This window comes from Psychromicrobium lacuslunae (genome assembly GCF_000950575.1).
Lineage (GTDB): Bacteria > Actinomycetota > Actinomycetes > Actinomycetales > Micrococcaceae > Renibacterium > Renibacterium lacuslunae.
This window is the reverse complement of sequence record NZ_CP011005.1, coordinates 1,436,208-1,493,620: the sequence shown is the minus strand read 5'-3', so window position 1 is coordinate 1,493,620 and position 57,413 is coordinate 1,436,208. Positions and strand designations below refer to the sequence as shown.

The window sequence follows — 57,413 nt, the reverse complement described above, 5'->3', positions numbered from 1 at the left end:
CTGGAATTCAGTGTGGCCGACCGGCAATTCCTGGTGGAGCGCAGCCCAGCCTGGCAGCGTCCGGCTAAGCGCGGAAAATCAACTGTCACTGAGCAGGCCCGGACCCTGCTTCAAGAAAAAGTTGAGGGCAGCTGGCAGCCAATGACCTCCCGCAGCCAAGAAGCTGGTGGCGAGATTTCGGCGTTACTGGGCATGAATCGCGAGCAGTTCACCAAAGTTGTGATGCTCGCCCAAGGTGAGTTCGCCGCTTTTCTACGTGCCCAGGTCAAGGAACGCAAAGAACTGCTGCAGAAGCTTTTCAGCACCGACCGGTTCCAAGCTGTCGAAGAGCAGCTGGCGGCGACCGCGACAAGCTTAGCTAGCGAGGTTGCTGAGCAGGACGCGGCGCTGGCCGCTATCCTGCAGCAGGCCCGAGAGCAATTGCGACGATTCCTGCCGCGCTCTGAAGAAGCTCATCCGGCCGTTGCGACTGCGGAGAGCGAGGAACGCACCGAGCCTGCGGAGCCTCGGCTAGCTCAGCATGAAGCAACCGAAGAAGCTGATTTCGTCGAAATCCTCAGTCTCGCCGAACAGGCTCAAGTTGATTCGCTCACTGCACTGCAGCGCGCCGAGTCCGAGGAGCTGAGCAGTCAGCTAGAGCTGCAGAAGGCGGAACAACTCAGCCTTCGACATAGTGCACTTGCTGCCGCCGAAACCGTCAAAGCCGCTGTTCAGGCTCAATCAATGGATCGAGCGGCGGCCCAAGCTGCCTTTGAACTGCATCATTTGGCCGAGGGCTTCGGCAGCGAGATCGAACGCTTGCGGCAAGCCAGCCGAGACCAGTTACTTGCCGCGAACACCATGGAGCGACTGCGGTCAGAGTTACCCGCAGAATTTGCCTCGAGCGATTCGGCTGATTGGCAAGCAGCTGCTCGGCAGCTAGCCCGAGAGTCCAGCGTGGCAGAGGCAATGCTCCCGGAACAGCAACTAGTTGATGATCAGCGCACGGAACTGCAGCAAACTCGCGGCGAACTGCTCGATCAGCAACAAAAGGTGGAACAGCTCGGCGGCCGCTTGAGCGAGCTTCTCGCACAGCAAAACGAGGTGTCCAGCGAGGCAGCCGCAGCCGAAAAGGCTGCCTCGCAGGCTGAATTACGCGAGCAACAACTTACCAACTCCGCAGAGAAGCTCAAAGCCTTTCAGCAACGCGAAAGGCTTGCTGAAAGCTTTCGAGATCTCGATGAGCAGCTGCAGGAGGCGAAAGCAGCACAACTTGAGGCTAAAGAACAATGGTTGAAACTGCTACAGGCTCGGCTAGAACATGCAGCGGCTGAGCTAGCTGCCAAGCTTTCCCCGGGCGAAGCCTGCCCGGTCTGCGGTGCCCTGGAACATCCACGACCAGCGAGCAACGGCGATGAGGTGCGCGGCTCGGAGCGGCTTGAAGAACAGGCAATGGCGCAGCAAGAGGAACGTCAACAACTGGTTGAAATACTGACAGAACGACATGCGGCGCTGAGGGCTGAGCTGGCAGCTTCGGCGGCCCAGGCAGGGGAGAGCAGCCTGGAAGTGCTGACCGAACAGCATCAGCACAACCTGGCAGCCCAGCAAGCCGCCACCGCGGCAGCAGAACTCAGCGATCAGCTAAAACTCACCATGCTCGAATTGGTAGCCGAGCACGGCGAGCTGAGCATCACTTTGCAGGAGTCCGAGACCCGGGTGCATCAGTTGAGCGCCAAAGCCTCGACGCTTGAGGCGTCAATTGCCGAGCGGAGCGCAAAAATAGCCGAGCAGCTCGGCTCCGACTCCACCTTGCAGAGCAAGATCCGCCGACTCACCGAGCAAGAACGCCTGCTACTTGAAGCAGCTACCGCAGATGGGGTCCTAGCGCAACGCAGTCAGGAAGCGAACACCGCACAACGCCTGCTCGACGATAAGCTCGCTGGTACTGTTTTTGACAGCGCGGAAGCCGTTTCGGCGGCCTTGTTGAGCGCTGAACGCTTGGCCGAGCTACAGCAGCGTCTGAGTCATTATCAGGAAGAAGCCATTCGAGCCGAACAGGCCTGGCAGAGCGCCGAGGTGCAAGCCGCTTTGCAGGAGCGGGCAGAGCAGATCACCCCGCCCAGTGAGGAACTACTCGGTCAGCTCGGCGTTGCCAGGGAGGAAGCGGCGCGAGAAGTTAGAACGACAGCGCTGCAATCCGCATTAGCCAGCCAGTTGTTCGCCACGGTGACCGAATCGGCGAGCCGTTATACGATCCTCGATGAACAACTAAGACCGCTTCGAGAGCGCTCCCAGATGCTCACGGCATTAGCGGAAACTGCCCGTGGCCTAGGCCATAACGATTACAAGATGCCGCTGAGCGCCTACGTTCTCGCCGCCAGGCTGGAGCAGGTCGCGGCCGCCGCGACCGAACGGTTGCTGACCATGAGCGACGGACGCTATTCGCTCGAATATAGCGATGCCCTGGCGGGGCGGTCGCGTAAATCTGGGCTTGGCTTGGAAGTCATTGACGGCTGGACCGATCAACGTCGGGATACCTCAACGCTTTCCGGTGGCGAGTCGTTTATGGCTTCCCTGGCTTTGGCCTTGGGCTTAGCGGATGTGGTGCAACAAGAGTCGGGCGGCCTGCAGATTGAGACGTTGTTCGTGGATGAAGGATTCGGCAGCTTGGATGAACAGGCCTTGGATCAGGTGATGACCTCATTAGAGAACTTGCGCGATAGTGGTCGGGTGGTCGGCCTGGTGAGTCATGTTGCCGAGATGAAACTGCGAATTCCGCAGCAGCTCCAAGTGATCAAAGGCCGGGCCGGTTCCACGCTGACCACCAAGGTTCTTGATGAGCTAGAATAGTGGTGTAACCGGGTCGGGTGCATCGGGCGGAGGGACGATGCACGTTGTGACGCGTACCCGAAAGGCGCATTGTGCCTCAATCCGCTAAATCCTCTGCCCCTGAAGATTCACTGGGGATACCTTCTGAGACGATAAATCCCCAGCAGATCACCGTTGACCCAACGGGGTCCGTTACTCAAGGCGAATCCACTGCTGGAAGCTCCGCTGCACCGGATTCGGAACAATCGCCGGGGCGTTTCGGCCGAATCCTAGCTCTTTCCGGTCGGGGCTTTGTGCCGCTAGGGTTGTTTGCCCGGCTTCCGCTGGCGATGCTCAATGTCGGAGTGCTCACCCTGGTCACCGCGGTCAGCCACTCCTACGCGATTGGTGGTTTTGCCGCCGGGGCCGCGGGCATCGGCTCGGCAATGGGCGCACCATTACTTGGTTTCATCGCCGACCGGATTGGTCAGAAACCGGTCCTCATCGCGGCTGCGGTGGCCAATACCGTTTTCCTGGGCCTGGTGATTGCGCTGAGCTATTGGATAGCCGGCGCGGAGGAGGGGTTTAACGGAGCGAACATCGCCTGGATCCTGGTCGCTAGCTGGCTTGCCGGTGCGAGTTCCCCGCAGGTCGGACCGCTGGCCAGGGTCCGCTGGATGGCCCTGGTCAGGAAGGTGCCGGAATCACGTAGGGATGGTGCCTTAGATACCGCTCTCTCCTATGAGAGCACCGCCGACGAGCTGACCTTTGTGCTTGGTCCGGCCCTGGTGGGTATCTTGGCTTCGCTGATCGCTCCGTGGCTGCCAATCGTGCTGGCCGCCGCCCTGACACTCAGCCTGGTCACCGCTTTCGCGCTGCATCGCACCGTGCATGCCGTCGCGGCCCAGCGCGGCGGCAAGATCGCTCCGGAACCTGTAGCTGGTAATGATCGTTCGGTCTGGTTGAAGGTCGCGGTCCCGGTATTGGGCATGCTCTGTATGGGCACGTTCTTCGGTTCGACGCTGACCTCGCTGAGCGCTTTCACCGGCTCAGTGGCGGCGAACTCAGGTGGTTCTGAGCTGGCTGGTCTGCTTTATGCAGTGATGGGGCTTAGCTCGGCTGCTGCGGCGCTATCGGTGGCTTATTGGCCCCGCTCCTTCGGCCAACGCTGGCGTTGGCTGGTGCTGGCGGCGGCGATGGCGATCCTCTCGGTATTTTTATTGTTGCCGGACACTGTCCCGACCATGCTGCTGGCCTTGTTCTTACTAGGCATTCCGGTCGGCCCGACCATGGTCACGATATTCAGTATTGGCGGACTGGTCGCACCACGACGCTGGCTGGGCACCGTGATGACCTTACTGGCAAGCGGTATTGTGGCGGGTACCGCGCTGGGCTCGTCTTTGGCCGGCTCGCTCGCCGAGGGCTCTGGATATCATCAAGCGTTCATCGTTCCGGTGGCCGCCGCAAGCTTGCTTTTCCTCTTAGGGCTGCTGACCGCGGCTTGGCTGCGTGGGGCGAGCGTGCACAGCACAACCTGAAGGCGTGCAAGCGCCTGAAAGCAGTTCGATCACGGCTGGCGGAGCTAGCAGCGCAGCCGGTAGCGGCTAGCGCAGCAGCGCTGAAATTCGGACAGCCGATTCGGCAACCCGGGCTCCAAGTAGTTCCTCGGAGATTTCGCTTCGGATGTACACCACCGCAAGGGCCGCCGGCCGAGCACCCGGGATGGTAATGGCGGCGGCGACCGAATTCAGGCCGGGAATAACCTCATCATGGCTGTGTGCGAAACCGCGTTCCTTAGCTAGTTTGGCTGCATCTCGATAGGGCTGATCCGGGGCAAGTCGCGCCCACTGTGCAGCATTCATAGTGGATTGGATGGCGATACCGGGCGCACCAGTTGAGAGTGGATGGCGGCTACCCGGACGCTGCGCTACGGTGGCCCCGGTGTGTTGAGGTTCCACGGCAACCAAAGTGACACAATCTTGCCGATCCCAGACGCCGATAAAGGCAGTCATCCCGAGCTCATCGCTGAGCTGGTTGAGTTCTGGCAAGGCAACAGCTTGCAGATCGCGGGAAACCGAGCGCGCTAGAATGGCAAGGCCAGCACCGGGAGCCACCCGACCGGCATCATCCCGGAAGACAAGTGAGTGGTCCTCCAGTGTTCGGAGAATGCGGTAAGCAATCGAACGGTGAACCCCGAGCTGTTCAGATAATTCAGCAATGCTGAGTGGAGTGGCAGCCTGCGCTAGCAGCTCAAGGGCTCGGATCCCTCGAGAGAGGGTTTGCGAGTGGGCGGCGGCTTCCGCTTGTTCACCGGGCACAGCTGCTCCAGACTATGGTTTGACGTGGCTGTTACTAAGCAATCATTATTAGCACATGGTGTTCGATAATAGAACACTTCGAGGATGTGGGCCACGTTCCGGCAGGGGGCGGGGTCGAGGGGGCAGAGTATGGGCGATCCGAGCGAGTATCAACGACGAACCATCAGGTCCCGGGACCACCATTTCCGCGGTTCGCTGGGACGGTTCGCCACCGGAGTAGCCATAGTGACTTTTGAAGGCACCACCCGACATGGCATCACCGTCAACTCCTTCACTTCGGTCTCGATGGAACCACCCTTGGTCCTCGCCTCGATTGCCCGGACCGCCAGATCACATGATGAGTTGGCCAATCGCCCTTTTACCGTCAATATTCTCGGGGCCGAGCAGCAGAGTCTAGCCATGCATTTCGCCGGTCGTCCGCAAGCGCACGAGCCGCTCTGGATCGAGGGTCAAGTGGCGCCGAGACTGGCGAATGTGCTGGCCTTCTTCGAATGTACGCCCTGGGCGGCTTACGACGGCGGAGATCACACCTTGTATCTCGGGGAGGTGGTGGATTTCAGTTATCGCAGTGGCGATGCGCTGGCCTTCGCGAACTCGCGCTTTACCACCATCCCGGAGAGTCAGCTCGGCGTAGAGGACCTACTCTAGCGACGAGAATCTCGACGACGCGACTGCTTGTCGTGCTCGATTAGTGCAGAGAAGAAAGCAGGAAAATGGGCATTCGGACCGGGCAGCAATACCTGGATAAGCTGAATTCAATGCGACCGCATATCGCGATTGACGGCGAAGTGGTGAGTGAAAACATTGCCGAGCACCCCGCCTTCAGGAATGTCGCACGGAGCTATGCCAAGCTTTTCGATCTGCAGCATGACCCGAGGTTTCAATCGGTGTTGACCTATCAGTCGCCCAGTAGCGGGGATCGGGTGAATGCTTCTTTCCTGGTGCCTCGTAGTCAAGAAGATCTGGCGCATCGCCGTGCCGCGATCTCCAGCTGGGCCGAGTACTCAAACGGCTTTCTGGGCCGCACCGGCGACTATATGAACTCAGCGTTGACCGCGTTGGCCGCCGCCGAGAAGTGGTTTGCTCAGGCCGACCCAGATTTTGGGGAGAATATTCGTCGTTACTACGAGTATTGCCGTGAGAACGACTTGTTGGCCACGCATACCCTGATTCCGCCGCAGGTCAATCGTTCGGTCTCCGGATCCGAGCAGCTGGGGGGACAGCTGGCGGCCCGGGTGGTGGAGGAGCGCGCTGACGGCATTGTGGTGCACGGTGCTCGGATGCTCGCGACGAGCGCCCCCATCGCCGATGAGCTGTTGGTGTTTCCATCCACGGTGTTGCGCAGTACCCCCGAGGATGCGCCATATTCATACGCTTTTGCGATTCCCAATGACACTCCAGGGTTACGTTATCTTTGCCGTACCTCGCTTTATACCGGGAAAGGCGTACACGACGAACCGCTGGCCGGGCGTTTCGAAGAGATGGATGCCGTGGTGATCTTTGATCACGTCTTCGTACCCCGGGAACGTATCTTCATGCTCGGTCACCCCGAGCTTTGTAATGCGTTTTATTCAGAGACCGGTGCCGCTGCGCTCATGACCCATCAGGTGGTCACCCGGACAATCGCCAAGAGCGAGTTCTTCCTTGGCCTGGCCGCCGAGCTAGCTTCGTCGATTGGTATCGATGGCTTCCAGCACATTCAAGAGGATCTCGCTGAGCTGATCCAAGCCGTAGAAATCGGTAAGGCGTTAATGCGAGCATCAGAAGCTGATGCTGCGCCCAGTGAGGACGGGGTGATGCTGCCGAAGTGGAGCACTCTGAATGCCGCCCGGAATTGGTATCCGAAGGTGGCGCAGAGATTCCCGCAGATTATTAGGAAGTTCTCGGCCTCCGGCTTGATGGCACTACCTGGCGAGGCTGACCTGCACTCCGAGTCGCTGGCTGATATTGAACTCTATTTACAAGCGAAGACACTCACCGGTCCGGAGCGGGTTCGCTTGTTCAAGCTGGCCTACGATGCATCGGTCTCTGCCTTCTCAGGTCGGCAGGCCCTCTATGAGTACTTCTTCTTCGGCGATCCAGTACGGATGGCCGGGGCCTTGGTGAATTCCTATCAGACCGAGCCCTTGCAGGCCCGAGTAAGAGAATTCTTAGCTCGCGAAGACTGAGGTCGACAAAGCCCGGACGTCCTCTTCGGTGCGACTCTGGCAGCTCGCTCCCAAGCATCCCATTGAGCGGTGCAGGAGCGGCAAATGTGCTGGATTCTGGTGCGCCCCAGTAACTCTAACCGTGCTCGGTCGGACAGCTTGGAGGCCGGTGCTGAAGTGGCTAGCGGGAACCAAAAAACTTTTACCAACTTTTAGGCAAAAGTTGCCCATTTTCGCCAAAATTATGGTTGTCTAGAACTCGGATAGTTTTCCTCGGTAAACAACGGCGCAGAAGGGCTGATGGGATGAGCAATAGCGTTCGGCAGACAATCGGTGGGCACGGTGTGAAGTTACGTGCTGGCGTGGTTGGTATTGGTTGGGCCGGGCAGGCGCATATGGCCGCCTATCATGCCATGGAAGACGTCGAACTGGTGGCCATCGCGGGGATGGAAGAGGACGTGTTGGCCGAGCTAGGACAGACGTATGGTTTGAGCAGACTGCACCGCGAATGGCAGGAAATGATCGATGCCGGGGAGCTGGATGTGATTAGCGTTGCGGTGCCCACCTTCCTGCATGCCCCGATCGCGGTGGCAGCGTTGGAGGCGGGCATTCATGTGCTGAGTGAGAAGCCGATGGCGCGCACCGCCGCCGAAGCTCTGGAGATGACCGAGGCCGCCCGAAAAGCCGGCCGGGTGCTGGAGGTCGCTTTCAACCATCGGCGCCGCGGCGATATTACCGTGCTCAAACAGGCAATCGACAATGGCGAGCTCGGCCGGCCCTACCATGCCCGGGCATACTGGATGCGACGTGCCGGTATTCCCTCGCTCGGCAGCTGGTTCACCAATCAAGAAATGTCCGGCGGCGGTCCACTAATCGATATTGGTGTGCACGTGCTCGACTACGCGCTGCATCTCCTCGGCGACCCAGAGGTTCATTCGGTCTCCGCAGTGACTCATTCAGAACTTGGGGTGCGCGGTTTGGGTGGCTCCGATTGGGCCGCTCGGCGCAGTCTGGAGTCGGATTATGAGGTGGAAGATCTGGCGAGCGCTTTAATCCGTTTTAGCAATGGGGCCTCGCTCATCCTGGAAACTTCGTGGGCTGCTTACCGCCCCAACGGGGATGAGTTCGGTATCACTCTTTACGGTACGGACGGCGGTGCCGAGCTCCGAGTGGTCGACTACGAGTCTGACGTGCCGGTGAAAATTTTCAGCGGTGAAGGCGAAGAGCATACCGACCACGAACTGGTGCCGGTAGAGAACGGCAACCATCCAGCGGTGGTCCAGACCTTCATCGAACACGTGCTGGACCGGCAGAACTGGGCAGCCTACGATGGCTCGGTCGGTTTGAAACGCGCGGCGATTATTGACGCCTGCTACCTCTCTGCGGCCTCGGGCCGTGAAGTAGTTCTCGAGCAGAATCAGCAAGGAGCCTCGGCATGAGCATTCAAGTCACGGTGTGGAACGAGAACGTCCACGAGACCACGCAGCCTGATATTGCAGCGATTTACCCGCGGGGCATTCACGGCGCGATCGCTGAGGGTCTGCAGGAACTACTCGGTGATCAGGTTCAACTGCGCACCGCTACGCTCGCTGATCCCGAGCACGGTCTGAGCGAAGAGGTGCTGAACAACACCGATGTGCTGCTCTGGTGGGGCCATATCGCGCACGACCAGGTTGATGACGCTGTTGTGGAACGAATTCACCAACAGGTTCTCGCCGGAATGGGCATCCTGGTGCTGCACTCGGGGCACTTTTCCAAAATTTTCAAGAAATTGATGGGTACCACCTGTTCGCTAGCCTGGCGCAACGAAGCGGAACGCGAGTTGGTCTGGACGGTTGCACCGAGCCATCCGATTGCCGACGGCATTGCTCAACCGCTGATCGTCGGGGAGCAGGAAATGTACGGCGAATTTTTCGACATACCAGCCCCGGAGGAGTTGGTATTTATTAGCTCTTTCGCCGGCGGTGAGGTGTTCCGCTCCGGAGTGACCTACACCAGGGGACGCGGTAAGGTGTTTTACTTTAGCCCCGGCGACCAGGAATACCCGGTCTACCAGCAGCCAGAGATCCGCAAAGTTCTTGCCAATGCGGTGCGGTGGGCCGCGCCGCAGCAGGCGCAGCGGAATGTTCCGGAGGTAAGCAATCCGGCCCTTGGCTGGTTCACTCAAAAAAATTAGTGGAAGCATTTTTGGGCTGGCGGCGGAGCGAATCTGCTGCCAGCCCAAAATCTAGCCATCACAGCAACTGCAATCCTGGTCAGTACCGTGGGTGGTGCTGCCATCCGGCAGGTCTAAGGCCGGATTCCGGTCTAAAAATCCGTAAGGCTTGAACATGAAGCCCGAATAATCAACCGGCATGATTGGCCAGTCTTCGGTGCGTGGAATATGGGTTGGCCCGAAGACATGCCAGAGCACCACGTCGGTGTTTTCCAGATTGCGATCGGCGGCGGTCCAGCGTTTAAGCCCGTCCCCGGTGTGCTGATTGGGGTAGTCGCCAGCCGGGAATCGCTCGGCCGGATCGAACTGGGTTACCCACAGATGTTTAGTGGCGAAGGCCGCCCGCTCGGCCACCGAGGAACCTGGCTGTGCCATCAGAGTCGGGCCGGGCTGCGGGATCAAGTGGTAGGAGGTCGGTTGACCAACGTGATTGAGCCGCGCTGGATTGCTGACATACCAGGATCGACCCACCGCGGTATCTGCTAGCCGGGAGGCTTCGGACTCCCGTCCCAGCACCGTGCGTCGGTGGGTGAAGGCGTTGCCATAGGGGTTCTCCGGTCCGGTCGGAATGCCCACCACCTCGCCCTCTTCAACAGTATTGTTCAAGCCGTCGATGGCGACGTCCAGTCGGGCGCAGAACAGGTGCTGATGCACCGGGGCTATAACCCCTGGCGCCACCTCTGGGGCGTGCCGATTAGGCGTTCCTGGGACGGTCGCGCCGGCAAAGACAATGCCGGTGGCCTTAGCCTCCACCTGGATGGTGCCGTCAAGGTAGAAGTACCAAAAGAAGCCGTAATCGTAGTTACCAATGGTCGCGAAGTAAGAGATCACCAGGCGGCGGGAGCGGCGAACCACCGATTTCTCACCGGGCTCGGTGTGCTTCCAGAGAATCCCATAATCTTCCTCGTGCATGCAGATCACTTGCGGAATCTTTACCGGGTGGCCGTGATCGTCGGCGACAAAACCGTCGAAGTAGTGGATCACCCCGAGGCAGTCGCAGCCCAGTTTCAATGAGTTAGCGTTTTTGCCGAGTAGATATTCGCCAGCATCAAAGTAGCTGATCCAGAACCGAGTGTTCGTGGTGTCACCGTAGGGCACCACCATTTCGGGGACCGAGGCACGATAAAGCACCGAACGGTCTTCTTCGCCGTCACGGAAGCTGACCGTGTTGAGCACCAAGCCTTCTTTGGCGTTGAAGCCGACCCGAAGCTTCCAGTTCTCCCAACTGACCTGATTTCCTCTCACGCTGAAGCTTGGGCCCTCGGGCTGACTAATCTCAATCGGCTTCAGGCTGGTTCTGGCTGGGCCGGTGAACTTTGCCGCATAGTTCCCTTCGGCCTGCGGCACCGGCACGTCACCATCGTCGTCAACCCGGATCACCCGCCGCTCGGTGAGGTCGATATGCACAATCAGCCCCTCGACTGGGTGTGCCCAGGGGCTGTCACCGGCAAAGTTCCGCATAAAAGTCAGTGAGCGGATCACTCGACGGCCGACCTCATCGGCACGCCCGAAAGAACCGGGCGCCAGTGGAGCGGCGAAGGCGTTTTCCAAGTCGGTCAGACCGCGCCGGGCCATGGCGGCCTGCCATTGCGGGTCAGCTTTCACGATTTCGGCCGCCAGATCGTACTCCTCAAAGAGATACTGCGGTTGGCCATAAGGCGCCTGCCGATTATTTAGTGCCTGCCAGGAAAGCAATGAGTCTGTGGTGACCGAGACGAGAGCCTCGGCGGCATCTCCGGTCGCCGTGTCCAGGACGGTGAGCAGCACGCGGCGCTCCACCGCGTCTCCTTCGCTGAAACCGAGCACGACTGATTTCTCCGGTTCGACCGGCAACACCTGAGGAAAGCGGCTAGTGCTGGTGAGTTTTCCTGCTTCGTCAAGGATTCGCCGGGCTGCGGAGATCTCTTCGGCACTCAGCGGGTCGAGCGGATGAGGCAACGCCGGAGCTGGACTCTGGCAGCCATGCTCGGCCGGATGACAATGACAGTGTTCCATCTGTTCCATCTGTTCACTCTTTTTCGGGCTGCTCTGGTTTTCTGACATGGTTAGCTGGTCTTCTCAGTAACCGTAGTTGAGCCAGACCGCCTTCGTCTCGGTGTAGGCGTCAATCGCCTGCGGCCCCATTTCGCGGCCCCAGCCACTGGCCTTATAACCACCCCAGGGAGCCGCCATATCAGGGATTGGCGGCATATTTACGAAGACCGCGCCGGCGCGGATGCCATTAGCCAATCTTTGCGCGGTGGCGATGTCTTTGGTCCAGACCGTGGCCGCTAGGCCGTATTCGGTGTCGTTCGCGCGAGCAATCAGGGACTCCAGCTCGTCCGGACCATCGTAGGAGAGCACCGAAAGTACCGGGCCGAAGATTTCTTCATGTACCACCGTCATACTGTCCTGCACTCCGGCAAAAACGGTGGGCTGGAAGAAATAGCCTTCGCGATCGGCGACCCGCCCACCAGTGACGAGTTCGGCGCCCTCCGCGCGGCCTACCTCGACAAGGCGTTGCACATGGTTCAGATGCTTTTCTGAGACCAGCGGACCAAGTTGGCTCGACGGATCCAGGCCAGCACCCAGTACCATCGTGGAGACGCCCCGGGCGAGTTTTTCAACGAATTCCTGCTCTCGCCGCTTATCGACATAGAAACGGGTATAGGCCGCGCAGACCTGCCCGCTATTGAGTAAGCCGCCAGCTAGATTCCCGGCAACCGCGGCGTCGATATCAGCGTCGGCGGCGATAATGCTCGGCGCTTTACCACCGAGTTCCAGGGTGAGCCTTTTCAAATTGGATTCCGCACTGGCTTTGGTGATCAGCTTGCCCACCGCGGTTGAGCCAGTATAGGAAAGGTGGTCGACATCCCGGTGTGCGCTCAGTAGCGCCCCGGTCTCGCCGCCGCCGGTGACCAGATTGACCACGCCGGCGGGGAAGCCCGCTTGAGCGGCCAATTCGACCAGGCGCACACTACTCAGTGAGGTGACCTCGGACGGTTTGATCACCACGGTGTTACCGGTGGCTAGCGCCGGCGCTAGTTTCCAGGCCAGGATCATCAGCGGGAAATTCCACGGCGTGATGAGTGCGTTCACTCCGATTGGTTCCTTGCGGGTGTAATGCAAGGTGTCGGGAAAGGACACTGGTGAGGTACTGCCTTCAATTTTGGTCACCCAGCCCGCATAGTAGCGAAAATGTTCGGCAGCTCCCCGTACGCTCACCGTGCGGGAAATCTCTAAGGGTTGGCCCTGATCTCGGGTTTCCAAGGCCGCAAGCTCCTCGGCATGCTGATCAATCAGATCTGCCAAACGGAACAGCAGGGCCGCTCGCTGCACCGGAAGCAGGTCCCGCCAAGCGGAACTGCCAAAGGCTGCTCGGGCGGCGGCAACCGCCTCGTCCACCTGTTGCGAGGAGGCCTGAGAAACCTGCTCAAATACCCGTCCTTCGGCCGGATCATAACTATCGAACGGTTCCGAATCGCCGTCGATCCAATCACCGTCAATATAAAGCTTGGTAGCCACGGACACTCCTTCGATGAAGCAAATCATTCAGCTGTGCATCTTTAGTATTCCGGTTCGTGCGGATGCAGGTTTGTCTGCTGGCGAAGGTGCCTTGACTGTGCGTGAACAGCTCGGCAAGCTGCGCTGCTGGTCAACTGCTTTTCCGGCAATGGCAATGAATTCTTCCCGGCAGTCACTAACAATTGATTCACCGCCGACCCGGTAATTCTCGGTCAGGCCGAAGTCGCTCAGCTCAATCAGCCGACAGAAATGGACGATATGCCTTCACCAGTCAGCAGCGAATCCGATGCACGCGGAGCACATCAAGGTTTGGCGAAGAACTCCCTAGGCGTGGCCAGTATCGTGTTTTTGGTGCTGGCCGCGGTTGCGCCGCTCACCGGCATCGTGGTGATTGCCACTCTGGGCATTGCGCTCGGCAACGGCGGCGGCATGCCGCTTTCCTTTCTGCTGGTCACCGTAATTCTGCTGCTCTTCGCGGTTGGCTACGCACAGATGTCACGGCAGCTGGTCAGTGCCGGTGGCTTCTACGCTTTTGTGCTCAAGGGCCTCGGTAGACCGGCCGGCATTATCGCCGGATACATCGCATTACTGGGATATAACTGTTTTGTTGCTGGCGCGGTGGGGACCTCCGGGTTCTTCACCGCGAGCGTGCTCAAAGACTTGACCGGATTAGAGACGCCCTGGATTCTGTGGAGTCTGGTTTCGGCAGCCGCGGTGTTCCTATTGAGTCGGCGAGGGATTGATGTTTCGGCCAAGGTGCTGGGTGTCTGCTTGGTCCTCGAAGTCGCTATTTTGCTGGTCTTTGATTTTCGGGTGCTGTTCAGCACCGGCTTTAGCTGGCAGGCTTTCTCGGTCGAGGCGTTCTTCTCCGGCTCCGCAGCGCTTGGTCTGTTGTTTGCGGCGAACGTCTTCATCGGCTTTGAAGCCACCGGGCTGTTCAGTGAGGAGGCCCGCAAACCGCTGACCACCATTCCGCGTGCCACCTACGTGGCGATTGCTTTTATCGGGGTCTTTGCCGCTTTCACCAGCTGGGCGATTGTCAGTGCCACCGGGGTAGCACAGGCCAAGGACGCCGCGCTGGAACACCTGGCCAGCGGTGACCTCGTTTTCAGCTTGGCGCATGAGTATTTGGGGGATGCGTTACTGAAAGTGATGATGGTACTGCTTCTGGTCTCGCTTTTCGCGGCCTTGCTGGCGTTGCATAACTCGACCACCCGGTACCTTTACGCTTTCGGGCGGGTTGGTATTCTGCCACGTTCGCTGGGCACCACCCGGGTCGGGACGGGAGTTCCGCAGAGAGCGAGTCTCTTACAAATCCTCTTCGCAACCGCGGTGGCCGTGCTCTATTTCGTGCTCGGCCTCGACCCGATAGCCGCGCTGACCGCCTCAATGACCGGCCTGGGCACTTTGGGCATTCTCAGCCTGCAATTGTTAGCCGCGGTGGCCATTGTGGTGAGCTTCCGACGACAGCGCGATCGTAGGCTGTGGCGCACTTTGATTGCTCCGGGGCTCGGGGCCCTGGGCTTAAGCGGCATTGTAGGCCTGGTGGTACTGAATTTCGGACTGGTGGCCGGTTCGGATAGCCCGGTGGTGGCGATGTTGCCGCTTTTGCTGCCGCTGCTGGCTATGGCTGGCGGCTTGGCCGCTTGGTGGCTCAGTAGACACCGGCCACAGCTTTATCGAGAGCTGGATCAAGACCTGAGTCGTGCAAAAAAGATTGACACACAAGAGTAAGGGTTGTTCCGGCTGGTGCCGATTGTCAGTTGTTTATTGCTCATTCCCTGACTCCGGCAATGCTTTGCGACGTTGCTCATCGGGTTCCCAAACTCCTCTCACCGTGCCGGCGCTAATGTGGGCTCGATAGCGGACAGCTTTCTCTGTGATCACCTCAAGGGAGTCCTGCAATTCAGCAATTTTCTGCCGCACCGAAGCCTCGTGCTGCTCCAATAACAGCAGGCGTTCAGGCTCATTACCCGGCCCATCCTTGACCAATGCGGCGAACTCTTTAAGCTTTGCAATCGGCATCCCTGTGTGGCGCAATTTCACACACAGCGTGATCCAATAAAGCACGTCGTCGTCGAACACCCGACGTCCGGCGGAGTTGCGTTCGACCTGATCGGGAAATAATCCTTCTCGTTCGAACCAGCGCAAGGCGTGCACACTGAGCCCGGTTCGCTCTGCAACTTCGCCTATTGAGTACTGTCGTTCACCGGCGACCTGCATCGCTTATTCCTCCCACGGATTTAGCCCGATTCTCGGTCAGCAACCACCATTTGACCTAGAGTTCACTCTAAATTGTAGCGTGGCCGGTATGACAACTTTGGAGCAGCGGCTAGACCGCCAACACCCTATTCCTTCCGGGTTTACCCGGGAAAATCAGGCAGCCGAGATCTTGGCAGGTATGGACCTGAAAGGCAAACAGGTTCTCATCACCGGAGGTTATTCCGGCATTGGTTATGAAATGAGCCGGGCGTTTTCTTCGGCCGGAGCCAACGTGATTATTCCGGCCCGGAGACCATCGCTCGCTGTGCAAAATACCAAAGACCTGCCGGGCATCCGAATCGTGCCCGGCGATCTCGCCGACCTAAGAACCGTTCTGACATTAGTCGAGAAGCTCAGCGCGGAACGAACGGTGCTGGACATTGTGATTGGCAGCGCTGGCATTATGGCGGCGCCTGAGTCCCGGATTGGCGACGGTTGGGAATCTCATTTCGCTATTAATCACTTGGGCCACTTCGCGCTTATTGGCGGCTTGACCTCACTGCTAAACGAGTCGGGATCAAGGGTTGTAATGCTCTCCTCCGCGGGGCACTTCGCGAGTGGCATTCGTTGGCCGGACATTCACTTTACGACTGAACCATATGACCCATGGCTTGCCTATGGGCAGTCAAAAACAGCGAACGCGCTTTTTGCGGCTGAATTAGCCGAACGCGGCAAAGACAAGGGAGTGTTGGCCTATTCAGTGCACCCCGGTAACATCATGACGCCCTTACAAAGACACTTATCAATCGAGGATCAAATTGCCCTCGGCTGGGTGAATCAGGATGGTGCCCCGAATCCTGCTTTGCAGTTGAAGACTCCGGCCCAGGGCGCAGCGACTGCTGTCTGGGCGGCGACCTCCGAAAGGCTGGCAGACTTCAGTGGCGTTTACGCCCAAGATAACGACGTTGCACGTCTTTCCACAGACGACAATATGGTGATCGGTGGGGTTAAGTCATGGGCGATTGACCCGGAGGATAGTGCCCGGTTGTGGGACTATTCAGTTGATATTACTGGGGTAAGGCCTTGGAGCGAGATTAACTGATTGGAGTCTTGGCGGCGCTCGGCAACACCTACCGGTGCTGCCGAGCGCGAGCCTTGATTTCCTCGATCACCGTGGTCTTGGCCTCTGCGTAACTGTTCATATCAGGCCAGTCCTGACTCAGCAGATCACGTTTCACTCGCTCGTATTGCTCTCGGTCAGCTGGCGCATTGCGGAGCTGGTCGCGGAGTAAGAGATAGTCTTCAATGGCCGGGTCTGCGGTTTCCAACAGATGGATGTGCACGTCGAGTTGCTCGGTGCGCACCAAGCGATGGCCGGGTTCGCGCACGCGCAGCCGATAACCGGCGGCGAGCAACTGGTCTAAATAATCTTCTTCAGCGGTGATATCCGACACCACCACGAGGATGTCAATGATCGGTTTGGCGGCTAAGCCGGGCACCGAGGTGGAGCCGATGTGCTCGATGAGTAACGCGGTAGCGCCCAGAGCATCACTGACCCGCACGCGGTGCAGATCGAATTGCTCCGGCCAACTCGGATCATACTCATTGAGGCTCAGGGCTCGTTTTTCGATGCCACCAATGAGTTCGACGGTATCGACGTCCGGGCGGCGTCGTGGGGAATCAGCAGGCATCGAAATATCATAGGGGCTGATGCTGACGAACCCCAAGATCAGGCACTCAAGCTGATCGGTTCAATCAGCCTGATAAACCCGTTCGCCAGCGAACCAGGTTTGCAAGGTCTTGGTCCGGATCAGCTGATCATGGGGTGTTTCGAAAGGATTCCGATCCAGCACGATGAAATCTGCTGACTTGCCCACTTCGAGCGAGCCGCTCAGCTCAGCGATTCGCATCGTCTTTGCGGCCGCGCTGGTGTAGGCGCTGAGCGCTTCGCCGAGCCCGATGGCCTGTTCCGGCCAGAGAGTTCCGCCGAAATTTCCACTAGGATCTGCCCGGGTTACTAGACCTTGGATGCCTTCCCAAGGATTAGGGGAGACACTGACCGGCCAGTCGGAGCCGCCAGCGATGATCGCTCCGCTATCCAATAGGTCGCGATTAGGCTGCAGGCGGATCGCTCGCTCAGCGGGTAAAACGGTCTTGATGGCTTCCGGGATCACACCGGGGAACCAGAGCGGCGGCGAAATATCGGCATGAACATTGAGTTCAGCAAACCGGGCTAGGTCGTCGGGATGCACGAACTGGCCGTGGGCAATCTGATAGTTTTGCTCGCCAAATCCCTCCGCCCGGAGCACCTGCACGGCGTCGAGCACGGCTCGAACCGAAGCGTCGCCGGTGCAATGGATTTTCGCCGAGAGACCGCGGTGTGCACTCCAGCGCAGCCAGTCTAAGAGTTCCGCTGGGTCGAGCGAAGTGTGACCATGGAAGTGTTTTCCGTGCTCATCATCGGGTAGGTACGCCTCCAGGAAGGCTGCGGTGCGGGTCGGCGGCACCCCGTCCAGGAAGATTTTCACGAAGTCGGGTCGGTGATGGGTGGATCGATAGTTTTCGCCGAGTTCAATGAGCTCTTTACCGACTGGATCGGTGCCGAAGATGAAGTCGTTGACCTGCAATGAGGAAACTACCCAGGCCTTCAGCGCTCCGGCGTCGTCGAGGTGCTTGAGCGCTCGCATGATCGGCAGCGAAGTCGCGGCGTCCTGGAACGCGGTGATGCCGTGCGAATGCAGAATTTCGATGCCGCGTTGACTCGCTCGGGCGGCATCCTCGACGCTGAGCTGTTGTTGCGCGGCTAGCGCTTTCTCCAGTAATACGCTGGCCCCTTCGATCAGCACTCCGGTGGGTTGGCCGCTTTGATCACGAAGGATCTGCCCGCCGGCAGGATCAATGCTCTTTGCATCCACGCCGGCCTGGCGCAGCGCGGCAGAGTTGGCCCAGCGGTTGTGCTTGCTGTCATCGGTGACCAGCACCGGATGGCCGTGACTGGCTTGATCCAATTGCCGCAGCGCCTGAGGCGTCGAAAGCTCATTGAACAGCCCGCTGCCGACGCTGCCGCCGGTGACCCAGGCACCGGGCGGCAGCTGAGCGGCCCACTGGCTGATCGTCGTCAGTACCTCGGCTAAGCCGTCAGTTGGCAGGAAGCTGCATTCGAAGAGGTCGGTGTGGCCGGCCAGGAAATGATGATTATGAACATCATGAAGCCCAGGCATCACGAACTGACCCGCCAGATCGATCTGCTCCTGCGCTATTAGCTCAGTGCTTTGCTGCTCCGCGACGCTCTCTGCGGAGCCAATGGCGAGGATCTTGCCCCGGCTGAGCAACATGCTACTGGCCCAAGGCTGTTCAGCGTCCCCGGTCCAGATTGTGCCATTGCTGAATAGCTGAGCGTTCATCACAGCTGCCAGTGCGCCGGCTCGTAGGGATCGGGGTGAATCGTCACCGAGATCAGCTTGCCATGCGCACCGAAGCTGAAGTGCACTGGCAAGCTCCCCGATTCATCCCAACCAAAAAGTGCGCCATGCGATCGGATCGCCGAAACATCACGATGATCGGCCACCGTAATCGAACCGCAGGGGATGACCTTCTCCCGCCAGCTGAAGAGATAAATGCCCGGTCTGAGCTGATAAACGGTGTTTTCGTCGGTATCGGCCAGACCGCGCTCCGGGCCAGCCAGGCATTGCCAGGTATACCATTGCGAACTCAGGTAAATGTGCTCGTAGGCGTGCTGCTCGCTGTAAACCCATTGCACTCGGCGGCCAATCAACGCCTGAGTTGGCGCCATCTCTTCGCCGCTGAGCTGCTGGCCAGCAATGATTCCGGGGAGGAACTGATGGCTCACCCCGGTACGGCCGGGCGCAATCTCTGACTGATCAATGAGCCGGGCACCGACATACAGCGAACGCCCAGCGGCCAGGTCAAGAATCAAAGAACTGGAGAGTCTCGGGTCGCTGCTGTGCTGCCATTGCACGTAGTAGAGCTGCGGGGCGACCGCGAAGGTCTCATAGCTATCTTCACCTTTTCCACCGTCAGCCAATTGCCAACTCAGCGAGTCAGCGCTGAAATCAAAGTGCTGCACCCCAGTTGCGAGTTTGAGGTGATAACCGGTCCCGGCCAGATCCTGCACCGGCGCTGCCTTATTGGCATCGAAACCCGGGGCCAATCCATCAAGCGGGAGCCAATTACTGGTGTCGGTGAGCTGAGTTGTCATACCTAGAGTGTGCGCCGCTTAAAGCTGCCGGGTCTTGTCTGTTCCGGCAGAAGGATTGACTGATAGTGAAGTAAGCGACCGAAGGGTTGTTCACTGCCGGACAAAAGTGCTGCATTCCAGGCCAATCAAAACAGTTTCCCGGCTGTCAGGCTAATACCGCATGGATAATCTCGAAGCACTTGGTGGGAAGGTCAAAGAAGACATGTCGCAACGAATAATTGTGATTGGCGCAGGTTCTGCGGGCTCGATAGTGAGCAGACGCCTGGTGGATGCCGGTCATCAGGTAACCGTCCTGGAGGCGGGCGGACCAGTAACTAATCCGGCGATCCAGGACATCTCCCGGGCCGGGGAACTTTGGCATTCGGAACAGGATTGGGATTACTACACGGTGCCCCAAGCCAATGCGGCCGGGCGGCGGTTGCACCTGCCCCGAGGCAAGGTACTGGGCGGTTCGCATGCCCTGAACGCGATGATTTACGTGCGCTGTGCCGCTCAGGATTTTGATGGTTGGGCAGCCGCCGGAAACCCCGGCTGGTCATGGCAGGAGGTGCTGCCTACGTACCTTAAGATCGAGAATTTCGACGGTGGGCCAAGCGAAGTGCGATCCACCGGCGGACCCTTGGACGTGCTGGGTGACTATCCGCTACAGCCCATTCAGCAATCGATTATTGACGCTGCGGTGCAAACCGGCTTAGCGCATAATCCGGACTACAACTCAGGACAGCTGGACGGAATTTCCCAGGTTCAGCTGACTGTGCGCGATGGTGAGCGGCTCAGCAGTTACCGGGCCTACCTTGAGCCAGTGGCCGGGGCCGAGAACCTCGAGATCTTGACCAACGCTCAGGCGGTTCGCTTGCTGATCGACGACGGGGTGGTGCTCGGCGTCGAGTATGTCATCGATGGCGAAGAGGTTCAGCAGCTATACGCGGATCAAGTGTTCCTCTGCGCTGGGGCGTTGGACTCACCGGCGCTATTGCTCCGCTCCGGTATCGGCCCGGCTGAGGAGCTCAGCGAGCTGGGCATTGAAGTTGTTCACGACTTGCCGGGGGTGGGCAAGAACTTGCATGATCATTTCCTAGTTCCGGTGATTTTTGGTACCAGCAAGCGACGAGTCGAGCCGCCCAAGGCGGGGCAGACACCCGCGCAGACTCATTTGTTCTGGCGCAGCCAGCCCGATCTTGAGGTGCCCGATACCCAGCCGATTAACTTCAGCGTGCCGATGTATCAGGACGAACTGAGCGGCCCGGAGACCGGCTTCTCACTAATGGCTGGGCTGATCGGCACTCAAAGCCGGGGGAGCCTGCGGCTCAGCGGTCCGAGTATTGACGACGAAGTGCTGATCGATCTGGCAGCGCTCGCCGACCCTGCCGATCTTCGGGCGCTGCTGGCCTCGGTTCGGCAGTGCCGGGAAATTGGTCGGGCCGCGGCACTCGCGGAGGAATGGGGAGCCGCCGAGATCCACCCCGGTCCGGAGGTCGCCGATCAGGATTTGGAAGACTACGTCCGTGCCAATGTAGTGACCTATCACCATCAGGTTGGCAGCTGCAAAATGGGCATCGACCAGCTCGCCGTGGTCGATCCGCAACTGCGTGTGCACGGCATTGCCGGTCTGAGAATTGCCGATGCCTCGATCATGCCGCAGGTCACCAGCGGAAATACCAATGCGCCGGTGATGTTGATTGCGGAAAAGGCTGTGGAGTTCTTCCTCACTGAGCATTAGATGTTCGAAATTCAGCTGGGCAAATAACGAGCCGCAGAAAGACCGGTCAGCCGCGCTGACCGGTCTTTCTCATCGGTCGTTTAGTTCCCCAAGTAGGCGGCGTGTAGCACGCTCGGCTCAGCGAGCAGCGTGTTTGCCTCGCCTTGATAAGTCACCTTGCCGCCGGAGACCACCAGGGCAGCGTCGGCAATGCCGAGTGAGAGTTGGGCAAATTGCTCCACCATCAGCACCCCGACGCCGGAATCGGCGATCTGGCGGATGATCGGCAGTAAACGCAAGAAGACCACCGGTGCTAAGCCAAGCGACATCTCGTCGATGAGTAAGTATTTAGGCTGTGCCGCGAAGGCTCGGGCCAACACCACCATCTGCTGTTCGCCGCCGGAGAGTAGGCCGCTGGCCGAATGTCGTCGCTTCTGCAATTCGGGGAACAGTTCGAGGGCCTGGTCGAGTTCCTTGGCGGAGACCGCGGTGAGCTCCAGATTTTCTTGTACGGTGAGCGAAGGGAAGACCGTTCGTCCCTGTTCGACGTGCACCAAGCCCAGCCGTGAGCGCTTCATCCGGGAGAGTTTGGTCAGCGAGGTGCCGTCGATGGAAATGCTGCCTGAGCTAGCCGGCACCACCCCGGAGATCGCCTCCAGCAGGCTGGTCTTGCCGGCTCCATTAGGACCGACCAAGGCCATCAGCCTTCCGGGTTGCACAGTCAGGTTCACCCCGGAAATAACCGGCCCGGAGCCGCGGCTGACGGCAAGTTCTTCGAGTTGTAAGGCCTGGTTCATGAGGTCTCCAGTTCACCCATATAGGCGTTCATCACGGCACGATCGGCGAGTACTTCTTGTTGCGGTCCTGAGGCGATCACTTCGCCAAAATTCAGCACCACGATGTTGCTGCAGGTGCTGCGCACCAAGTCGAGGTCATGTTCGATGAGCAGCAGCGAGATGCCGAATTCCTGCGGAACTCTCAGTAGCTGCTGAGCAAAGGCAAGATGTTCCTGATGCGACAGACCAGCGGCTGGTTCGTCGAGCAATAGCAACCGTGGCTGAGCGGCTACATTAGCGGCAACCTCGATCAACCGCCGGGTGCCCACGTCGACTCTGGCGAGTTGCACCTCCACCGAAGGGCAGTCGAAGTAGGCAAGTATCTGGGCAAGCTGCTCGGCATCGCTTTTACCACGCGAAATGAAGTTCGCGTAACCCCCCACCGTCAGAGTGGGTGGCACTCGATCTTGCTGGAAGGTCCGGCGGAGCCCGGAACGAGCACGTTGCGCGGGGGAGAGACTGTCCAAGGATTCACCAGCGAGGGTGATACTGCCTTGATGCTGGGGCAGGAAACCGGAGAGCGCGTCGACAAAGGTCGATTTGCCAGCACCATTAGGCCCCATTAGTCCGGTGATGCTGCCCGTTGACAGCTCAAGGTCGACATTCTTGAGTGCGGAGACTGGGCCAAAGGAAACAGTTAGCCCACGCACTTTCAGCAGCTGCTCAGAGTCGATGGATTGTGGTTTCGGTGTGGCTGCCGCCGGTTCGAGCCGGGTAGAGGCTGCTGCTTGCGGGGTCTGCTGGGCTACCTCAGCCGCCGAAGGTACGGATTGCTCGGCTTCTGCCGCGCTCGTCTCCAGCGGTTTCTTGGGGCCGGTGCTGCCGATCCGGCGGAGCCGACGACGCCACCACCAAGCACGCAGATCTTCACCCAGATTCGAACCGGTCGTTAGCGCCTGAATACCCAGAGCACCGAACACCACAAAACCCCAATCCTGGGAGATGCCGAATCTCTTCAGCAATTCTGGTACCAATACCCAGAGGATTCCGCCAAGCACCGCCATATCGATCAGATAGGAGCCCGAGACAATGGCCAGCACATAGAGTGCTAGCGACTGAATGGTGGTGAAGCTGGTCGGATAAACCAGGCCGACTTGACCGGAAAGCAAAGCGCCGCCGATCCCGGCCAGGAAGGCGCTGACCGCAAAAGCGGTCAGTTTGGCGAAGGTCACGCTCGTACCGGCGGAGGCAGTGCCCCGCTCGGAGAAAGCGACGAATCTCCAACTGCGGCCCCAGGAACTGTTGTGCAGGAAAGCCACCAGCAAAGCGCAGAGCACCAGGATGATCACGGCGAACAGGAAGTAGCGCCGGTCTCCGGGGAACAGCTCCGGACGAGGCACCTGAACGCCGGAGAGCGTGCCGGGGAACTGAATTTTACCCAGGGTCAGATCGGCCGCAGCGGCGAAGCCGAGCGTCACCACGGCCAGGTTGACGCCACGCAAGCGCAACGCCGGTAGGCCGACCAGCAGGCCAACAGCCGCTGCGGCCAGACCCCCCAATGGCAACCACAACATCAGTCCGCCTGGCGCCCCGGCGGTGTTGAGCCAAGAAACCACCCAGGCCCCCACTGCGGCGAAGCTGAGCTGACACAAGGCCATCATGCCGGCGCTGCCGGTAACCACACCAAGACCGAGCAAGGAGATCATTGCCACCACAGCGCTGGTGCCAAGGAACACCAGGTAACCGGGTAATACAGCACTCAGCAACCAGCCAAGCAGGATGGCCAGCGCTGCTATCAGCAGGGTTCGGGGCCAGCCTGCTCGGAACAGCGAAATATTCAGTGGTTTAGCGGGCGACATCCCACACCTCTTTTCGTTGGGTCCACAACAGGAAAGCGACGATGATCAGGAATGGAACCCAGTTGCGGAGAATTGACAGCTGCTCGAACTGCGCGAGCGCACCCTGCAACATGCCCAGTGCCAGGCCGCCGATCACCGCCAGATCGAGGCGCTTGAAGCCGCCGAGTAGAGCAGCTGCTGAGGCAGGCACGATTATGAAAGACAGTGACACCGGGTCGTTGGTCTGAGTCGGTGCCACGATGCTGATGGCGACCGTGCAGATCAGGCCGGAAACCAACCAGACCGCTACGGAGAGTCGTTTCGCCGGAATGCCGAGCAGCTCGGCGGTGGTGGGCCGCTCCGAAAGCGCACGAAGCCTGGTGCCAATTTTGCTTTTGGTCAGCAATAACCGGCAAGCAATCGCGACCAATACGGCGAGGAGCACCATCACCACGGTGACTTGGGTGACAACTACGTCGCCGAGGGAGAACGCTGGTCCCGAGAGTATCGGGCGGAAAGTCTTTGGTTTGCTGCCAAAAATAATGAAGGCCAGCGAGATCAGCAGCAAAAGCGTGGCTACCGAAACGGCTGAGCGCCTGCTCACGTCGGCTTCCGGTAACCATTGCGCGATGATCCAGCCGATCAGCGCTGAAATAATCGCGCCAATGACTATTCCGCACAGCGTTGCGGCCCATTGCGGCAGACCACGTTCGGCAAATAGTACGGCTGTGTACGCGCCGAACATTCCGATCGCGACTTGGGAGAAGTTAATAACTCGGACCAAACGTGACATTAGCGTCAAACAGACCGCAATGACGGCGTAGAGCCCGCCCGCCGCAAGCCCGGCTAAGGCACCTTGGAGCATGCTGTTCCTTCCTCGGATCAAGCCTGATCGATCACGAGTTTTGAGGCCGACCGTCGACCGGCCTCAAAACTCATCAGGTGATCGTGCTTACTTCTGCAGTAGCCAGTTATCGGCGGCCTTGACCCATTTGCCGTCCTGCAGCTTGACCGGCCACACACCGGTGCTGGAATTATGCGCACTGCCCGGGCCGAAGACGTACGGTGTCCCCACCATCGGGTTGCTGATCGGTTTCATCTCCTGCAGCGCCTTGGTCACCGCGGCGCGGGTAATATCACCAGAGATTCCCTGCAGCACCTCGACAAAGTACTTGGCGGCTAGGTATCCACCCTGGGCGAAGGAAGTCAAGGGAATGTTCTTCGAGGTCATCAGCTCTCGCCAGTCTTTATTCGCGGCTTCATTCTCATCGGTGTACGGGGCGAACTCGGCTGGGACGTAGACGCCATTGCCGACCTTCCCGGCGGCCTGAGCGAACTGCTCGGTATAGGTGGAGGTGAGGAAAAGCCAGGTCACATCATTGAACCCTTGAGCTTCCGCCGCTTTGAGCATACCCAGGCCGTCAGGTTCAGTGGCGTTGATATAGACAGCTTTGCAGCCAGCGTTCTTCGCCTTGATCACCTGAGGGGTGTAGTCGGGGCTGCCGTAAGGCACACTGTCATCGAGAAATACCAAATCCTTGCCGGTCTTCTTCTTCCAGTTTTCAATCGCCGCCTTGTACGCGGGGCCGGTGGCACCGGCGATTTCCAAGAAGCCGCAGATCTTGTCCAGCTTGAGCGTTTCCGAACCGTAGGTCAGTGTCATCTCGGTATCCAGAAAGGGTCCGACATTGACCGGGGAGACTGCCGGTGAACTGAAGCATGCCTGGTCCACTCCGGTGCCCTGGATGGAGAGAATGCCATTCTCCTGGTAATACTTGGCATTGACATCACAGTCCAGCAAGCTGGCGGAGCCCACCAGGGCGACCGCGTTCTTTGAACCCACCACATCACGAGCGGACTGTGCTGCAGTAGCCGGATCACCCTTATCGTCGGTGACCACATAGTCGATCTTCTTGCCATTGATACCGCCAGAGGCATTGACTTGGTCGAAGACGGCCTGAGCCGCTTTCGAAGCCTCCGGGAAGGTGGCCGCACCGCTGAGGGCATTGACCGAGCCGACCACGATATTGCCGTTCGAGCCGACTGCTGCGGAGTTATTGCTATTGCTGTCCTCGCCGCAGGCGCTCAGCAATAGCATGCCAACCGCAGCGACTGCGGCGTACTGGATGGAGCGAGTCTTCATCGTCGAACCTCTCATCAGTGGTGAGTTGATAGCGATTGCCGCTTTCGCTGTTTCCGGCCCCTCCGGCAGCGGTTCATGCGGCGAATAGCCTCCAGCGTAAAGTTCTCGTTCCTCGGCTTTCTTGTCTGCCGGTGAACACCAGTTGTTCCTCACGGCACATGTGCGCCCGGTCACATTCGGTATCTGAGCTACGGTTCCTAAGCCTTTGTCGAGCAGTTCCGGCACAGACAACAGGCGTGCGCGCTGAACCAAGAACAGCAGCCAACGGCACTCTAATGTCGTGATTATTCTTTGGCTGTTATTTCGTTATGACAGCCAAGGCCGGTATTTATCGCTAGCGATCAGGAGTGCGTTGTGAACGAAGCAGCAACACAAGTCATCGATGAGGATGGCTGGAAGAGTTACGACGAATTTGCCGACGGAATCGATAGTTTCCGGTTACCCCAGTCCGATCGATCAGGCCAGCACCTAGAGTTTGTGCTGGACTCCGGCGAAACCCTTGCCGTGGATTTCCTCGATGCCCAGACAGCCCAATGGTCCGCGGCCTTGGAGCTGCTTTCGGACTCACAGGGCAAAGCCGAATACGATGCGGTGCAGGTGCGAAGTGAAGCGTATTTCCTGAACCTAAAGCTCGACGGCTCGAGCCTCACGGTGGCCTATTCGACGGCTACTGGTCGCGCCGTGCTGGTGGAGTCACTGATTGCCGAAACTGAATCGCCAGGCGTGCCCAGGGTGCGGCAGCATTTTCAGGCCGCCCGGCTACAGGGAGTGCAGGCAAGCGGTGAGCAGCCGGCAGAATCCCGCGATTTGATCGGGTTGCGGAACATCTACCGGTACAGCCCCTCGCACCTCTACGAACACGTTTACATCTCCTCCGAGCGATACGCCTGGCAGTGTCTTGAAGGGGTACAACGGGGACATGGCGATATGGACCTCGCCACGGTGTGGAAGCTAGCGGAGGGCCTTTACGTCTTCTGCTTCCGCGAGTTCCGCATTCCGGTGGCCAGTGTGTGGTTACATGATCTGGGTTATCAGCTGAAAACCACCGGGATATTCCTTGGGCTTAACGGCAGCGGCGAGGTAGAGCATTCGAGGGGTGGCGGTGACATCTATCCTTTGGGCTCGGTGCGCTATCCCGATGCCCAGCCGATCTAATCCATTACTCAGGGGCCCCAATAGCCAGGGTCCAGAGCCGATCGCTACCAATAATTTTTCATCGAATTCTTAACAAATTGGAAGGCTAATCATGACAACTAATCTGGACCTCATCGCCGCCCACTACGAGGCCTCAGCCCGGGGTGATCTCGAGGGTATGCTGGCGCCACTCGCTGACGATATTCGCTGGACCGAAGCAGCCGGATTCCCGCTAGCCGGGACTTATGTAGGCCCGCAGGCGGTGCTGCAGAATGTCTTTGCTGCCCTCGCCAAGGACTGGGACGACTTTGGCGTAGACCTGGAACGGCTACTCGATGCCGGGGAGCGAATCGTGGCGGTGGCCAACTATCGGGGGAAGAACAAGAAGACCGGTAAGACTCTGCTCACCCGGGTGGTTCATCTGTGGGAAGTGGCCGATGGCAAGGCAGTGAGTTTTGAGCAAATCGTGGATAGCGTTCCGGTCTTGGAAGCAATGTCCTGAGCTGCCAAGCTCAGCCCGCTGGGTGACCGCTGTTGCGGTAATTGCTGGGTGATTCGCCGAAGGCGGAGCGGAAGATTCGACTGAAGTGAGCGGCGTCAATGAATCCCCAGCGCGAAGCAATGGCGGCCACCGGACGGTGCTGATAGACGGGATCACGCAAATCCCGGCGGCAGTGCTCAAGTCTCCGGGTGCGGATCCAATGTGCCACCGTGGTGCCCTCAGACTGGAAAAGATTGTGTAAATGCCGGGTCGAGATGAAGTGCTCGTTGGCAATGGCAGCGGGGCTCAGCTCCGGATCGCCGAGATGCAACTCGATGAAGTCCCTGATCTTATTCACTAAGGCACGGTGCGGATTTTCCGAATTGTTCCGGCCGAGATTGAGTTCAGCAGCAAACATCGTGGTCACCAGATCCAAGGCGTTGTGCGCCATCCGTAAGCCGCTGGCCCCGGAAAGCTGATCGAGATTAGCGGTCAGCTGCACCAAGAACGGGCTGATCATTTTGCCCAGGCCGCTGTCGCCGGCCATCCGGACGGCGGTTAGCTGGCCGACGGTGTCCACCGGCAGCTCGATCAAATCATGCGGGAACATCAGCACCATGGAACGGAAATCATCGTCGAAGATCAGCGAATAAGGCCGGTGCGTGTCATAGACAGCCAAGTCGCCGGGCTCTAAAACGGCTTCCCGGTTATCTTGAATCAACATTCCGGTGCCGGAAATCTGCAAGCTGAGTTTGAAGTACATCCGATCCGACCGCGCGATTAAGTGCGGGGTACGGAAGACAGTGTGGCCTTTGGCAGTAACTTCAACAATCGACACCTCGTCGAGCACCCTGGAACGAAGCTGACCGTGGAATTCGTCCGGGTGATCGGTGGTCACATCAAGGGGTACGAAGGACTCGGTCACCAGTCGTTGCCAGGCTGGGAAATCCCGGGCCACAGCGGTGTTGACGCCCGCACCGGTTGGCTGGCCAGCTAATAAAGGCCGGGTCTCGGCGATAGACGTCATATCCAACCTTTCACGAGCGGGTTCACTGCTCAGAGACGTTCCCGTTCGGCTGTAAGCCACATCACTTATCTGCTAAAACTACTCTCTTCTGAGCGCTAGCTCCACTGTGCGACCGCGCTGTGCCTGGATCGTCAACTGATGTTCCTTCAGGAGCAAAGGCGCCAGCTGAGCGATTGGCAGGATGAAGTGACGTTGTGGGAAAGGGATTCCAGATGGAATTAGGACTCACCGGGAAAACGGTGATTATTTCGGGAGCGGCCTCCGGTATCGGTCGTGCCTGCGCTCGAGCCTTTGCCGAGGAAGGGGCGAACCTGGCGCTGATCGACATTGACGAGCCCGCCGGCATTGCCTTGGAGAGGGAGCTAGCTGCCGATGTGCCCTGTATTTTTGTCTCGGCGGATATCACCAATGAGGTAGAGGTCGCCGCTGCGGTGGATTCTATTGCTGGCTCTTTTGGTGGAATTGACGTGGTGATCGGCTCAGCGGGTATCTCCGGTCCGTTCGGGGTCGGATTCGAACACATTTCGAGCCGAGACTTTTCCCGAGTTCTGGAGGTCAATGTCACCGGGCAGTTCCTGCTCGCCAGGCAAACCGCCCGCTATCTGCGCGAAGCGAAGAGCGGCAATCTGATCTTCATCGCCTCGGATTCTAGTTTTGTGGCGGCCCCCGGGATGGTGCCCTATAACGCTTCAAAGGGGGCCCTGCTGCAGCTCACCCGGGCACTTTCAGTCGAACTGAGCGACTCGGCGGTCCGAGTTAATTGCCTGTGCCCCTCAATTGTTGACACCCCAATGGCACGCCAGGATTTGGGCATTGCCGAGGGGACGATTGAGTTATTGGACTTTCCGGTGCAAACACCCGAGCAGGTAGCGCATCATGTGCTGTATCTGGCCTCGTACTGCTCGGAACCCATTAATGGCACCAGCTTGGTGTCAGATTTCGGCTACTTAGCCAGGTCAGCTTTCCCAGCCTGAAACCACAGGCCTGAGCAGAAAAGATGTTAAACGATGACTGAAACCGAAACACAGCTGACAAGTTCGCAGCGTCACCAAGCCAAAGTAGCTTTGGTGACCGGCGGTGGCACCGGGATCGGCGCGGCAATTGCCGGCAGATTAGTTGCCGAAGGGGCAAAAGTGATTCTGACCGGGCGACGGCCTGAACCGCTAGAGGCGGCCGCAGAGCGGCTTTCAGCGCGGGCTATCGCCGCCGATATGTCAGCTCCCGGAGAGGTCAAGGCAGTGATCGAACAGATTGTGGCTGAGTTCGGCCAGCTGGACCTGGTGGTGGCCAATGCCGGTGGGCACGGCTTTTCTTCAGTAGCCGAAACCGACGATGAATCCTGGCGGAGCAGCATGGCCGCAAACTTGGATACCGCCTTTGTCACGTTGCGTGAGGCACTGCCTCAGCTGATTGCCCAGCAGGGAAGTGCCGTCATCGTCTCGTCCCTGGCCGGTTTGTTTGCTGGTCCGAATGTGGCTGGTTACACGGTCGGAAAACATGCTTTGATCGGTCTGACCAAATCCTTGGCCAGGGACTATGGCAAACGAGGTGTCCGGGTTAACGCGCTTTGCCCGGGTTGGGTGCGCACCCCGATGGCGGATGCCGAAATGGACGAATACGCGGCTGCTGCTGGGATCGCAAGCCGTGAGGAGGCTTACCGCAAGGTCACCGCAAACGTGCCCCTGGCTAGGCCTGCCGATCCCGCTGAAATAGCAGCGATTGCCAGTTTCCTTGGTTCATCGGAGGCTTCTTACATCACAGGCGCCACCATCGTTGCCGACGGTGGCGCCCATGTGGTGGATTTGCCCACCATAGCCTTTGACGGCGTGCTTTAGTCGTCCTTAGGCCTGCTCGCTGACCTCGGCCACTCGCAGCCTGGCACCGCGTGGTTCCTTCACCAGCGAGACTCCGACAATCGAGATCAGGCAGAGCACAATCATGTAGATTGCGATGCTGCCGGACCAGTGAGTGTTATCGAGCAGCCATTGGGCGAGTAGCGGAGCGAAGGCACCACCCAGAATCGCGCCGAGCGCATAACCAATGGAAACCCCCGAGTACCTCACCTCGACCGGGAACATCTCGGCATAGAGTGCCGACATCGGCCCATAGGAGAGACCAAGTCCAAAGCCCATCACTAATACCGCAATTAGGAAGAGCCAGATGTTCTTGCTGTCGATTAACAAGAACATCGGAATCATCCAGACAATCAATGCGAGGTAGCCAATCTGGAAGGTGCGGACCCGGCCGATACGATCTGAGAGCGAGCCGCCGAACATCGAAAATGCCAGCCAGCTCACCGCACCGGCCATCACGATCACCAACACTGTCCCGGTTGGCATTTTGAGTGTCTTGGTAGCGTAGGAAGAGAAGAACGCAATCAGCAGGTAACCGACAGCGTTGTTACCAATGAAGATCAGTGCGGTCAGCACGACCTCTTTGGTATTGCTGCGGAAAAGCTGGACCAGGGGAGCGGAGGATTCCCGTTTGCGCTCGGCAAGTTCTTTGAAGACGGGACTTTCGGCGACCGCGCGGCGAATAATGTATCCCACTACGATCAGCAACACCGAGATCAGGAATGGTACTCGCCAACCCCAAGCGAGGTACTGTTCAACGCCCAGCGTGGCATTCATCACGAAGATCACAGTCGAAGCCAGGATTAGCCCGACCGGAACACCGATCTGTGGGTAGGAACCCCAAAGACCGCGCTTAGTGGTCGGCGCGTGCTCAACCGCCATCAAGGCTGCGCCACCCCATTCGCCGCCCGCCGAGAAGCCCTGCAGGATCCGCAGCAAGGTCAGTAGCAGCGGAGCCCAAACACCGATCTGAACATAGGTCGGTAGTACGCCAATCAGTGCCGTTGACGCTCCCATCATAATCAGGGTGAGTACCAGCATGGCCTTCCGGCCAACTCGATCGCCCAAATGACCGGCCACAATGGCACCAAGCGGGCGGAACAGGAAAGAAATCCCCACCGAAGCCCAGGAGATCAACTGATCCAGGCCGGGGCTGTCCGCTGCCAGCGGCTTGAAGTAGAGCTGTGCGAAAACCAGGCCCGCGGCCTGGGCGTAAATGAAGAAGTCGTACCACTCGATGGTGGTGCCGACCAGGGTGCCGGCGAGGACCTTGCGGTCCTCGGTGGACATTTTGCTGCGAGTGACTGCTGTCCCGCTCATCTGAACTCCCTTGTTCGTAGTTTCTTGCTCTTCACCAGCTTCCCCGTTTGCTGGTCTCGTCTGGCCCTTCGAGGACGAGGATTTCCGCCCCGTCCTTCCTCCTGATTTGCCGAGGTAAGACGATTTTCCGCCCCTTAGACACGGGACTTCGCGTGTCGCTGACGCGCCACGCGGGAGCCCGCGATGCGGGGCTACAAAAATCGTCCTACCTGGCCAGATAGTGCATCAAGCTAACGTTGCTGTTGCCAATCTTTCCCTTCCCTCAGAGGCCCTCGCTAAAGTTGCTTGCCGAGTTTGAAGCCTACTTCTTCGCCCGGTTCCTCGAACTCGCTGGGTTGCCGAGTGTAGGAGAAACCATCCGCGCCAACGGTGACCGCCATTTCGGACTTGTCCTCGCGGACCACTACCGGCTGCGGGTTGCCATCCAGGTCGAGCACCAGTGAAGCCTCGGTGTACCAGCTCGGCACCACCGGGTTGCCCCACCAGTCGCGGCGCTGATTATCGTGCACGTCCCAGCTGACCGTGGGGTTGTCCGGGTCGCCGGTGTAGTAATCCTGGGTGTAGATCTCCACCCGGTGGCCATCCGGATCCAGGATGTAGAGGTAGAAAGCGTTCGAGACGCCGTGTCGGCCCGGACCACGCTCAATTCGGTCGGAGATCCGCAGCGCGCCCATTTTGTCGCAGATTTGGATGATGTTGTGCTTCTCATGGGTGGAGAAGGCGATGTGGTGCAAGCGAGGCCCGTCGCCGCCGGTCAGGGCGGTATCGTGCACAGTCTGCTTGCGGTACATCCAGGCGGCGTAGGTGACGCCGTCGGAATCCTTAATGTCCTCGGAGACCTTGAAGCCAAGGTCTTCGAGGTAAGCCCGGCCCTTCGGCACGTCCGGGGTGACCTGGTTGAAGTGGTCGAGACGCACCAGCTCGCCAGCGTTATACAGATCGTAGCGTTGGGTGAGCCGTTCGACGTGCTCGGTTTCGTAGAAGAACTCGTAGGGGAAGCCGAGCGGATCTTCCACCCGCACCGAGTCGCCGATGCCCTTGACGAAGCCGTCACGACGTCGTTCGGTGCGGCAGCCACGCTCGGCGTACCAGGCCTCGGCCCTATCGACGTCCTCCGGGGTACGGACCCGGTAAGCGAAGGCCGCAGCCGCCGCCACCGGTCCCTTGCGGAGCACCAAATTGTGATGAATGAATTCCTCGAAGGAACGTAGGTAAATCACCTCGTCGTCCTCTTCGGTGACGTGTAAGCCGAGCACGTCGACGTAGAACGCCCGTGATGCCGCCAGATCTGTCACCACGAGTTCCAGATAGGCGCAGCGGACGATGTCCGGTGCTGCTGCGTTGAAGGTTTCTGCCGCGGATGCGCTCATTTGCTTGCTCCAAGCTCTGTTGCCCCGAAACGGGGGGTGTGCACAGCGCCAAGGGTGATGTGCACGGCCTGCTGATCGGTGTAGAAGTCGATTGAACGGTAGCCGCCCTCGTGGCCTAGGCCGGAGGATTTAACTCCACCGAACGGGGTGCGCAGATCCCGCACATTATGTGAGTTGAGCCAGACCATGCCAGCCTCCACATTCTGCGCGAAATTATGTGCCCTGGTTAGATCCTGAGTCCAAATGTAGGCAGCAAGCCCGTACTTCACGCCATTGGCTAGCTTCAGGGCTTCCTCGTCGGTGTCGAAGGGAGTGATCGCGACCACCGGGCCGAAAATCTCCTCTTGGAAGATCCGCGCTTCGGGGGCCACATCGGCGAAGACAGTGGGGGAGACGTAACTGCCGTCCTGTTGGCCTTCGGGTAGATTGTCCGGCCTGCCACCGCCCGCCAAGAGACGCCCCTCCGACTTGCCGATCTCCACATAGGACATCACCTTGGCATAGTGTTCCGGGTGCACTAACGCGCCGACCTCGGTGGCCGGGTCGTGTGGATCGCCAACCACAATGTTCTTCGCCCGGGCAGCGTAGCGCTCGCAGAAATCGTCGTAAATACTGCGTTGCACCAAGATGCGTGAACCGGCTGTGCAGCGCTCGCCGTTCAAGGAGAACACGCCAAAAAGGGTGGAGTCGATAGCTGCTTCCAAGTCTGCGTCCTCGAAAATGACAGCCGGAGACTTACCGCCGAGCTCCATCGAGAGGCCCTTCAGGTTCGCCGCAGCGTTCCGGAAGATGGTTTGGCCCGTGGTGGTCTCACCGGTGAAGGAGATCAGCGGCACCTCCGGGTGTTTCACGAGGGCGTCGCCGGCTTCCTCGCCCAGTCCATTGACCAAGTTAAAAACACCGTCCGGCAAGCCGGCCTCTTGGAAGATGGTGGCCCACAACGACGCCGAAAGTGGGGTGAACTCGGCGGGCTTGAGCACCACTGTGTTGCCGGTGGCGAGCGCCGGGGCAAGCTTCCAGGACTCCAACATGAAAGGGGTATTCCACGGCGTGATCAGCCCGGCGACGCCGATTGGCTTCCGGTTTACATAGTTGATTTGTGCGCCGGGAACCTTCATCGCGTCATCGAATTGGGCAACAATCAGGTCCGCAAAGAAGCGGAAGTTCTCGGCGGCACGGAGCGCCTGACCGCGAGCTTGCTTAATCGGCAGACCGGTATCGAAAGTCTCTAGCTCGGCCAATCGATCGTTTTGCTCTTCCACCGCGTCGGCGATCTTATTGAGCACCCGGGCGCGTTCGCGAGGCTTGAGTTTCGGCCAGGGGCCATTGACGAACGCTTCGCGGGCAGCTGCCACCGCAGCGTCGATGTCTTCCTTCTGACCGGCGGCCGCCGTGGTGTAGCTGGTATTGGACACCGGGTCCAGCACCTCGAAAGTTGCGCCGCTGATGGAATCGACAAATTTGCCGTTAATGTAGTGCTGAATCTTCTCCGGCAGGTTCTCCGGAATGTAATGCTGTGTCATTTCAGGCCTCCTGGGAATTCTCATGGTTACCGGGAACCGGGGTCAGATAGTCTTTGCCGGCTAAGAGCAATGAGTTAATGGTTTTCAGCCCGTTCTCGGTAGGGCGGATCAGCGGCGGCCGGACATAATCCGAGGCAATCAGGCCACGTTGCGCCATCAGCCATTTCGCCGGGGCCGGGTTGGTCTCCGCGAAGAGCAGATCTACCAGCGGGTGCACTCCGTAGTGGATGCGCTGCGCGGTTTCCAGATCGCCCTCGATCCAGGCGTTATACATCTCTGCCGAAGCTTTGGGCGCGATATTTGCCAGCGCTGAGATGAATCCAACACCGCCGAGTGCCATGAGCGGCAAGCAGAGCAGTTCCAGACCGCTCCAGACCAGCAGATCCTTGCCAGCAAGGTGCAACACTCGGGAAAAGTGCTCAAAGTCCTTGGTGGTCTCTTTGATGCCGACGATGTTCTCGAAATCTTTGAACAGCCTGCCCACCGTCTCCGGGGCAATATCGACGGCGGTACGTGAGGGTACGTTGTAAATAATGAACGGCATCTGTGGGAACTCGCGGGCAATCGTGGCGTACCACTGGTAGAGCGCTTCCTGAGTGGGCCGGGCATAGTACGGCGTGATGATCATCGAGGCGTCTGCCCCGGCATCGACGGCGACCTGAGTGAGCTCAAGGGTTTCCGGCAGCTGCGCGGTGCCGGTGCCGGCCAGGAAGGGCACTCGGTCCGCGGTGGCAGCGGCAACAGTGCGGATTGCTTCGGCACGTTCCTCGACGGATTGTGCGCCGGGTTCGCCGGTCGACCCGCCAATCGTGACGCCGTGCGAGCCGGAGGCGATCTGCCATTCGACCATGGCACGTAGTGAGTCGTGATCCACCGAACCCTGCTCGGTGAAAGGGGTGAACATGGCAGCAAACGAGCCGCCAAAATTCTTGGCTGGGTCGGAACGGAACTTCACTGGTGAATCTCCTTCGGTAATGAGTTGGTCGATAGTGAGCTAGTTAACTGGGCTGTCTCGGAGGCTGGCTGCTCCGGACTGAGGTATGCGTTCAGGGTGGCGTTGCGGTGGGCTCGGCAGGCGCGTTCGACCTCGTCGGCACTTGCCTTGGCGGCAATTAAATCGAGCAGCGCTTGATGTTCCTGCACTGACTGTTCTGCACGCCCGGGAATGTAGTTGAAGGTAGAACTGCGCAAGGCGCCGAGCCGATTCCAACCACGGTGAACCAGATCTAGCAGGTGCGGATTGGGGCAATTCTGGTAGAGCACCTGATGAAAATCGTGATTCAGCTCGGTAAACCGAACCGGGTCGAAGCGTGCCAGACAGTTCTCCATCTCGTGGTTGATCTGCTGCGCTTTGGCCAGGTCGTCGCTACCCAGGGCTGGCAGCGCCAGCGCGGTCGCGGCGCTCTCGACAATGCTCAGGGTCTGCATAGTGAAGAGATACTCGTCGCGGTCGATACCGGCAACGGTGGCTCCGACATTGCGTTCGAAGGTGAGCAGGCCCTCGGCCTCTAAGCGCCGAATGGCTTCCCGGACCGGAACCACGCTAACGCTCAGTTGCTCGGCGATTCGGGAGAGCACCAAGCGGTGGCCGGGGGAGTAGTCGCCGCTGAGGATCCGATCCCGGATCGAATGATAGGCCAGCTCGGATTTACTTGAGTTATTGCTCGAGCTAGGTGTACCGCTGTTCATGCTTCGAGCGGATTCTGGCTGGCCCAGCTGGTGTACTTGCTCTTCCACTCGGCGTTCATTGGGTACAGCCCGTCGACGCCGTGGCCGGCGCGAACCATTTCAGCGATGAAGGTTTCTTCGTGTTCTTGTTGCAAGGAATCGTTTGCTAGCTCCTCGGCCAGGCTCGGCGGGATGACGAGGATGCCGTCGTCGTCGGCAACGATGATGTCCCCTGGCTGTACGGTACTGCCGCCGCAAGCCACGGTTTCATCGACAGCCCAGGGCACGTGGCGGCGCCCGAGTACGGCGGGGTGTGGGTTGGCGGCGAAGACCGGCAGTTCTAATTCAGCCACCGCGGTGTAGTCGCGGACCCCGCCGTCGGAAATAATGGCGGCAGCCCCGTTGTGCAGAGCTCGCAGCGCCAAAATATCACCGAGTGTGCCAGTGCCTTTTTCGCCGCGCGCTTCCATCACTAACACCTCGCCCTCTTTGAGCGAGTCGATGGCCCGTTTTTGCGCGTTATAGCCGCCGCCAAATTCCTTAAAGAGGTCTTCTCGATTGGGCACATAACGCAGCGTGCGCGCGGTACCGACGACCTTTTCGCCTGGCCGAGTGGGGCTGAGCCCGTCAATGCTGACGTTATTGAAGCCGCGTTTGCGTAGCTGCGAGGAGAGGGTAGCGGTAGCAACCCTGAGCAGCTTGGTTTTGAGTTCCGAGGTGAGCGTTGCTTTGGTTTCGGCTGCTGGAGTGCCCCAGGCCTCAGCCCGCTGCAGATCATCAACTTTCGGTTGCGCGCCAAACTCAGCCAGCGGGACGGTTCCTTCGGTTACCTCGGTGCGCAGTCGACCGCTGGAAAGCGTGCCATTGCTAACTTCGACCTCGACCACGTCGCCGGGCACCGCGACCGAGGCTCCCGCCGGGGTTCCGGTCAGGACCACGTCTCCGGTTTCCAGGGTGAGCAGCTGGCTCAGATCGGCGATCAGCTGGCTGAAGGGAAAGAGTAGAGTGCTGGTCTCGTCGTCCTGCACCAGTTCGTTATTGAGCCAGGTCCGCACCGTCAGCTGAGTGGGGTCGATCTCGCGCGCGCTCATCAGGCCCGGTCCGATCGGGGTGAAGCCATCACCGCCCTTTGATCGTAAATTGGAGCCTTTGTCTGCATAGCGCAAATCGTAGACGCCGAGGTCGTTACTCGCGGTGACCCACTGCACGTGCTGCCAGGCTTCCTCGGGGGAGACTCTGCGGGCTGGGGTGCCAATAATCAGCGCAATTTCACCTTCGTAACCCAGTAATTCGCAACCAGCTGGCCGTTCTAGTTGACCCGAGATGCTCAGCGAACTGCTCGGCTTGAGGAAGTAGGAGGGCAGCTTGGGGGTTCGGCCACGCTGCGCTGCTCGAGAGGGGTAGTTGATATGCACAGCAATCACCTTGCCCACTGATTGCAGGAACGTTTCATCAACTTGCTGCGTCATCGCACTCCTCGCGGTTCTCTCTCAACCAATCGAGCTAGAAAAATTCGTACTCTCCTAGGATTGCCTCGATCATCGATAAGATATGAAATCGTATACGATCAGCCTAAAAGGTGATTCGGGCCACGTCAAGAGCGTCTGAAGTGTTTTCCGCCGACCGTCGAGTGTCGACCGTCGAGTTGCGGGCTCAGCGGTGCGCGGGTACCGGAAGCTGCAGTTCGAAGAGCGCCTCGGCGCAGTCTGTGGCACTGGGACGTAACAGTGGCTCGCGCTGGGTCATGGCGGTCAGCAACCGCTGCCAGCCCGGCTCTAGTTGGTCCGGAATCACCGGATCTCGCAGCAGCCGCGCCAGCGAGGCTTCCAAAGCAGTACCAGGAAACGCCTTTTCGCCGCTCAGACACTCCAGCAGCACGAGGCCCAGGGAGTAGATATCAGCACTGGGATGCACTGCCTCACCGAGAGCTTGCTCGGGGCTGAGGTAACTGGCGGTGCCAATAGTCTGACCGGGGCTGGTGGCCTCGGCGGAATCGTTGAGTCGAGCGACGCCAAAGTCGCACAAAATGGGTAATTGGGAACTGCCGATCAAGATATTCGCGGGTTTGACGTCACGATGCACCACACCCGCGGCATGTACTGCGGCTAACGCTTCGGCCAAAGCCCAGCCGAAGCGTGCGGTCTTAGCAGGTCTCAGGCCGACTGACCCGGGGGCTTCGCTGAGCAGGCTGCGTAGGTCTCGGCCGTCGATGAGTTCCATCACCATAAAAGCCCGCGGTGCATCCAACTCGGTTTCGTAAATTCCGCAATCAAAAAGGCTGATCAGGAAGGGATGCTGCACTTTTGTGAGGGCACGAATTTCTTGTTCTTGCCGACGCACATCCGCCGAGTCCGCAGCAAAGATTTTTACCGCGACATGACGGTTCAACTGAAGGTCACGGGCGCTGAACACCGCCGCGCAGGCACCTATACCAATTCGTTCGGACAGCCGATATCGGCCGCACAAAACTTGCTCCATTGCGTTCCTCAAAAGAGTGGGAAGTGAACACATCCGGTTGAGAATCAGTGTATTCCTGGGCCGGGGCGATGCTCTGGCAATAACGGTTTTGTGGCGAGTCTTGGCGTCGATGCTGCGTTTCTAGGGACGGGAAGGCCTAGCGAAACAGGGGAGAGCTACCCATCGACGTTTTATTGCCGGAAGTTTAGTCTTCTTGCTAAGACAAAGATTCACCGACGGGGGACTTATCGTGAATGACTCAATGCTGGGTGCCAACCCAGACGACCTCAAGGGCTTCGCCAAATATATAGATAAGACCTCGCACGATCTAGACCTGACCACTAACACTCTGGATGCGGTGCTCAATGGTCAGATTCGCTGGTTCGGTCAGGACGCGGCACGATGCCGACAGCATTGGGCCTCCTCGATGCGCCCTCATCTGAGTCAGGCAATCTCGATGTTGAGCGAAGTTGCCAAGGTTTTGGTCCGCAATGCCGAAGAGCAAATCAAGGCCAGCGCGGTGGTTAGCGCGGGCATCGGCGCCGGGGCGGGTGCGGACGGTATCTCACCCCAGCCCCCGTTGCCCACAGCACCCGCCGCCGGAAGCGACCCTAAAGATGTCACGAAGTGGTGGAACTCGCTCAGCGAGGAGGAAAAAGCTCGCTATATTCGCGAGCATCCAGGGGACATTGGCAATCTGGATGGCATCCCGGCGAGCGCGCGGGATGCGGCGAATCGACTTCGGCTGGACAGCGAAGAGACGGCGTTGCTCAAGGAGCTGGCTGGATTGGGGCCGGACGATGATGAACGACGGGCGGAGATCAACAAAGCGCTCGGCACCATTGGCCAGATCAGGAAGTCAGTCACTGACGTCGAAGCGGCCGGCGAGCAAGCTCAGGTGTTGCTCTTTGACGACTCGCTACAGCCACCGCGGGCAGCAGTCGGAGTCGGCAATGCTGATACCGCTGATAATGTCGGCGTTTTCACTCCGGGTATTGGCTCCGAGCCGGATACCAAGTTGAACGGCTATGTGAACGACATGCTGGCATTGAAACGACGCACCGATCGCTTGAATATGTCAACCGGTAGTGACGACAGCACTGCTTTGATCGCCTGGATCGGTTACGACGCCCCTTCCGGACCTGGAGACGGCAAGATTCCGGACCCACGTGTGGTAGAAGCTGCGAACCCCATTAACGGCATCGAGGGCGGGCGCGGGCTGGCGCACTTCGCCGAAGGACTGGATGCGGCTAATCCGGACTCGAACCTCACCGCGATCGGGCACTCTTACGGTTCTTATGTCACCGGTGAGGCTGCGCAAAACACCGATGTCTTCGACAACTTTGTCGTCTTCGGTTCGCCCGGGATCGGCACCAGCGATGCGGGTGACCTGCATGTGCCGGACGGTCATAAGTTCGTGCTTGAAGCCAAGGGCGATGCGGTCGCTGATTTAGGAGCCTTTGGCGACGATCCTAATCAGATGTCCGGGCTGAACGATCTCTCGACATCTGATTCGTCGCACGGTGACGCCTCCAGCGGACATAGCAAGTATCTACAAACCGACACCACGAGTCAGTACAACATCGCTAGCGTGGTAGCCGGGCGTCCCGACTTAGCGGTGGAAGGTCAAAATTCCGGATTCGGCGACGCGGCGCGTGGTTTGATTGGCATCACGGGTCTCGCGGTCCCAGTGCCAGGTTTCCCGGTACCAGTACCTGTCGTTCCGCCCGGTATTGACATTATTCGCGGTGGAGCGGGTGGTGCCTTGGATGGGGCGGCGCAAGGTGGAGATATTGGCGACGATATTGCAGGACTGCCTGGAAGAGTCGTCGGTACTGGGATAGGTACCCTGGTTGGGGGCGTGGATGGTGCTGCCAATTCGGCGTTGGACGACGCCAAGGGCGTAGCCAACGGATTAATCGGTGGAGTTAAGGGAATTTTCGATTGATTGATAAACCCGTATCAACCGTCAAGGCAGCGATGATCGTCCTGCTCTGTACGGTGTTTCTACTCAGTGCTTGTTCCGGAAAGGCGGATAACGTGTCCTCAATAGACTTTGGTGCCAGGCCAAGCCTGCAAACCGTGGTGAAGAAATACGACTCGATGCTCAGCGAAATGAAGAGTGAGCTTTCGAAGAATTTCGCTGGCATCGGCTGGAGCGAATTCCAGCAGGGCGCTTCGATCAACGTGGATGTACCGGGGGCGCCCGGTCAAGCAGTGAATTACTCAAGCGCCGCTTGGGTGGCCGAACTGGCGTTACGCGGAGATGATCGGACCAAGGCACTCAAGGTGCTTGAAGAAGTGGGGGCACGTTTTGGCTTTGCCGCACCACAGATTGTGAAGGACGCCGACGACCATCTTGAAGTGATCGGAACAGACCAGCTAGGCGCGCATTACGAGTTCAGCAGCGGAGCGAAAACCACACTGAGTTATGTCACCGGCATTCATTTAGCCGAAGAGGTGGGATCTTAGCCCGCCAGGAACTCGATGGCGGCTTGTTTGAAGGCTCGGGAGGTTATCGCATTGGCGTGGCTTCGGGCAGGCAGCAGTAGTTGTTCGGCCTCGCCGCCAGCCTGAGCGCTCAATTCGGCCAGCCGAGGCATCGTGCTGGCAAGTTCATCGCGATCCCCGGCGACTAGTAGGATCGGCATTTTGGGCACTGATTCTGCCGGGTCGAAAGGTTCAGTCTTAATTGCCCGAACCAGGCTGAGCAGTGCGAACATGTTCTGATTGGGTACCAAAGAGGCCATCCGCATCAGCGCAGCGGTGGACTCGTCGGCGATTTCCTCGCCGCTGCCGATCAATCGTTCGGCGGCGTCAAGATCAAAGTCAGCAAGCGGATCAATCGCCGCCGGACCGCCGAGCACCATCCGATGAACCAGCTCTGCCTGGGCGGCACCAAACTCCCAGGCCAGCCGAGAGCCAAGCGAATAGCCAATAATATCCACCCCGGAATCCGCTACGTCTGAGTCCAGCGGTCGCACGCCGGAATCGAAGAGGGTCTGTAGGATTTCGGCCCGGATTCTGCTTGGTGTGTACTCGTCGAGCGCCTCTGGTGCTTCGGTGTCGCCATGCCCTGGAAGGTCAATGGAGATCACCCGTCGTCCGGCGGCTTCCAGCGCGCCAAGCCAGCCAGCCTGTACCCAATTGAGCTCGGTGGAGGAAGCGAAACCGTGAATCAGCAATACTGGACGGCCGGTAGCGGCGCCGAAATGGTAGCTGCTCAAGGTCGATGAGCGTCCTTCAACAGAGTGCGTCATCGCCTTAGTCCTCGTCGAGGTTCAGCGAGAGCTTGACGCGGCGTTTAGGTGCTTCCTCAGTGGGCACGGTGCCGACGATGCCAGCGGTGTCATCGGGAACCTCAAAAATAATGAGTGGATCACCGACGTTGATGGTGTCGCCGGGCTCGCCAAAGGTCTTCACCACCTTGCCGGCCTGCGGGGAGGGCAGCTCTACCGCTGATTTGGTGGTTTCCACTTCGACCAGCGGAGTGTTCCGTTCGATCTGATCGCCTTCGGCGACCAACCACTCCAGCACGGTGGCTTCAATCAAGCCTTCGCCAAGGTCCGGTAAGGGGAAGGAAATTTCAGCCATGACTACGCTCCAAGCCGTTTGTAGGTCAGCACTCGTTGAATTCCGAAGAGAATGCGATCCACATTGGGGACATATTCGTCTTCGAGATCTCCTGAAGGATACGGTACGTCGAAGCCGGTAACTCGTTCAACCGGTGCTTTCAACGTGTCAAAGCAGGCTTCGGTGATCCGACTGGCAATTTCGCCGCCCAGACCCGCGGTGAGCGGTGCCTCGTGTACCACCACGGCGCGGCGAGTTTTGGCCACCGAGGCAGCCACGGTCGCGGTGTCGATAGGTTTCAGCCAACGCAGATCGACTACCTCAACCTCGATGCCGTCCTCGGCCGCTAATTCGGCGACCTGCAGGCAACGGGCCACCATCGCGCCGTAGGCGATCAGGCTGACATGCTTACCTTCCCTAGCAATACGGGCACCTTGCAAATTACCCGGGTTGGTGACGTCGACTTCGGCTTTTTGCCAGTAGCGGGGCTTGGGCTCGAGGAACATTACCGGGTCGGGCATGCTGGCAGCAAGCTTGAGCAGGTGGTAAGCCTGTTGCGGGTCCGCGGGGGAGACCACCTTGAGTCCGGGCACGTGCGCCAGCATGGCCTCGAGGCTCTCGGTATGCATCTCTGGTGCGCGCAGCCCGCCAAAACTTGGCATCCGGAGGGTGATCGGCATTGGCATGGTGCCGCGGCTGCGGTAATTCATCCGGCCAATCTGACTAATGATCTGATTCACCGCCGGATAGGCGAAGCCGTCGAACTGGACTTCGGGGATCGGGTGATAACCTGCCAGCGCGAGTCCGACGCTCATGCCCAGGATCCCAGACTCGGCAAGCGGGGTATCGAAAACCCGTTGCGAGCCAAACTCGGCCTGCAATCCGTCGGTAATCCTAAAAACTCCGCCCAGGGTGCCGACATCCTCGCCAAGAATCAGCACCTTAGGGTCCGCACGGAGCGAGTCTGCGAGGGCTAGATTGAGCGCTTTCTGCATTGAGATAGTCGTGATCTCAGACATGTTCGCTCTCCTCACGCCAGGACGCTGCCTGGGCTTTTAATTCAGCGGTGGGCTCGGCATAAACGAAGTCGAACATCTCCTGACCAGGTCGTGAGCCGAGCGCGATCACACCGGCCCGGACCTGTTCTTCCTCGTCTTGTGCGTTACTGAGCGCATTGGCTAAGAAGGTCTGATCGACCACGCCAGCCGCCTGAAGCTTCTCGGCGTAGCGGTCAACCGGATCCTGGCCTGCCTCGCTCCGTTCTTCATCGAGACTGCGATATCGGCCCGGATCGTCGCTGGTGGAATGCGGGCCACGGCGATAGGTCATGGCTTCGATCAGCACCGGCCCCTGCCCCGAGGCCGCATGGGTGCGGGCTGCTGAGGTGGCGGCATAGACCGCTTCGATATCGTTACCGTCGACCTGGATGGTCGGCATGCCATAGCCGGCGGCGCGCGCGGCCACCGAGCCGCCTGCCACCTGGCGATCGGTGGGCACCGAAATCGCCCAGCCATTGTTCTGCACGAAGAAGATCACCGGGGCCTTGAACACGCTGGCAAAGTTCATTGCTTCATGCACATCGCCTTGAGAGGAGGCGCCGTCACCAAAGTAACTGATTGCAACACCATACTTGCCGCTGGGCTGGGGTTCGTCGGTGCTGGTGTTGAGCGGGCCATTGAGAGTCTGTCCATGCGCCCAACCCACGGCGTGTAGCACCGAACCGCCGACTACGGCCTGGATGGGGGCGAAGCGGCTAGCCACCGGATCATAGAGTCCGCCGTGCCAACTCGCCTTGTGGGTGGACATGTAGGCCACCATGTCCACCCCCCAGGCTCTCGCTACTCCCAGTTCACGATAGGTCGGGAAGATGAAGTCCAACTCCCGATTCATCGCATAGGCGCTACCAACTTGTGCCGCTTCCTGGCCACGCTCTGGCGCATAGCCCGGGATGATGCCTTGGCGTTGCCAGGCAATTGCCGAAAGGTCAAGGTGGCGAACTGTTTCCAGCAGCTGATAAAGCTCTCGCTGTTGCTCGCTGCTCAGCGCCAATGCGGGCACCTCAAGGGTTGACGCCGTGCTGAGGCGTTCATTACGGGCTTGGGTCATGATGTGAGCCTATTCACAGTCATGCACATATGCAACTAGGCTAGTCAGAGCTGACAGTCTGATAAAAATTGCCCATATTTATCCGATAAATATGGGCAATTTGTATATATTTTTTAATGCTGAGTCGTCGAGGTTGATTCTCCCAACTCAAGCTTTTTACTGCGCAAGCCGATCCAACAGGCCAGCACGATGAAGGCTGTCAGAGCAAAGGTGCTCAGTAGCTGAATTCGGACGTCAGAATCCAGGAAGCCGAGCACGAAGACGCCGATGATGAGCAGGAGTGCCAGCCAGGAGAGGTAGGGGAATCCCCACATTGGCACCGCTAGTCGCTCGCCCGCTGCTTCGGCGCGGCGGCGCAAGATGATTTGCGAAATGACGGTGGCCAGCCACATCATCAGCGCAGTAGAACCTACCAATTGCAGCAATACGCTGAGGATGTGTTCCGGATCGATAAAGTTGAGGATTACTGCGACGAATCCGAACAGCACTGAGGCAACCACGGCGGCTACCGGTACATGCTTAGCGGTGACCTGGCTGAGGAATTTTGGTGCCATACTGCGCTCGCTGAGTGAGAAAATCATCCGCGAGGAACCGTATAAATTGGCGTTGAGAGCGGAAAGTACAGCGATGGCGATCACCAGTGTGGTGATCTCCTCAGCGTAGGGGATATGTGCCTGGGCTAGGACCGAGGCAAAGGGGTTGGCGGTCGCTTCCGAGTTCCAAGGCAGTACAGTGACCATCACGAAAACCGAGCCGATGTAGAACACCAGAATCCGCCAGACCACCGAGCGAATGGCGCGTCCCACATTGTGCTCTGCGTTCTCGGTTTCGGCCGCCGCAATGGTGACCAATTCGGTGCCACCAAAGGCAAAAATCACAATCAGTAGGCCAGCTGCGACGCCGCCCCAGCCGGTGGGCAGGAAGCCACCGTGGTTGACCAAATTACCGAGGCCAGCGCCGCCATCACTAGGAATGATGCCAAAAATCAGCAGTGCGCCGACCACCAGGAAAATCACGATCACCGCGACTTTGAGAATCGCGAACCAAAATTCCAGCTGGCCAAACTTTCCGACCCCGAGCAGGTTGATCACGGTAAAAACGACCATAAAAACCAGGGTGAGTAACCACTGCGGCAGTGCGCTCCAGATGCTATTCAGAATGGCTGCTGCGCCGGTCGCTTCGGCAGCCACCACCACCACAATCTGGATCCACCATAACCAGCCGACGGTGGCGCCTGCTACCCGTCCCATTGCTTTTTCCGCATAGTAGGAAAATGCTCCGCTATTGGGGTGGGCCGCAGCCATCTCGCCGAGCATCCGCATCACGAAGATCAGGATCGCGCCCGCAACCAAGAACGAGATCAGCACAGCCGGGCCAGCCACGCCGATAGCCTTGCCGGAGCCGATGAACAGGCCGGTGCCAATGGAGGATCCCAGCGCCATCATAATGAGCTGGCGTGGTTTCAAGCTTCGACTGAGCTTTGGGGTGACTTCGACTGACGCGTTCGTCATTGAATGCCTTTTTGTTCGAGGGAGAGTTTTCAGATCTATCATATTGTCGGGGGCCAACGTCGTAACCTAGGAGGCTTGCACAGTGATTGACACTCTTGATGCTCGAATTGTCAGACTCTACACCGAGGAGCCTAGGACCTCGGCTCTGGAAGCTTCGCGTCAACTGGGCGTGGCCCGGGCCACACTTACCTCGAGACTAGAAAAACTGCAGGCCTCCGGCGCAATCCGTTCATGGTCGCCCAGTCTGGCGCCAGCTAATTTTGGTTTTCCGGTGCTGGCTTTCTGCTTTCTCACCATTGAACAAAACCGTGGCCACGACATTGTGGTGCAGGCGCTGGTCGAAATTCCTGAGGTGATGGATGTGCATACCGTCTCGGGGGAGAGCGACATGTTGGTCAAGGTGGCGGCCCGTTCTAACGCTGATTTGCAGCGGGTGCTCGACTCGATTGCCGCCACCGAGGTGGTGGTGCGTTCCAGCACCGTGCTTGCCTTGAATACTCATTTTGAGGCGCGGGCGCTGCCCTTATTCGAGACGGCTGCGCGAGCGTAGCTGCGCAAGAATTGGCGGCTGGTTAGCTGCCGCGTCTCGCCAACCGAGGGTATCCGACGGCGCGGCTAGTCTTTTGAGTCGAGGCAGATTTGCTGCTGAGGAGATCGAGGTCTAAGATCAGTTATAGTCGTTTTGACTATAACTGACTAGAACTGACTAATTGATCGATTGGTTGATCGTGGGGAGGTGAGCGCAGCGCCAGAAACTCAAAGTTCAGCAGCCCGGTTGGTGCATTATGCCAGCGGAGCTAATGTTTCCGAGCGCTCCGCTGCTCCGCCGTCGCTAGCCATTTCAACAGTTATTTTCGCGCTCAGACCGAGCGAAAGCTCGGGACGTCCCACCTTGTGGCTGCCCTTGGTCAGGCGAATCAGGGAGCCGTTCAAGGGGCTTTGGGCGCTTCCCGGCGGACCGCTCAGCCACCACGAATCACTGGTGGACGCGGCCGGGCGGAACCTGCTCGAGACCACCGGTCTGCGGCCACGGTTTCTCGAACAGCTTTATGCTTTCGGCGGCCTTCAGAGGTCGACAGCGAAGAGTGTGACCGCCCAGCGAGTTGTCTCAATCGTTTATTGGGCTTTGGTGCAAGCGACCGAAGCCCAAATCACCAAATGCGATGAGAATGTCAGCTGGATCCGTGCCGATCGGCTTCCTGAGCTGGCTTTCGACCATCAAGAGATTGTCGAATATGCGCTCTGGCGGTTGCGCAACAAGATCGAATATGGCTCGATTGCCTATCACTTCCTAGGTGAAAAGTTCACCTTGGCTCAAGTCCGCGAGGTCTACGAGGCGGTATTGGGCAAGCAGCTCGATCCGGCCAACTTTCGCAGGCAGCTCAAGGCGACGGTGGATATTGAAGCCACCGACGAATACCTGCAAGGTGGCAAACATCGTCCGCCCCGGCTCTACCGCTACACCGGAAATACCGAGATTTTCAGCCAGAACCAGCGTGCTTCGGCACCACAAGATATCGAGGGAATATCGTGAGTTCAGTTAATACCGCCATCCAGCTCTCAGTTCGTGGTGCCTCCAAGGAGTCGACCTGCGGTACCGATCTGGCTAAAGGGCCGTGGGAATTCGACTTGAGCGCCGCCCTCGAGGGGGTGCCGAGCTATGGTCCAGGTGCCTCACTGGCCGATCAGGCACCGAGCAGCACCCCACAGCAGATTCAGATTCCGCAACAATACAAGGATGCCTCGGAGCAAGAGCTAGACGAGCGAATCCTGGCGGCCAAAGCCACTCTCGGCGATCGGGTGGTGATTCTGGGGCACTTCTACCAGCGTGATGAAGTGATCAAATACGCTGACTTCGTGGGTGATTCCTTCCAGCTGGCCAATGCCGCGAAGTCGAAACCCGAAGCCGAAGCCATCGTGTTCTGCGGGGTGCACTTTATGGCGGAAACCGCCGATATGCTCTCCGGCCCCGAACAAGCGGTGATTCTGCCTAATCTGGCGGCGGGCTGTTCAATGGCCGATATGGCCGATATCGAATCGGTTGAGGCTTGTTGGGCTCAGCTGGAAGAAATTTACGGCGATATGACCGCCACCGATGCTGAGGGTAAAGTGCCGGTGATTCCGGTGACCTATATGAATTCCTCGGCGGCGCTCAAGGGATTCTGCGGCGAGCATGGTGGCATCGTTTGCACCTCATCCAATGCAAAAACCGTGCTGGAGTGGGCTTTCCAGCGCGGCCAACGGGTGCTGTTTTTCCCCGATCAGCATTTGGGCCGGAACACCGCGAAGGCGATGGGCGTGCCCTTAGAACAGATGCCGATGTGGTCGCCGCGCAAGCCCTGGGGTGGCACCAGCCTGGAAACGTTGCAAGATGCCCGGGTGATTCTCTGGCACGGCTTCTGCTCGGTGCATCGCAGGTTCAGCGTCGCCCAGATCGACCAGGCGCGGGCCGAGTACCCGGGAGTTCGGGTGATCGTGCATCCAGAATGCCCGATGCCGGTGGTCGACGCCGCCGACGAGTCAGGATCGACTGATTACATCGTCAAGGCTATCCAGGCTGCACCGGCGGGCACTACTTTTGCCATTGGAACCGAGATCAATTTGGTAAATCGGTTGGCCGAAGAATATCCGCAGCACACCATCTTCTGCCTCGATCCGGTGATTTGCCCGTGTTCCACGATGTATCGGATTCATCCGGGTTATCTCGCCTGGGTGCTTGAGTCCCTGGTGCAGAAAACCGTGGTCAATCAGATCCGGGTGCCTGAAAATGTTGCGGTGCCAGCTCGGGTGGCGCTCGAGCGAATGCTAGCAGCCAAGCCATGAAAACCCCGCAGCGGGTCGTGGTGGTGGGCAGTGGCCTGGCCGGCCTGACCTCGGTACTGCACCTGGTGGCGGCTGCCGCGCCGCTTGAGATTCAGCTGATCACTAAGGCCGAGCTAGGCGAAAGTAATTCTCGCTACGCCCAGGGCGGTATCTCAGCGGTGCTGCCGGAAGGCGCTACTGAGATCTCACCGGAGCTCGGCCTGGCCCGACGCAGCCCGGGCGATTCAATTGCCGCGCACATTCAGGACACCATGATTGCCGGTGCCCAGATCAACGATCTCGCCGCGGTGCGGCAGATTTGCGAATCGGCGGCCGGAGTGATTGCCGACCTGGTGAACCACGGGGTCGGGTTCGACACCGTGCAGGACGAAAGTGGTGAGCACTGGGCGCTGGGCCTGGAGGCCGCGCACAGTTACCCGAGAATTCTGCACAGCGGCGGAGATAGCACCGGGGCGGGCATTATTGATGCGCTAAAAATCGCGGTGCGCGCCTTAGCCGAGGATCGGAGGCTGGTTTTAAGGGAGAATACCGAACTGGTCGAATTGATCACCGAAAAGGGCAAAGTCACGGGTCTTAGCATCATCGAACCCGGTGGTGAGCAGCGCGAAATCAGCGCGGACGCGGTTATTTTAGCCACCGGTGGTGGCGGCCAGCTCTACGCTCAGAGCACTAACCCAGCGGGGGCAACCGCTGATGGCTTGGCCATTGCCTGGCGGGCTGGTGCGGTGGTCAAAGACCTTGAGTACTACCAATTCCATCCGACTCTGCTGGTGCACGACGAGCCCTTCATGATTTCCGAGGCCGTGCGCGGCGAAGGAGCCGTGCTCTGCAATGAGCGGGGCGAACGATTCATGACGGCTCAGCATCCGAATGCCGAGTTGGCGCCGCGGGATGTGGTCTCACGCGGTATTGCCCAGGAGCTTGCACGCGGTGGCCAAGTATTTCTCGATGTCCGCGGCGTTGCTGCGCAACAGGGCGAAGGCTTCCTTGCCCGCCGGTTTCCGGGCATCGCGGCGGCGCTCGCCGCCCGGGGCTACGACTGGGAAACGGAGCTCTTACCGGTCACCCCCGGTGCACATTACTGGATGGGCGGGGTGGCCACCGACTTACTGGGCCGGACCTCGCTGCCCGGTCTTTTCGCGGCGGGGGAGCTGGCCTGCACCGGAGTACATGGCGCAAACCGCTTGGCCTCGAATTCCTTGCTTGAAGCCGCCGTCTTCGCGGCTCAGGCGGTCAACGAAATCTTGCACGGCGATTCAGCCTGGCCGGTCTTCGAAGCTGAGTCCCTTGAACTACCAACTGGCCATCAGCCAATGGAGGTAGCTCAATTGCGTGCCCTGATGATGAGCAACGCCGGGGTGGTGCGGGACGCTGCAAACCTTGAAGTAGCGGCTAAGCAATTGGCCCAGTGGTCGGCCAGCGACTCGCAGAGCTCACGGTTGCTGACCGCTGCGAGGCTGCTGGTCGCCGCCGCCTTGCGGCATGAAGGATCGCTCGGCGCCCACTGGCGTTCGGACTTTAGCGAGCAACCCGGTGCGAGCAGCCGCAGCTTCGTCAACGCGAGCGCTGAGCTCGACTAAATCTCACCCACCGATAACTGCTGGAAAGGCCTTGCCGTGACCGATATTTTGCCACTGAGTCGCACTCAGATCAGCTCGATTGTGCTCGCCGCTCTCGCCGAAGATGCACCTTACGGCGATCTCACCTCGCAACTGCTGATCCCCGAATCGGCCCGTGCCACAGCCTGGCTGAACGCGCGTGAGGCCGGAGTGTTCAGTGGCACCGGGGTCTTTGAGGCAGCGATGACTTTGACCGATCCGACGATCAGCGTGCAATGGCAGCTCACCGACGGTGAAAAGTTCGGCGCCGGCGCACAACTTGCCCGAGTCGCCGGGCCGGCGCGGGCGCTGCTCACCGCCGAACGGGTGGCCCTTAACCTGGTGCAGAGGATGAGCGGGATAGCCACCCTAACCGCACAGTACGTGGCGGCTGTGGCCGAGACCGGAGCAACAGCCCGAGTGGTGGATACCCGCAAGACCACCCCGGGCTTGCGGGCAGTGGAGCGTTTCGCGGTGCGTTGCGGTGGCGGGCATAATCACCGCTACAGTCTCTCCGATGCGGTGATGGCCAAGGATAATCATCTGGCCGTGCTGACGAGGGGGGATAGCAGCAAGCTAACGGCTGCGCTGCAGACACTGCGTCCCCGGCTCTCGCACACCACGCATCTTGAGGTTGAGGTGGATCAAATCGAACAGATCGAGCCGGTGCTCGCCGCCGGGGTTGACACTATCTTGCTCGATAACTTCAGCCTTGAAGAACTACGCGAAGGTGTGAAACTCATCAACGGCAGGGCCCTGGTGGAAGCGAGCGGCAATGTCCGTTTGGATACCATTGCGCAGATCGCGCAAACCGGTGTCGATCTGATCTCGGTGGGCGCGCTGACACATTCGGTGCGAGCCTTGGACCTGGGGCTCGATGTAGAGATTGAGCTTGAGCAGTGACCTCGGCACACACTGAAGCTGAGGCGAATGCGGCATGATTTTTCTCGATGCTGCAGCCACCACCCCGGTTCGCCGGGAGGTCATCGAGGCGATGTTCCCCTACTTGACCGGTAGCTTTGGCAACCCCTCTAGCCATCATGACCTTGGTGAGCAAGCTGCCGCGGCTCTCGAACAGGCCAAAACGCAGATTGCTGAGTTGGTGGGCTGCCGACCGGGAGAAGTGATTTTTACCTCCGGTGGCACCGAGGCGGATAATCTCGCGATTAAGGGCATCGCGCTGGCGCGCAGACAGCTCGACAAAACACGGAATCGAATCCTCATCAGTGCCATTGAACACCCGGCAGTGATGGAATCAGCCGAGTTTCTGGCCCGTGTGCATGGCTTCGAGGTAGATGTTATTCCGGTGCATCGTTCGGGTCTGATTGATAGTGCCATTTTCGCCGAAAAACTAGGGCCGGACGTCGCGCTAGCTAGCGTGATGTACGCCAATAACGAGATCGGAAGCATTCAGCCATTGGCTGAGCTAGCCGAGTTGACGACTGCGCATCGGGTGCCGCTGCACACTGATGCGGTGCAGGCCAGCGGCTGGTTGAGCCTGAATATTGCCGAGCTCGGTGTTGATGCGCTGAGTCTTTCGGGACACAAATTCGGGGCGCCCAAAGGAGTAGGTGCGCTGATCTTGCGTTCGCGGACCCTGGCTGAGCCTTTGATTCACGGCGGCGGGCAGCAGTCAGGGCTGCGCTCCGGCACCGAGAACGTGGCTTTTGCAGTGGCTCTGGCCTGCGCCATTCAGCTCGCCGAAGCGGAGCGTGCTGAAGCCTTTAGTCGAGTCTCCGGACTGCGGGACGACTTCATCGCCGCGGTGCAGAGTCGGTTACCGCAGGCCCTGCTGACCGGACCAAGCGGGGAGGCCAGACTGCCGTCGATTGCCTCCTTCTGTTTCCCCGGCACACACGGTGAATCAGTTCTCCTAGAGCTGGAACGGCGTTCCATTATCTGCTCTTCGGGCTCGGCCTGTGCTGCCGGATCAGCTGAACCTTCGCCGGTATTGCTGGCATTAGGAATTTCTGCCGAACTCGCCCAGACCGCGGTCCGGTTCAGCCTGCCGAGTTCGGTGACCAGGCTTGAACTTGATCAGACGGTCGAGGCACTAGTGCAGGCGGTAACTAAATTAGCCAAGCTCGGTGGCGAGGCTCGGTAGCTCACTGCTCAGCGAGACAATCGCGCCCAGAAGGTCAGTAACTGCGGCCGACAATAGCGATCAGCTCTGAGTCGTGGTCTTCATCTCCCGGCACTGTGCCTTCCCGGGTCTGCAGACAGCGGACGCTTACTGCTTCCCGGTTGAGCGCTTCTTCGCCTTCCTCACCGAGACGCTGCCAAGGGATTCGAGCAAATCCTGTTTTGGCGGCCTCCAGCGCCTCAGCCACCGACGCCGCTTCGACGGTGCGCTCAGCTAGTCTTTGGCGGGCAGTCTCGATCATCTCAGTGTGCATGCTCTCCAGCAGAGCGAGCACAGTGGTATTAATCTCAGCGAGCTTGACCGTCTGCTTCGCGCCGCCGTCGCGCCGCACGATCGTCGCCTCACCCTGCTCAAGATCGCGAGGACCGACTTCCAGACGCAGCGGAACGCCCTTGAGCTCCCACTCGGTGGCCCGCCGGCCGAAGCCCTGCGTGGTCCGATCATCGAGCCGGGCGCGCACTCCTGCTGTGGTCAGTTCGCTAACCAGCGAGGCCGCGGTTGTCAGCGTCCGCTCGTCATCTTTAACCGCGAGCACCACAATCTGTACCGGCGCGACGCGGGGCGGTATCCGGATTCCCTGCTCGTCGCCGTGCGCCATGATCAGTCCGCCGAGCATCCGCGTACTGGAACCCCACGAGGTCGTCCAGCAGGTTTCGAGCTGGCCCGAGGCACTGGTAAAGCTGATATCGAAGGCCTTTGCGAAGTTTTGCCCTAACTCGTGACTAGTGGCCATCTGCAGCGCCTTACCGTCGCCCATCATGGCCTCGCAGGTCATCGTGTTAATGGCTCCCGCGAACCGTTCACGCCGAGACTTTACGCCGACGAGTACCGGAATTGCGAGCACGTCCTGCAGGAAATCGCGGTAAACCTCGAGATGAATCCGCAGCGCGTAGGCATTGGCATCTTCACGGCTGGCATGCGCGGTGTGGCCTTCTTGCCACAGAAACTCCGAAGTGCGCAGGAAGAGGCGCGGTCGCATCTCCCAGCGCACCACATTCGCCCATTGGTTCAGCAGCATGGGCAGATCTCGATGCGACTGGATCCACTTAGACATCAACTCGCCAAACAAGGTTTCGCTCGTCGGCCTGACCACCACAGGCTCAGCCAAATCCTTACCACCAGCGTGCGTGACTACTGCCAGCTCGGGGCTGAATCCTTCGACATGTTCGGCCTCCCGCTCCAGGTATGACTGCGGAATGAACAGCGGTAGATAGACGTTCTCGGCGCCGGTTGTCTTGATCCGTCGATCAACCTCTGCCTGCATACGTTCCCAGAGTCCGTAAGCATACGGTCGGATCACCATAGTGCCGCGCACCGGACCGTTCTCAGCCAGCTCGGCCTTCTCCAAAACGTCTTGGTACCAGCGGGGGAAATCAGCCTTGGGTGAGGTGAGCACACTCGCCCGATTGTTAGTCGTCACCAGGCTATGTTAGCGGCCGCGCCAAGTTCAGTGATAGCTGATGGGAGGTGAATCGGCGCTTTAGCCCGTCAAATTTATTTGGCAGCCGATCCCCGGCTTCGAACCCGTCGGAAGATCCAGTAGCGCAGCAGCAAGAAACGGCTCAGCGCGGCCAAAACGTTAGCGGCGGTGATGGTCAGCACATCTTCGAAGACAGTGGGGTTCGGATTAATGGCGTGCAGTAGCCAGAGACTTGAGCTGGTCAGTAACAGGGCAAGTAGCATCACCCAAAGGCCGCGTCGATGGTCTCGGAACCAATGCTGTCTCTCCTTAATTGCCCAGCTGTGCCGCCGGTTCAATTCGGTGTTCAGGATTGAGGTCAATACCAGCGCAATCAGATTCGCCCATTGGCTGCCGGTGAAGGGCCGTAGTCCGGCGAAAATAGCCAGGGACGCTGCGGTGCAAATTGCCCCGACAAAAAGGAAACCGCCGATCTGTCGCCACAGTCCAGCAGCCGGTGCCGATTCGGCAGCAGCTTGCGGGGGCTTGGTGGCCGGAACAGTATCGGCGACAGACTTTGTCATAACTCTTAAACTCTGACAGCTTCCCCAGCCGCTGCCAAATATTGGCTTGATTTCAGCTGAGAAGTTCACCGACCGGCACGGCAGCCTCAAGTCGATTGCCCGGTCCAGGCAAGGGGCAAGCCCATCGCTCGTCATAAGCGCAGGAAGGGTTATAGGCGAAGTTGAAATCCACCACTAAGCGATGGTGCAACGGAGACTGGTTGCTGACGGTCCCTAAGTAAGCTCCCTTAATGGTGTCCAGCAGATAACGTCCCCCACCATAGCTGCCTCCCGCCTTTCCGGAACTGGCATCACGGAAGGGCAGGAACAGTCCGCCGCCGTAACCGCAGTGTCGCCAGAGTGAAAGCTCGCCGAGGCCCTCGAACTCCAGGCTGCCGAGACACTCGAAATGCACCACGCCATCCGTGCCGGTTCGCTGCTGTAAGGTCTCACCACGTCCTCGTTCGGTTAGTGCTGCTTCGAAACGATACGCCGGATCGTAGTCAGCATGACGCAGCCCGCTCAAGCTGCTCTTCGCTGTCTTGGGTAACGCCGAAGCCGGGTGTGTGCGAAAGAGCTCATTGCGCCGCTCCAGCCAATATTGGTGCGCTGCCGCGGGTTGCTCGGCCGCCAACTTTCGCACTCGGGCGTACAGCTCAAAAGTCTGTTGACGCCAATCGGCGGTCTGCACTGCGGTTGAAAAATCAGCGAGCATCTACTCAGCCTAGATCGTTATTCGGCCAGGTTATTGTCGGAGTCCTCAAAAGCTTCTATTTCGGTCGGGCGGACCGAAATTTTGCTGGAAACTTCGGCCACTTTTTCAGGTCCCCAATCGAAGACTGCAGGAATCTCCGTTAGCTGCAATGGCAGCTGGCGGACCCGAGCCGACTGTGCCGTAGGAGCCGAGCTGAAGAGCGTGATGAGCTGCGCTCCACTGGACCGCAAGGCTCGTTCATGCCCTTCGGGGGCGAGCACGTCGTTGATATTCACTATTCCTGGGGCAACCAGCACCGGGATGTGCTGCTCACCCAGCGAGTCGCTGAGGGCATGGTGGTAATGCCCGGAAAGGATCAGTCGAACGTCGCTGCCACGCAGCACCGCGGCCAAATCGTCCGGATTCTGCAGTTCAATACCGTCGTGCAACGGGGTTACCGGTTGCACCGGGGCGTGATGCACAATGAGCACCGTGCCCGCTTCGGATGGATTGCTGAGTTCCTCGGCCAACCAATCGAGCTGACCACGATCCAGAAAACCATGGGTGCGGCCCGGGACCGACGAATCCAGGGTAACCACTCGAAAGCCAGCCAGAGTGCTGCTGCCATAGATCGGCAGCTGGCCACCGTCGTGCTCCGGCTGCGCGGCGGGATGCCCGTTGCCAAGAACCTGCCAAAACCCGGGGCGCTCATCGTGGTTGCCCATCGCATAGACCACCTGGGCACCGCGATGCTGAGCGTAGTCTTCGGCCAGTTCCCGCACCTGCCGATAAGACTCGACGCTGCCGTCATCGGAAACATCCCCGGAGATGACTAACAGGTCAAGTGAATCCACGCCGCGCAGCGCGCGTAGCGCATCCAAAAGAGTCTGCCGAGTATCCACCACGCCGCTGTGCAGGCCGTGTGAGAGCAGATGCGTATCGGTGAGGTGCAGAATGCTCAGGGTGCTCATCTAGCTATTCTCCCCCGAGCGGCTGACAATTTGGCAATGACGAAGCGCTGTCCTCCCCGGGCCACTAGGTTCACTTATTGAGAGCCGGGTGGCGCGATAAACTCCGATCATGGCAGCGGAACAGCGGAATAAGTCTGAAGATCAACTGACTCAACGAGCAGCGCAGAATCTCAGCACCTTGATCGGATTTAGAACTGTCTCTCTTCCCGACTGGCAACTGGTCGAGCAAGCAGAATTCGATGCTCAGCGGCTGGCGCTGGAAAAGATGTACCCGCTGACGCACAGCAGTCTGGAACGAGAGCGAGTGGGGCGCAACGGGCTGTTATTCCGCTGGCCGGGCAGCCGCTCGGGAGCGTCGCGGACCCTCGTGCTGATGGCCCACCTCGACGTGGTTCCGGTTGATCCAGACGACAGCTGGCAATACCCGGCCTTTGCCGGGGTGCAGGCTGAGGGCTATCTCTGGGGCCGCGGTGCCTTGGACGATAAAGGCAGCGCGGTGGCAATTTTCGAGGCGGTGGAGTCTTTGCTGGCACAGGGATTTCGCCCGGATAGCGACGTCTATCTCTCCTTCGGCGCCGATGAAGAGGTGGGCGGCGAGGACGCTGCCGCTGCGGTTGAACTGTTGGCGGAACGAGGTGTCCAGCCCTGGCTGGTCGTGGACGAAGGGGGAGCGGTGGCCGGGCAGGCTTTCCCGGGTGTGAGCCGCGATGCGGCAATGATCGGGGTGGCCGAAAAGGGGGTTTTGAATGTGGCGCTGCGCTTCAAAGATCCGGGCGGACACTCCTCAACTCCACCGCAGGGTGGCGCTACCGCGCGGCTGGCCCGGGCGATCACCCGGCTTGATCGGCACCCATTTCCGGTCGAACTGCACCCCGAGAGCGCCAAGATGCTAGAGCTTTTCGCCGCCGAGATGTCCGGGGCCGCTCGCGGGCTACTGAGCCGCGCCCGGCGACTACGCTGGCCGCTCGCCCGGCTGTTGCCATTTTTCGGCCCCGAAGCGTCAGCCGTGGTGCGAACCACCACAGCGGTCACCCAACTCAGTGGCAGTAAGGCGGCCAACGCGCTCGCTGCCAACGCAAGTGCCACTGTTAATTTTCGAATCGCGGTTGGCAGCAGCGTCACCGAAACCCTGCGACGGCTTCGCCGGATCATTAATGATTCCAGCGTGCAGATTGAAGTGTTGGAGAGCGCTGAACCATCCCAGGTCTCAGCTTCCGACGGTGAGCAATTCAATCTGCTCCGGGAAACAGTTCATGAGGTGTTTCCCGATGTCCTGGTGGCGCCGTATCTTGTGATGGCGATGACCGATTCCCGGCATTTTGACAGGCTGAGCAAATCAGTGTTTCGCTTC

General features: G+C 59.2%; 51 protein-coding genes (2 of these 51 cut by a window edge). 23 read left to right on the top strand and 28 right to left on the bottom strand.

Translation table 11 applies throughout. The features are described from left to right. Together UM93_RS06930 and UM93_RS06925 are read left to right on the top strand one after the other, a co-directional pair. On the top strand, positions 1–2,829 hold the 3' portion of the coding sequence (locus tag UM93_RS06930) for an AAA family ATPase (protein WP_045074599.1). It extends 240 nt beyond the left edge of the window; the window shows 2,829 of its 3,069 coding nt (coding positions 241–3,069); the start codon falls outside the window, past its left edge; the stop codon is at positions 2,827–2,829. Between the two features lie 146 nt (positions 2,830–2,975). Continuing rightward, entirely contained in the window at positions 2,976–4,325 is a 1,350-nt protein-coding gene (locus UM93_RS06925) for an MFS transporter (protein WP_045077025.1), read from the top strand. Positions 4,326–4,391: 66 nt separating this feature from the next. On the opposite strand, the gene UM93_RS06920 is transcribed toward UM93_RS06925, so the two are convergent. Then, positions 4,392–5,105 (bottom strand): IclR family transcriptional regulator, encoded by a 714-nt coding sequence (locus tag UM93_RS06920; RefSeq protein WP_045074598.1) that lies wholly within the window; start codon positions 5,103–5,105, stop codon positions 4,392–4,394. 129 nt (positions 5,106–5,234) lie between these two features. Between UM93_RS06920 and UM93_RS06915 the strand changes: the two genes are divergently transcribed. The 4 genes from UM93_RS06915 (at position 5,235) to UM93_RS06900 (ending at position 9,428) form a co-directional block, all read left to right on the top strand. Beyond that, the gene (locus tag UM93_RS06915) at positions 5,235–5,753 is read left to right on the top strand and encodes a flavin reductase family protein (RefSeq protein ID WP_045074596.1); all 519 of its coding nucleotides are present in this window, start codon (positions 5,235–5,237) and stop codon (positions 5,751–5,753) included. 65 nt (positions 5,754–5,818) lie between these two features. Beyond that, positions 5,819–7,273, top strand: coding sequence for a 4-hydroxyphenylacetate 3-monooxygenase, oxygenase component (gene hpaB, locus UM93_RS06910; RefSeq protein WP_045074594.1), 1,455 nt, complete (start codon positions 5,819–5,821; stop codon positions 7,271–7,273). Between the two features lie 284 nt (positions 7,274–7,557). Next, the gene (locus tag UM93_RS06905; RefSeq protein ID WP_045074592.1) at positions 7,558–8,691 is read left to right on the top strand and encodes a Gfo/Idh/MocA family protein; all 1,134 of its coding nucleotides are present in this window, start codon (positions 7,558–7,560) and stop codon (positions 8,689–8,691) included. After that, the gene (locus tag UM93_RS06900; protein WP_045074591.1) at positions 8,688–9,428 is read left to right on the top strand and encodes a ThuA domain-containing protein; all 741 of its coding nucleotides are present in this window, start codon (positions 8,688–8,690) and stop codon (positions 9,426–9,428) included. The genes UM93_RS06905 and UM93_RS06900 overlap by 4 nt, the downstream gene beginning before the upstream one ends. 51 nt (positions 9,429–9,479) lie before the next feature. Here UM93_RS06900 and UM93_RS06895 read toward each other — a convergent pair whose 3' ends face one another. Further along, positions 9,480–11,471 (bottom strand): primary-amine oxidase, encoded by a 1,992-nt coding sequence (locus UM93_RS06895; protein ID WP_324606749.1) that lies wholly within the window; start codon positions 11,469–11,471, stop codon positions 9,480–9,482. Positions 11,472–11,525: 54 nt separating this feature from the next. Continuing rightward, entirely contained in the window at positions 11,526–12,971 is a 1,446-nt protein-coding gene (locus UM93_RS06890; protein ID WP_045074589.1) for an aldehyde dehydrogenase family protein, read from the bottom strand. A gap of 13 nt (positions 12,972–12,984) precedes the next feature. Between UM93_RS06890 and UM93_RS06885 the strand changes: the two genes are divergently transcribed. Further along, complete coding sequence (locus UM93_RS06885; protein WP_045074587.1) at positions 12,985–13,176, top strand: hypothetical protein; 192 nt, start codon at positions 12,985–12,987, stop codon at positions 13,174–13,176. A 53-nt stretch (positions 13,177–13,229) separates the two neighbouring features. After that, positions 13,230–14,705: an APC family permease gene (locus UM93_RS06880; RefSeq protein WP_045074586.1), complete on the top strand. Its 1,476-nt coding sequence runs from the start codon at positions 13,230–13,232 to the stop codon at positions 14,703–14,705. A gap of 33 nt (positions 14,706–14,738) precedes the next feature. Here UM93_RS06880 and UM93_RS06875 read toward each other — a convergent pair whose 3' ends face one another. Further along, complete coding sequence (locus UM93_RS06875; protein ID WP_045074585.1) at positions 14,739–15,194, bottom strand: MerR family transcriptional regulator; 456 nt, start codon at positions 15,192–15,194, stop codon at positions 14,739–14,741. A gap of 88 nt (positions 15,195–15,282) precedes the next feature. Here UM93_RS06875 and UM93_RS06870 point away from each other — a divergent pair, with 88 nt between their 5' ends. Then, positions 15,283–16,275 (top strand): oxidoreductase, encoded by a 993-nt coding sequence (locus UM93_RS06870; protein ID WP_045074583.1) that lies wholly within the window; start codon positions 15,283–15,285, stop codon positions 16,273–16,275. A 28-nt stretch (positions 16,276–16,303) separates the two neighbouring features. Here UM93_RS06870 and UM93_RS06865 read toward each other — a convergent pair whose 3' ends face one another. Genes UM93_RS06865 through UM93_RS06855 form a run of 3 tightly spaced genes read right to left on the bottom strand, consistent with a single transcriptional unit; the run spans position 16,304 to position 19,392 of the window. After that, positions 16,304–16,864, bottom strand: a complete 561-nt coding sequence (locus UM93_RS06865; protein WP_045077022.1) for a GrpB family protein — start codon at positions 16,862–16,864, stop codon at positions 16,304–16,306. 60 nt (positions 16,865–16,924) lie between these two features. Continuing rightward, positions 16,925–18,577 (bottom strand): amidohydrolase, encoded by a 1,653-nt coding sequence (locus tag UM93_RS06860; RefSeq protein WP_045074582.1) that lies wholly within the window; start codon positions 18,575–18,577, stop codon positions 16,925–16,927. Continuing rightward, entirely contained in the window at positions 18,577–19,392 is an 816-nt protein-coding gene (locus UM93_RS06855) for a MoaF C-terminal domain-containing protein (protein ID WP_045074580.1), read from the bottom strand. The genes UM93_RS06860 and UM93_RS06855 overlap by 1 nt, the downstream gene beginning before the upstream one ends. Before the next feature lie 160 nt (positions 19,393–19,552). On the opposite strand from UM93_RS06855, the gene UM93_RS06850 reads away from it, so the two are divergent. Continuing rightward, entirely contained in the window at positions 19,553–21,112 is a 1,560-nt protein-coding gene (locus UM93_RS06850; protein WP_234399396.1) for a GMC family oxidoreductase, read from the top strand. An 80-nt stretch (positions 21,113–21,192) separates the two neighbouring features. Here UM93_RS06850 and UM93_RS06845 read toward each other — a convergent pair whose 3' ends face one another. From UM93_RS06845 to UM93_RS06830, 4 genes are all read right to left on the bottom strand, one after another. Beyond that, positions 21,193–21,888 carry an ABC transporter ATP-binding protein gene (locus UM93_RS06845; RefSeq protein ID WP_045074578.1) on the bottom strand — a complete coding sequence of 232 codons (696 nt, stop codon included), beginning with the start codon at positions 21,886–21,888 and terminating at the stop codon, positions 21,193–21,195. Continuing rightward, the gene (locus tag UM93_RS06840; protein WP_045074576.1) at positions 21,885–23,726 is read right to left on the bottom strand and encodes a branched-chain amino acid ABC transporter ATP-binding protein/permease; all 1,842 of its coding nucleotides are present in this window, start codon (positions 23,724–23,726) and stop codon (positions 21,885–21,887) included. The genes UM93_RS06845 and UM93_RS06840 overlap by 4 nt, the downstream gene beginning before the upstream one ends. Next, positions 23,713–24,570, bottom strand: coding sequence for a branched-chain amino acid ABC transporter permease (locus UM93_RS06835; RefSeq protein WP_045074574.1), 858 nt, complete (start codon positions 24,568–24,570; stop codon positions 23,713–23,715). The genes UM93_RS06840 and UM93_RS06835 overlap by 14 nt, the downstream gene beginning before the upstream one ends. A gap of 87 nt (positions 24,571–24,657) precedes the next feature. Continuing rightward, positions 24,658–25,848, bottom strand: a complete 1,191-nt coding sequence (locus UM93_RS06830) for an ABC transporter substrate-binding protein (protein ID WP_052663923.1) — start codon at positions 25,846–25,848, stop codon at positions 24,658–24,660. Positions 25,849–26,202: 354 nt separating this feature from the next. On the opposite strand from UM93_RS06830, the gene UM93_RS06825 reads away from it, so the two are divergent. Both UM93_RS06825 and UM93_RS06820 read left to right on the top strand, forming a co-directional pair. Beyond that, complete coding sequence (locus UM93_RS06825; protein WP_045074572.1) at positions 26,203–27,003, top strand: MoaF C-terminal domain-containing protein; 801 nt, start codon at positions 26,203–26,205, stop codon at positions 27,001–27,003. A 91-nt stretch (positions 27,004–27,094) separates the two neighbouring features. Next, positions 27,095–27,484 (top strand): nuclear transport factor 2 family protein, encoded by a 390-nt coding sequence (locus UM93_RS06820; protein ID WP_045074570.1) that lies wholly within the window; start codon positions 27,095–27,097, stop codon positions 27,482–27,484. Between the two features lie 10 nt (positions 27,485–27,494). Here UM93_RS06820 and UM93_RS06815 read toward each other — a convergent pair whose 3' ends face one another. Then, complete coding sequence (locus UM93_RS06815; RefSeq protein WP_045074568.1) at positions 27,495–28,490, bottom strand: AraC-like ligand-binding domain-containing protein; 996 nt, start codon at positions 28,488–28,490, stop codon at positions 27,495–27,497. 212 nt (positions 28,491–28,702) lie between these two features. Between UM93_RS06815 and UM93_RS06810 the strand changes: the two genes are divergently transcribed. Both UM93_RS06810 and UM93_RS06805 read left to right on the top strand, forming a co-directional pair. Further along, a complete protein-coding gene (locus UM93_RS06810) occupies positions 28,703–29,464 on the top strand; it encodes an SDR family NAD(P)-dependent oxidoreductase (protein ID WP_045074567.1) in 762 nt (253 codons plus the stop codon). A 33-nt stretch (positions 29,465–29,497) separates the two neighbouring features. Beyond that, the gene (locus UM93_RS06805; RefSeq protein ID WP_045074565.1) at positions 29,498–30,325 is read left to right on the top strand and encodes an SDR family NAD(P)-dependent oxidoreductase; all 828 of its coding nucleotides are present in this window, start codon (positions 29,498–29,500) and stop codon (positions 30,323–30,325) included. Between the two features lie 6 nt (positions 30,326–30,331). Here UM93_RS06805 and UM93_RS06800 read toward each other — a convergent pair whose 3' ends face one another. The 7 genes from UM93_RS06800 to UM93_RS06770 form a co-directional block, all read right to left on the bottom strand. Next, a complete protein-coding gene (locus tag UM93_RS06800; protein WP_045074563.1) occupies positions 30,332–31,663 on the bottom strand; it encodes an MFS transporter in 1,332 nt (443 codons plus the stop codon). A 275-nt stretch (positions 31,664–31,938) separates the two neighbouring features. Further along, complete coding sequence (gene hpaD, locus UM93_RS06795; RefSeq protein ID WP_045074562.1) at positions 31,939–33,033, bottom strand: 3,4-dihydroxyphenylacetate 2,3-dioxygenase; 1,095 nt, start codon at positions 33,031–33,033, stop codon at positions 31,939–31,941. After that, complete coding sequence (hpaE, locus tag UM93_RS06790) at positions 33,030–34,556, bottom strand: 5-carboxymethyl-2-hydroxymuconate semialdehyde dehydrogenase (RefSeq protein WP_045074560.1); 1,527 nt, start codon at positions 34,554–34,556, stop codon at positions 33,030–33,032. Before hpaE ends, hpaD begins: the two co-directional genes overlap by 4 nt. Before the next feature lies 1 nt (position 34,557). After that, the gene (gene dapA / locus UM93_RS06785; protein ID WP_045074558.1) at positions 34,558–35,511 is read right to left on the bottom strand and encodes a 4-hydroxy-tetrahydrodipicolinate synthase; all 954 of its coding nucleotides are present in this window, start codon (positions 35,509–35,511) and stop codon (positions 34,558–34,560) included. Next, positions 35,508–36,245 (bottom strand): GntR family transcriptional regulator, encoded by a 738-nt coding sequence (locus UM93_RS06780; protein ID WP_045074557.1) that lies wholly within the window; start codon positions 36,243–36,245, stop codon positions 35,508–35,510. Before UM93_RS06780 ends, dapA begins: the two co-directional genes overlap by 4 nt. After that, on the bottom strand, positions 36,242–37,693 hold the full coding sequence (locus UM93_RS06775) for a fumarylacetoacetate hydrolase family protein (RefSeq protein WP_045074556.1): 1,452 nt from the start codon (positions 37,691–37,693) through the stop codon (positions 36,242–36,244). Before UM93_RS06775 ends, UM93_RS06780 begins: the two co-directional genes overlap by 4 nt. A 184-nt stretch (positions 37,694–37,877) precedes the next feature. Then, complete coding sequence (locus tag UM93_RS06770; protein WP_234399395.1) at positions 37,878–38,702, bottom strand: serine/threonine-protein kinase; 825 nt, start codon at positions 38,700–38,702, stop codon at positions 37,878–37,880. 229 nt (positions 38,703–38,931) lie between these two features. Here UM93_RS06770 and UM93_RS17080 point away from each other — a divergent pair, with 229 nt between their 5' ends. Together UM93_RS17080 and UM93_RS06760 are read left to right on the top strand one after the other, a co-directional pair. Then, entirely contained in the window at positions 38,932–40,629 is a 1,698-nt protein-coding gene (locus tag UM93_RS17080; protein ID WP_157874114.1) for an alpha/beta hydrolase, read from the top strand. Then, a complete protein-coding gene (locus UM93_RS06760) occupies positions 40,626–41,153 on the top strand; it encodes an LppA family lipoprotein (protein ID WP_045074554.1) in 528 nt (175 codons plus the stop codon). The genes UM93_RS17080 and UM93_RS06760 overlap by 4 nt, the downstream gene beginning before the upstream one ends. On the opposite strand, the gene UM93_RS06755 is transcribed toward UM93_RS06760, so the two are convergent. The 5 genes from UM93_RS06755 to UM93_RS06735 all read right to left on the bottom strand — a co-directional run bounded on the left by UM93_RS06755 (position 41,150) and on the right by UM93_RS06735 (position 45,871). Then, positions 41,150–41,941: an alpha/beta fold hydrolase gene (locus UM93_RS06755; protein ID WP_045074552.1), complete on the bottom strand. Its 792-nt coding sequence runs from the start codon at positions 41,939–41,941 to the stop codon at positions 41,150–41,152. The two genes, UM93_RS06760 and UM93_RS06755, sit on opposite strands and share 4 nt — an antisense overlap. Positions 41,942–41,945: 4 nt before the next feature. Next, positions 41,946–42,275, bottom strand: a complete 330-nt coding sequence (locus UM93_RS06750; protein WP_045074550.1) for a biotin/lipoyl-containing protein — start codon at positions 42,273–42,275, stop codon at positions 41,946–41,948. 2 nt (positions 42,276–42,277) lie between these two features. Beyond that, positions 42,278–43,273, bottom strand: a complete 996-nt coding sequence (locus tag UM93_RS06745) for an alpha-ketoacid dehydrogenase subunit beta (RefSeq protein WP_045074548.1) — start codon at positions 43,271–43,273, stop codon at positions 42,278–42,280. Next, entirely contained in the window at positions 43,266–44,360 is a 1,095-nt protein-coding gene (locus tag UM93_RS06740) for a thiamine pyrophosphate-dependent enzyme (protein ID WP_082057046.1), read from the bottom strand. The genes UM93_RS06745 and UM93_RS06740 overlap by 8 nt, the downstream gene beginning before the upstream one ends. Before the next feature lie 113 nt (positions 44,361–44,473). Continuing rightward, positions 44,474–45,871, bottom strand: a complete 1,398-nt coding sequence (locus UM93_RS06735; RefSeq protein ID WP_045074547.1) for an amino acid permease — start codon at positions 45,869–45,871, stop codon at positions 44,474–44,476. A gap of 82 nt (positions 45,872–45,953) precedes the next feature. Between UM93_RS06735 and UM93_RS06730 the strand changes: the two genes are divergently transcribed. The 6 genes from UM93_RS06730 (at position 45,954) to UM93_RS06705 (ending at position 52,396) form a co-directional block, all read left to right on the top strand. Continuing rightward, positions 45,954–46,421 (top strand): Lrp/AsnC family transcriptional regulator, encoded by a 468-nt coding sequence (locus UM93_RS06730; RefSeq protein ID WP_045074546.1) that lies wholly within the window; start codon positions 45,954–45,956, stop codon positions 46,419–46,421. A 186-nt stretch (positions 46,422–46,607) separates the two neighbouring features. Next, positions 46,608–47,405, top strand: coding sequence for an NUDIX hydrolase (locus tag UM93_RS06725; RefSeq protein ID WP_234399394.1), 798 nt, complete (start codon positions 46,608–46,610; stop codon positions 47,403–47,405). Then, positions 47,402–48,694: a quinolinate synthase NadA gene (nadA, locus tag UM93_RS06720; RefSeq protein WP_045074545.1), complete on the top strand. Its 1,293-nt coding sequence runs from the start codon at positions 47,402–47,404 to the stop codon at positions 48,692–48,694. The genes UM93_RS06725 and nadA overlap by 4 nt, the downstream gene beginning before the upstream one ends. Next, positions 48,691–50,274, top strand: coding sequence for an L-aspartate oxidase (nadB, locus tag UM93_RS06715; protein WP_045074544.1), 1,584 nt, complete (start codon positions 48,691–48,693; stop codon positions 50,272–50,274). The genes nadA and nadB overlap by 4 nt, the downstream gene beginning before the upstream one ends. A 36-nt stretch (positions 50,275–50,310) precedes the next feature. Beyond that, on the top strand, positions 50,311–51,195 hold the full coding sequence (gene nadC, locus UM93_RS06710; RefSeq protein WP_045074543.1) for a carboxylating nicotinate-nucleotide diphosphorylase: 885 nt from the start codon (positions 50,311–50,313) through the stop codon (positions 51,193–51,195). A gap of 34 nt (positions 51,196–51,229) precedes the next feature. Beyond that, positions 51,230–52,396 (top strand): cysteine desulfurase family protein, encoded by a 1,167-nt coding sequence (locus UM93_RS06705; protein WP_045074542.1) that lies wholly within the window; start codon positions 51,230–51,232, stop codon positions 52,394–52,396. Positions 52,397–52,430: 34 nt separating this feature from the next. Here UM93_RS06705 and proS read toward each other — a convergent pair whose 3' ends face one another. The 4 genes from proS to UM93_RS06685 all read right to left on the bottom strand — a co-directional run bounded on the left by proS (position 52,431) and on the right by UM93_RS06685 (position 56,062). Next, on the bottom strand, positions 52,431–53,855 hold the full coding sequence (gene proS, locus UM93_RS06700; RefSeq protein WP_045074541.1) for a proline--tRNA ligase: 1,425 nt from the start codon (positions 53,853–53,855) through the stop codon (positions 52,431–52,433). Between the two features lie 74 nt (positions 53,856–53,929). Further along, the gene (locus UM93_RS06695; RefSeq protein ID WP_052663663.1) at positions 53,930–54,418 is read right to left on the bottom strand and encodes a GtrA family protein; all 489 of its coding nucleotides are present in this window, start codon (positions 54,416–54,418) and stop codon (positions 53,930–53,932) included. A 52-nt stretch (positions 54,419–54,470) separates the two neighbouring features. Next, on the bottom strand, positions 54,471–55,112 hold the full coding sequence (locus UM93_RS06690; protein ID WP_045074540.1) for a DUF1684 domain-containing protein: 642 nt from the start codon (positions 55,110–55,112) through the stop codon (positions 54,471–54,473). A 17-nt stretch (positions 55,113–55,129) separates the two neighbouring features. After that, positions 55,130–56,062: a metallophosphoesterase gene (locus UM93_RS06685; RefSeq protein ID WP_052663662.1), complete on the bottom strand. Its 933-nt coding sequence runs from the start codon at positions 56,060–56,062 to the stop codon at positions 55,130–55,132. Between the two features lie 109 nt (positions 56,063–56,171). On the opposite strand from UM93_RS06685, the gene UM93_RS06680 reads away from it, so the two are divergent. After that, on the top strand, positions 56,172–57,413 hold the 5' portion of the coding sequence (locus UM93_RS06680; RefSeq protein ID WP_157874113.1) for a M20/M25/M40 family metallo-hydrolase. Its footprint extends 123 nt past the window's final position; only the first 1,242 of its 1,365 coding nucleotides appear in the window; the start codon lies at positions 56,172–56,174; its stop codon lies off the right edge, out of view.

Excerpts from the sequence above, each read along its gene's own strand:
- UM93_RS06915 (WP_045074596.1), top strand. The coding sequence starts at position 5,235 with ATGGGCGATCCGAGCGAGTATCAACGACGAACCATCAGGTCCCGGGAC.
- hpaB (WP_045074594.1), top strand. The coding sequence starts at position 5,819 with ATGGGCATTCGGACCGGGCAGCAATACCTGGATAAGCTGAATTCAATG.
- UM93_RS06905 (WP_045074592.1), top strand. The coding sequence starts at position 7,558 with ATGAGCAATAGCGTTCGGCAGACAATCGGTGGGCACGGTGTGAAGTTA.
- UM93_RS06900 (WP_045074591.1), top strand. The coding sequence starts at position 8,688 with ATGAGCATTCAAGTCACGGTGTGGAACGAGAACGTCCACGAGACCACG.
- UM93_RS06895 (WP_324606749.1), bottom strand. The coding sequence starts at position 11,471 with ATGGAACAGATGGAACACTGTCATTGTCATCCGGCCGAGCATGGCTGC.
- UM93_RS06885 (WP_045074587.1), top strand. The coding sequence starts at position 12,985 with ATGAAGCAAATCATTCAGCTGTGCATCTTTAGTATTCCGGTTCGTGCG.
- UM93_RS06880 (WP_045074586.1), top strand. The coding sequence starts at position 13,230 with ATGCCTTCACCAGTCAGCAGCGAATCCGATGCACGCGGAGCACATCAA.
- UM93_RS06875 (WP_045074585.1), bottom strand. The coding sequence starts at position 15,194 with ATGCAGGTCGCCGGTGAACGACAGTACTCAATAGGCGAAGTTGCAGAG.
- UM93_RS06870 (WP_045074583.1), top strand. The coding sequence starts at position 15,283 with ATGACAACTTTGGAGCAGCGGCTAGACCGCCAACACCCTATTCCTTCC.
- UM93_RS06865 (WP_045077022.1), bottom strand. The coding sequence starts at position 16,864 with ATGCCTGCTGATTCCCCACGACGCCGCCCGGACGTCGATACCGTCGAA.
- UM93_RS06860 (WP_045074582.1), bottom strand. The coding sequence starts at position 18,577 with ATGAACGCTCAGCTATTCAGCAATGGCACAATCTGGACCGGGGACGCT.
- UM93_RS06855 (WP_045074580.1), bottom strand. The coding sequence starts at position 19,392 with ATGACAACTCAGCTCACCGACACCAGTAATTGGCTCCCGCTTGATGGA.
- UM93_RS06850 (WP_234399396.1), top strand. The coding sequence starts at position 19,553 with ATGGATAATCTCGAAGCACTTGGTGGGAAGGTCAAAGAAGACATGTCG.
- UM93_RS06845 (WP_045074578.1), bottom strand. The coding sequence starts at position 21,888 with ATGAACCAGGCCTTACAACTCGAAGAACTTGCCGTCAGCCGCGGCTCC.
- UM93_RS06840 (WP_045074576.1), bottom strand. The coding sequence starts at position 23,726 with ATGTCGCCCGCTAAACCACTGAATATTTCGCTGTTCCGAGCAGGCTGG.
- UM93_RS06835 (WP_045074574.1), bottom strand. The coding sequence starts at position 24,570 with ATGCTCCAAGGTGCCTTAGCCGGGCTTGCGGCGGGCGGGCTCTACGCC.
- UM93_RS06830 (WP_052663923.1), bottom strand. The coding sequence starts at position 25,848 with ATGAAGACTCGCTCCATCCAGTACGCCGCAGTCGCTGCGGTTGGCATG.
- UM93_RS06820 (WP_045074570.1), top strand. The coding sequence starts at position 27,095 with ATGACAACTAATCTGGACCTCATCGCCGCCCACTACGAGGCCTCAGCC.
- UM93_RS06815 (WP_045074568.1), bottom strand. The coding sequence starts at position 28,490 with ATGACGTCTATCGCCGAGACCCGGCCTTTATTAGCTGGCCAGCCAACC.
- UM93_RS06810 (WP_045074567.1), top strand. The coding sequence starts at position 28,703 with ATGGAATTAGGACTCACCGGGAAAACGGTGATTATTTCGGGAGCGGCC.
- UM93_RS06805 (WP_045074565.1), top strand. The coding sequence starts at position 29,498 with ATGACTGAAACCGAAACACAGCTGACAAGTTCGCAGCGTCACCAAGCC.
- UM93_RS06800 (WP_045074563.1), bottom strand. The coding sequence starts at position 31,663 with ATGAGCGGGACAGCAGTCACTCGCAGCAAAATGTCCACCGAGGACCGC.
- hpaD (WP_045074562.1), bottom strand. The coding sequence starts at position 33,033 with ATGAGCGCATCCGCGGCAGAAACCTTCAACGCAGCAGCACCGGACATC.
- hpaE (WP_045074560.1), bottom strand. The coding sequence starts at position 34,556 with ATGACACAGCATTACATTCCGGAGAACCTGCCGGAGAAGATTCAGCAC.
- UM93_RS06780 (WP_045074557.1), bottom strand. The coding sequence starts at position 36,245 with ATGAACAGCGGTACACCTAGCTCGAGCAATAACTCAAGTAAATCCGAG.
- UM93_RS06775 (WP_045074556.1), bottom strand. The coding sequence starts at position 37,693 with ATGACGCAGCAAGTTGATGAAACGTTCCTGCAATCAGTGGGCAAGGTG.
- UM93_RS06770 (WP_234399395.1), bottom strand. The coding sequence starts at position 38,702 with ATGGAGCAAGTTTTGTGCGGCCGATATCGGCTGTCCGAACGAATTGGT.
- UM93_RS06755 (WP_045074552.1), bottom strand. The coding sequence starts at position 41,941 with ATGACGCACTCTGTTGAAGGACGCTCATCGACCTTGAGCAGCTACCAT.
- UM93_RS06750 (WP_045074550.1), bottom strand. The coding sequence starts at position 42,275 with ATGGCTGAAATTTCCTTCCCCTTACCGGACCTTGGCGAAGGCTTGATT.
- UM93_RS06745 (WP_045074548.1), bottom strand. The coding sequence starts at position 43,273 with ATGTCTGAGATCACGACTATCTCAATGCAGAAAGCGCTCAATCTAGCC.
- UM93_RS06740 (WP_082057046.1), bottom strand. The coding sequence starts at position 44,360 with ATGACCCAAGCCCGTAATGAACGCCTCAGCACGGCGTCAACCCTTGAG.
- UM93_RS06735 (WP_045074547.1), bottom strand. The coding sequence starts at position 45,871 with ATGACGAACGCGTCAGTCGAAGTCACCCCAAAGCTCAGTCGAAGCTTG.
- nadB (WP_045074544.1), top strand. The coding sequence starts at position 48,691 with ATGAAAACCCCGCAGCGGGTCGTGGTGGTGGGCAGTGGCCTGGCCGGC.
- UM93_RS06705 (WP_045074542.1), top strand. The coding sequence starts at position 51,230 with ATGATTTTTCTCGATGCTGCAGCCACCACCCCGGTTCGCCGGGAGGTC.
- UM93_RS06695 (WP_052663663.1), bottom strand. The coding sequence starts at position 54,418 with ATGACAAAGTCTGTCGCCGATACTGTTCCGGCCACCAAGCCCCCGCAA.
- UM93_RS06690 (WP_045074540.1), bottom strand. The coding sequence starts at position 55,112 with ATGCTCGCTGATTTTTCAACCGCAGTGCAGACCGCCGATTGGCGTCAA.
- UM93_RS06685 (WP_052663662.1), bottom strand. The coding sequence starts at position 56,062 with ATGAGCACCCTGAGCATTCTGCACCTCACCGATACGCATCTGCTCTCA.